We start from the raw sequence: 57,671 nt of genomic DNA, 5'->3' as shown, positions 1-57,671 counted from the left end.
GTGAGTATTAAAAACGCCTATAAAAATTTCTTGCCAGCCTTAAACTTAGCTTTAGAAGCAACAGATGATGTTGTGGTACGTCTTGGTTTAACTAAAACAATGACGCGTCCTAGTTTGGGCTCTTTAAACCCGGGCAATCCTTCGTTTTCTTATGTAAATGGTACAGTTAGTGCGGGCAATCCATTCCTAGACCCATTTACTTCGAACAACGTTGATGTGGGTGTTGAGTGGTACTTCGATGATGAAGCCTTAATTGCAATGAACTACTTCTATAAAGACATAGAAACCTTTATTACTAGCTCGAGTGAAGAACGATTAGTTGACCCGGCTTATCTACCATTTATCGATGCAGATGCGCAATACGATCCATTACTTGCCCTTGACCCAAGAACGATTCCATATATTCATAATGTACCCGTTAATGGCGAAGGTACTGTGGTTGAAGGTTTTGAATTAATTTATCAACAACCACTAAGCTTCTTACCTGCACTATTTGATGGTTTTGGTGTAGTAGGTAACTTCACACATGTATCTGCCGGTGAAATTACTGGTTTGTCTGAAAATTCGTATAACGCCACTGTGTATTACGAAAAAGACGACTACGGAATTCGAGTGTCTTTGAACAATCGTGATGACTATATTACTGATTATTCAGGAAGCAACGGTAACGTTGCACACGGCACGACAGGGCCAACTCACGTTGATATGTCGGCGTTTTATAATCTAGATGAGAATATTACCTTCACGCTAGAGGTGATTAACTTAACCGACGAATATGAACGTTTATACACAACTGGTGACGGTACGTTAAATCTTATGCGTGAGTATAACCACACAGGACGCCAGTTGTTCCTGGGTGCTCGTTACGTTATGTAATCATTGATTATTATTGCTATATAAAAGCCGCCTTTTGGGGCGGTTTTTTGCATCATAATAGTCAATTTATGAAAGAAATTTTTTAACTTATGTATTTCTCACAAACAGCGGCTGCATTGACTTTCAAGGGAGTGTGTTTGTTGTTTTTTACAGAGATTGGTTACCTATTAATTAAATCTAAAATTGGCGTAATTTTGATGCCTCAACGTTGACATTTGATTTTTACTAGGTCAATATGCCACCGGTAGCATAGTTATTTATTTTGTTAACTCATAGAGGTTTATCATGTTTAAAAAGGTTATTTTGTTTTTGGTGTATATCACGCTCACTGCCACGATTTTCGCTCGGGTGATGGCACAGGACACATCATCAGCATTGGATAATACAGCGCCTTATTCTATTAGGATGGCAGAATCAGAAATGCTACGTTTCCCCAAAGCCTATATGATCGATTGGAAAGATAAACCTAAGTGGGACTATGTGCATGGTTTGAACTTACTTGCCTTTTCAAAGTTGTATGCAAAAACTAAAGAACAACGTTATTTCAGCTATATCAAAAACTATTATGACACCTTGATTTCCGAAGACGGCAACATCAAAACCTACGATATTAAAAACTACAATATAGATATGATAAATGCCGGAAAGGTGTTGTTCTTTTTATATGATGAAACCGCAGATACTCGATATTTAACTGCAGCGAACACCCTAAGAACTCAATTAAAAGATCATCCTCGCACCAGCGAAGGAGGATTTTGGCATAAACTGCGCTATCCATCACAAATGTGGTTGGATGGTTTATATATGGGCGCTCCTTTTTATGCAGAGTACATTATGCGTTTTGGTAAACCTGAAGAATTGGCAGATGTATATTTACAATTTGAGTTGATCGAAAAACATCTATACACCACGGACACCGGTTTACCTCGCCATGGATGGGATGAATCACGTGATATGAAATGGGCGGACCCTAAAACGGGTTTGTCAGACCATCATTGGGGCCGTGCTTTAGGTTGGTATGCCATGGCTTTTGCTGACGTATTAGCGATATTGCCTGCACATGACGACAAGTATCAATGGTTGTCAGAGCGTTTTAATAACTTCATTACACAAACCGTTAAATACCAAGATGTATCAGGCGCTTGGTACCAAGTTGTCGACTTGGGTAAACGTGAAGGTAATTATCTAGAAGCATCATCAACCGCTATGTTGACTTATGCTATTGCAAAAGGTGTCAACCTAAAGGTATTGCCTGCTTCTTATCGTATTTATGCAGAAAAAGGTTTTGCAGCAATTCAAGATCATTTTATAGGTGTTGATCCTAAAACCAACGCTATTACACTTAACAAGGTCTGCGCGGTAGCGGGTCTTGGTGGCAATCCCTTCAGGGATGGTACCTTTGATTATTATATCTCTGAGCCAATCAGAGCAAATGACGCTAAAGGTGTTGGTCCGTTTATGTTGGCCGCATTGGAACTTGATAAATAGTGATCTTACCGTTGACTAATATTACAGCGCTCTGTTTGAGTGCTGTTTTATTGTTAGGGTGTCAGCCAAGGTTAAATAAAGATCAAGAAAATTTATCCGTTGCGACTCAAAAAGGTATTAGTCAACTACTCTGGGAGTCAGATTTAGGTGACGGAAATTACCAGAATCCTATTCTACATATTGATTATTCCGACCCAGATGTAGTGAGGGTAGGGGGTGGTTATTATATGACGGCATCTAGTTTTAATGCTGCTCCCGGATTGCCAATTTTACATTCCACTGATTTAGTTAATTGGCAATTAATTAACTACGCCTTACCTCAACAGGTGCCTTTGGAGGTATTTGAAATACCCCAGCATGGTAATGGCGTTTGGGCGCCTAACATTCGTTTTCACGATGATAAATTTTGGATTTTTTATCCTGATCCAGATTTTGGTATTTATGTGGTTACCGCAACTGATCCCGCAAAAGAATGGTCAAAACCTAAACTTATTCTTGCTGGGAAAGGCCTTATTGATCCTACACCTTTATGGGATGGCGATGGGCAAGCTTGGCTGTTACATGCTTGGGCTAAAAGCCGCGCAGGGTTTAATAATGTCTTGAGTTTAAGACAAATGGCCAAAGACGTGAGCTGGGTGAGTGATGACTATGAACATATTATCGACGGTCATTCGTTACCTGGCTATCGGACTGTTGAGGGGCCTAAGTTTTATAAACGTAATGGTTATTATTATATTTTTGCCCCTGCGGGGGGCGTAGAAACTGGCTGGAAAACGGTCTTTAGGGCGAAAAATATAAAGGGGCCATACGAAACAAAAATAGTCATGGCACAAGAATCTTCATTGATAAACGGACCGCATCAAGGATCTTGGATCCACACAGAAAAAAATGAAGATTGGTTTATTCACTTTCAATCCAGAAAGGCTTATGGACGAGTTTTGCATTTACAGCCTGTTAAGTGGATAAATGATTGGCCGGTGATTGGTGATGATGCCGATGGTGATGGGGTAGGGCAGCCAGTTTATACCCATCTAAAGCCTGCTACTGATAACGCTGGCAAAATTAAACGTCAGCCTACTTCTGACGAATTTGACTTAGACAAGTTGGGCATTCAGTGGCAGTGGAATGCGAATTACAAAGAGGATTGGTATTCTTTAACAGCTAGCTCTGGCAAGTTACGTTTGTTCGGCCAACCTAAAATTAATACCACAGGTGATAATTTATGGATGACACCTTCTTTATTACTACAGAAAAATCCAGCCTTAACTTACGAAGTGATAACCCAAGTAGATTTGGCTAACTCGTCTGAAAAAGCTGAAGGCGGTTTACTAGTGTTTGGTGAAAATTATTCGTGGATCGGAATTAAACCTATTGAAGGTAAACCCCATCTTGTTTATGTCAGTTGTACAGGCGCGCGTAAAGGTTGTAATGAGTCGGTTCATGATTATGGGCCAATTGATGGGGCTACACTAGAACTACGATACATAATGAACGCTGATGCAACCGTTGTATTTAGTTATCGAACTGATTCAAGCGGGCGTTATAAAGTAATAGGCGAACATTTCAATGCTGTTCGGGGGCGTTGGGTTGGTGTAAAAGTAGGACTGTTTAGTGTGTCTACTACGTCGAATAGTGGGACCTATTTAGATATAGACTATATTCGTTTTTCACCACTCCCTAGACGCTAAATAATTTGAATCCAGAGTATAAAAGCCTGTTTTTAGTCGCCTTTTTAAAAATTAGATTTGTAGGAAATTAAATGAATATAGACAGAAGAGCATGTTTAAAGTTGTTTGGCCAAAGTGCAGCTGTAGTGGGGATAGCTAGTTTTAGTGGATGTAAAACGCTTAATCTAGCTAACGCCAAATACACCTATCAAGGTCAAGCTTTAGCGATACGAAATAGAATTATCGCACCATCGTTTCCTGATTATGCCATGAGTATTACAGAACTTGGGGCTAAACCTGGCTTTGAAAATGATAGTTCTGAAGCTATTCGGCAAACTATTGCTAAGGTAGTTAGTGCCGGTGGTGGGACTGTTGTTGTGCCCGCTGGTGAGTTTTATACTGGCCCCGTTCACTTAGAATCTAATATTAATTTTCATATTGCTAAAGGCGCGGTACTGCACTTTTATCCCGAGCCAGAGCGTTATAAACCCTATGTATTTACCCGCTGGGAAGGCACAGAATTAATGGGCCTTTCGCCATTAATTTATGCCTATAAAAAGACTAACGTAGCGATTACTGGCAAAGGGATCCTTGAAGGCGGGGGCAGTGAACAACATTGGTGGCCTTGGAAAGGTCCATGGAAAAAATCTACTTGGGGCGATGACCCGATAGAAAATCAAAAGTTCACTCGTGATGTATTACGTGAAATGGCCGAACAAGAGTTACCTGTAGCGCAACGAGTATTTAAAAATAACTATCTACGCCCACCTTTTATTCAGCCTTATGCCTGTATTAATGTATTAATTGAAGGTGTCACTATAAAAAATTCACCTTTTTGGTTGGTGAATCCGGTGTTATGTAAAAATGTGACGGTAAGAAATATACATTGTGACAGTCATGGGCCAAATTCTGACGGATGTGATCCTGAAGCCTGTACCGATGTGTTAATTGAAAATTGTATCTTTGACACTGGGGATGATTGCATTGCTATAAAATCAGGCCGAAATGCTGACGGTCGTCGAGTGGGGCAACCTTGCGAAAATATCCTTATCAATAATTGCCAAATGCGATCGGGTCATGGTGGTGTAGTCATTGGCAGTGAGATATCAGGTGGAGTACGTAATTTATATGCTCAAAATTGTGAAATGAGCAGTCCTGATCTTGACCGGGGAATTCGTATCAAAACCAACTCTATTCGAGGGGGGCACTTAAAAAATCTCAATTATCGTGATATTCGAATAGGCCAAGTGAAAGAAGCTGTGGTGATAAATTTTTATTATGAAGAAGGGGATGTAGGTAAATTTACCCCAGTGTTGGAAGATATCAATATTGAAAATCTTTATGTTGAACATGCCACACGTGCGTTTTCACTAAGAGGTTATCCGCATACACCTATTACCGGTGTAAGTATTAAAAATTTAACCATTTTGAAAGTAGATAAAGCTTCTATCATCGAAAATGTTGCGACCATCAAGCAAGAAAATATCATGATTAACGGTAAGAAAGTGCTTATTACCAATGGTTAGGATCTTGTGCATTGGTGTATGGCTAATCTTTAGTTTGACTGCATGTAAGTCGACAACCGCTATTAATTTGTTGAATGTGAATGCCATTGTTAGTAGTAAGCGCGTTCATTCGGACTTACCTGTCTATGCTAGCGTGCAGCAAGCATTAGATGCAGCACCTCAAAATGAGCAAAGTTGGCGAATTGCTGTTTACCCCGGTGATTATTATGAGCGAGTGATAATTGACCGTGCAAACCTCACTCTTGTTGGTGCGGGTATGGAGAATACTCGGATTATATATGGTCGATATGCAGGACAAAAAGTATCTGCAGATAGTGATGAAACTTGGGGGACGTTTCGTACAGCCACCTTAGAAGTGAATGCTAAAGATGTAACCTTAAGTCATCTAACAATCGAAAATAGTTTTGATTACCCGGCTAATGAACTATTGGATAAGGTTGATTCTGATAAAGTGAACGGTGAACAAGCGGTCGCTTTGAAGGTAAGCCAACTAACAGACAGAAGTGTGTTTAATCAAATTCGTCTTCTGGGTTATCAAGATACCCTTTATGTTCAAGGTGGGCGTAGTTATTTTAAAGGAGGAGAAATTCATGGCCATGTCGATTTTATTTTTGGCAATGGTAACGCGCTTTTTGAAGGGGTAGACATTATTTCTAGAGCTCGTATGCAACCTAAAAAAATAACTGGTTATATTACTGCGCCTAGTACTCTGATTGAAAATGAATACGGCTTAACTTTTATACGTTGCCGTTTACTCAGAGAAGGTGGGGTGCCAGATAACTCGGTACCTTTAGGTCGTCCTTGGCATCCTACTACTACCTTTAGCGACGGTCGATACGCCAATCCTTTTGCAGTGGGTAAATCGGTATTCATTGATACTTTTATGGATGCGCACATTTCCACCGTTGGGTGGGTCAGTATGGGAGGTACAAGTAAAGATGGTAGTCGTAAACAGTTCAATCCTCTAACCGAAGCGCGCTTTTTTGAGTACAACAGTCGTGGTCCTGGCGCACCCATCAACCCACAACGTCCTCAATTAACCAAGCAAAGTGTTAAACGTTATGATCCAAATAAAATGATCGCAGAATGGGGAAATAAGTCTCCTGAAGTTGGCATAAATAAAGAGTGATATAAAACATGAAACATTGATATTACAGGTGGTGCTGTATACATAAGTTTGTCTGACGACACGTCTAGCCCGCTATATGCTGATACTGGTGGTGGCAGTGGTATCTCTATCGCTGATGTTGAGTGAACTATGACCAACGCTCGATTTTCTTTAGGAGATGCATTAGTTGGTACTGATGCTTCCGGCGATGATATTGGAAGGTGAGGAGTACTGGATTTAAGACAAGCATATAATGTGGAGATTGAAATAATCAGCGTCAGTGATGCTGACAATAATTTTCAAGTTTATGTAGATAACAACACTAGTAGTAAATCTGTGCATAGTGGTAGTTCTAAGTTTAATGCAGAACAAATTACCAGTTTAACGACAGGAACCTTGCTAATAGCAGGACAAATTCTAACATCTCAGTCCTTCTTACAATTACGAACTGAAAGTGGTGGTTCCGTGGTGGTTGGAAGTGTAAAAGTAGTTAATCTATAAATATAATTTAGTTAGACTTTATGTAAAAAATTAAAGGCCTAAAAAATGCCGTACTTAAGTACGGCATTTTGGTTTTTGAACTGAAGTTCAAATATGGCATGCTAAGCAACTGCTTTATTGGATCAGCGCAGTAAACTCAAGACTACTAATTTTTCAGGCAATGGATAATTATATTTTTCGAAGTTGGAGTCTAAATTTTGAATATAAGGATTATCAAGTTTTATTAATGTTCTACTTTGTAAGTTTACTAGCTCAATACTGTCTCTAAAATATTCCTCCCACAGCATTATAAAACTACCATCTTCAAAGGCGATCTTTAGTCCTTTTTCAATTCGATTAGCATTGTTTATATTCTGTTTATCTGTGACAAAAAAACGAGGAAGGGGATAATAAAGTGCGATACAAGGTTCAATGACTAAATTGGGGTAAGTTACACGCTCAATTTCGTATTCGGCCTTGATTTCATTGATCCCTCGAAAGAACAAATCAACTCTATCTAAACTAAGCATTTCAAAGATACTTTTGTAATTAGCAATGGCGTACACGTTAAGACCGTTATGTTTCAAAATGTCAGTGTCCAACCAGCCAATGCCCTGGGCAATGATTGCTTTACTAATACCTTCCTTGTTTTTTATCAGGCAGTAGTTTTTTTTGCGTTGACTATTTGTAAAGGCAACACGATAGCCTGATATACCGCGATCTATTGGAAATTTTATTACATGATAATTTTCGAGCAATTCGTCAGTAACCGAAACCCTAAAAAAATAATTTGAATAGACGTTTTTGTCCATTTGAAGTAATAGTCGGCCCTGATTAATTCCTTCTGTGGTTGCTTGTAATTCAAAGTCTCCGTATTCACTTTTTGTTTTATTAAGCGCTAATTCCAATACTTTTTGCATGTAAATAAAACGCTGATCTTCTTTACTCTCTGGACCTTTATATGTGAATAAATTGCTTTTTGCCATACTTACATTGATTGCAGCTATATACAGAATTGAAATAATTAACGGCTTGATCACGATATAAACCTTGGATTAACTCTGTTCATTTGTACTTGGATAAGTAATATTTAACGTATTCTAATGGTTTTTAGATCAGTCAATTACCAAGCTGGCTATACTTAATATTAACCATACTACTTTGCAGGAGTCTAAGGTAAGTGGGGGAATCCAGCAACTCTTTAGACATAATTTCTCGTTATGTATAACTATTTGGCCCCTTAGTGCATGACTAAATAGTCATTAAACTAATCCAAGTTTGTTGTGATTAAACTATATGTAGGCAGTCATTATTTTATCTTCACCTGCAATAACCTGAAAATAATGCCCTTGGAGGCCTTTTAATTTATCGCTATTGAGTATCGTTATGGGGCATAAAATACTGGGCAGTTGTTTTTTCATTTTAACTAAAGAGAATTCACCGAGCAGTTGTCCTTGCTCAAAGCTTTCACCTTGTTTGACAACTCTCTTAAATCCTTCTCCCATCATAAGGTGGGAATCTATCCCTAGCTGGATTTGTAGCTGTAGGCCATTTTTCGCCTTTAACCTTAATTGGTTCGCCAATTCTGGGAAATGTAGCATAGTGCCAGAAAACGGCGCTAACACTTGATACCCTGAAGGTCTAATGGCAATACCTTCTCCAAACATGCGCTGAGTAAATAATGAATGTGGCACTTCATCCAATGGCAACACTTTACCTGTTAACGCACTAGAAATGTCAATCACCTTTTTATGAGATGGCAGTGAATTTGCGCCTACTAGGCGGCTAAATAGTGCCATTTTATGTGAAATTTACTAAGTTAGTTGCAAGGATTTGATTGTACATAGTCTTGGATTTAGTCTCTGACATAATATAATACTAAGTTGTATTTTTTGAGTATGATAGCAAAACAATCGATAGAATTTACATTAAGATGGGTTTATCCACTGTTCCTGTGGATAACTCTGTTGAGTACTGTTTATATGTTACCTAACTAACTGATGTATATGCATAAATTGCTGTTGGTTGTTAAACACTCTATAATTGAAAGCTTGATTAAAATTACATCATTTAAGGAGATTTATGCAGGTTTTGGATATTTTTGCTGGGAAAAATGCCCTTGAACGTATTAAAAAAGAAGGCTTTAGTGCAGATTTATTTGACTATATGTTGGGCGCATCTGGCGGACCTAAATGGTTTGTATTAGCAGGGCTTGATCGTTATATCTTTCCAGAATTTTTTGCAGAGCGTACTAGGCCTCTGAATATTATTGGTTCGTCTGCTGGGGCGTTTCGATTTGCTTGTTTCGCGCAAAACGACCCTTTGTCTGCAATTAATCGCTTGGCGGAGCGGTATTCCCATACTGTTTATTCTGATAAGCCGACTGCCAAAGAAATAACTGAAAAAGGTAGGGCGCTTCTAAATTACGTATTAGGAGAAAATGGCTGTGAAGAAATTATTAATAACCCAATCATTAAAGCCCATTTTATTGTGGCAAAGTGTAAGGGCTTAACCCAATTTGAAGCAAAATCTATACAAATGACCGGTCTAATTGCCAGTGCTAGTGCTAACGCGTTAAAGCGCAAATGGTTAGATAAATTTTATCAACGTTATTTATTTTCGTCTCCTAACTCAGATTTAAAGGTTAGTGATCCCAATAAAATGCCCTCATATTCAATTCCTCTTACGACTCAAAATTTGCCTCAGGCTTTGATGGCGTCAGGCTCCATTCCTATTGTGATTGAGGGCGTAAAGAACATTACTGGTGCACCTCTTGGCATGTATCGAGACGGAGGCATTATTGATTATCATTTTGACTTAACTTTTGGGCCTCAAAAAGGTTTAGTGCTGTATCCGCACTTTTACTCTAAACCTATACCAGGCTGGTTTGATAAGTCTCTTAAAAAACGCCTTCCACATGCTAGTAGTTACGATGACGTGGTAATGTTGGTACCTTCAGATGAATTTGTTGCTAGTCTACCTTATGGTAAAATACCAGATAGAAAAGACTTTGAAACCATGCCAGCGGCGCAACGTATTGAATATTGGCAAACTGTGATTTCACAAAGTGATAGGCTAGGGCAGGCGTTTAAGGATTTGTATGATAATCAGAAGATTGTTGAACATATTAAGCCCATTAAATTTGCTTGATATAGTAAGATTGAATTTAGTAACGAGGGCTACAAAAAGCGTCAATACCCGATAAAATCCAATTTAAATTAATCGGGTATTGAGTTAAAAAACTAATCCTTTATTAATGCATCCACACAAACTCTGCTTCTTCCTGCTTCTTTAGCTGCGTATAGAGCTGCATCAGCTGAGGATACAAGCTCACTTAGCTTTTGATGGTGGGTTGAACTGGCTAATCCGGCACTAAAACTACAATTAAATGGCTGTTCAGCAATGGTATAAGTGATCTGTAAAAATGCGGTCAAAATGTCGTTCATTTTACTTTCGATGATATTTGGGTCTGTATCACTAAATACCACCATAAACTCTTCACCGCCATAACGGCCCACATAATCTGTGTCTCGTACCGATTGCATTAATAATTGTCCTAAAGAAATCAATACTTTATCGCCAGCTACATGTCCATATTTATCATTTACTCCTTTGAAATGATCTAAATCAATCATTACCACAACAGTCGGTTTTTGTTGTCGCGAAGCAAGTCTCAGCGCATGAGCTGCTGCATCCATGATTTGTCCATGGTTCAGAACACCCGTTAGGCTATCCCTAGATGCAAGGTAGCGAATTTCTTGGCCTCTTTGAATTCGACTGTCAACTTGTTTCACTATAAGGTTAGGTGGGGTGTTTTTAGGGATGACATCATCTGCACCACACTCTAAAACTTCAAGTTTAGTATTAATATCTTCATCTGCTGTGAGAAAAATAATCGGAACATAGTCATATTTTGATTGTTGGCGAAGTAACCTAGCTACTTCGAGACCACTGATGTTTGGCATGTGCATATCTAATAAAAAAACATCAGGATGGAAAGAATCTAATTCAGTCATAATTGATTCGGCGTGATTTATTGCCAACACTTCAACGTGTTCGTCCTCAAGCAATGCTTTATAAAAAATGCTAACTGATGCTTGGTCATCTAAAAGTAAAATTCTATAGGGTCTTACTAAATCTAGTTTGAAGTTTTTACGGATTTTGGACACTAAAGTGGTGATGTTTACCGGCTTTAGCAAATATTCATTTGCCTTAGACCTAACAGCTGCCAGTCTATTTTCAAATGAACTTGAGGAAGATAAAATAAATACGTCTATACCTGAATATCTCAGTTCAGCTGCATATGCAAACATTTCTTCAGATTGGTCAATTGAGTTATCAGTATCAATCAACACTAAATTGAAAGTTTGTTGTTTGAATTCTTCTTGTAGTTGTTTGATTGACTTGCACTGGCAAATGGTAAACCCAAATCCCGCTAAAAGTTTAGCGTGAATCGTTAATGTAGCGTCATTATCATCAATTAACGCAATCTTTATATCTCTATAAGATTGTGTGGTAATTTCTTCTTTATTTTTTTGAGGCTCGCGTAATTCACCTAAAGAATTTGGAATATCCCTTAGTACCAGCAAAGGATTCGGATTGTTTCTTGATGCTTCAATCATGGAATTCATATGGCGATCGATAAAAGGAATAACATTTTTAAAGTTGTTGGTTTGAACTTCGCAAGGTGCAACTTCTTCTTCAATCATACCAAGTCTGTCGCTCAGCGTTATAAAATTTAGGGTGCCACTAGAGCCTTTAAGACTGTGCACTTCAAATCTAAATTGTTTGATTGAATCGCGAGAATGCGACGTTCTTGCTTCTGACCATAACTTAATCAGCACTGCAAGCTTGTCATTAAACTCAGCAATAAAAGTGATACGAAACTCTGCTAGTTTCTGTTCCAACTTAGAACTCATTAGGACCCTTTTAGTTTTTAGTGATTACATTATATTGTTATTTTAAATACCTATTATAACTTATTGATTTTTAATTTATAAGTACAGAAAATTATCAATCTATGCAGGTTTGAATAATGAGCATTACAGCGGATGTTATCCATTTAACAATGCAGATTCAATTCTGAAATAGGCTTCAAGTATGCAGCAATAATGTCCAGTTGAGATTATTTTTACAAAATTTGCAGGGCTGTTTGATGCAGATCAAGATCCCTCGGCGTCATTACGTTCTAATTAGACAATTAAGTTTCTAATCAAAGGGTAAGTTTAATATGCAAAACTATCAAAAAATTTTGGTCCCATTAGATATTTTTTCTGATTACAAAAAAGTCTTAAAACGTGCCTTAAGTCTTGCGCAAAAGCCAGCGCAACTTAGTCTTGTTTATGTCACGTTTCCTCATGTATATTTTGAGTCTTACGGGGTAGGGGTAGGCACAGATTTTGTTAATGACAGTCAAAAAAACGCTAAAGCAACGTTATTAGAATTAGCCGAAAAATATGATATTCCAGACAATCAAGTTTATGCGCCTATTGGTCCCGCGGTTGATGAAATTCATAGTTTGTCTGAAAGTATAAAAGCAGATCTAATTGTTATAGGTACCCATGGTCAAAGTGGTTTGAAGTTGTTGCTAGGCTCCACCGCCAATGGTGTATTACATGGTGTTAAGTGTGATGTTCTGGCAATTAAAATTTAAGGTGAATTTTGCAATTATCCTAACAACAGGTAGTCATGATGATCCATTCCAATTCACGTTACGTGAGTCAAATCACACGAGATACTTTAGCGCTTATCCTTGCTGGAGGTAAAGGTAGTCGATTGTGTGAATTAACTCAGTACCAGGCTAAACCTGCTATTCATTTTGGCGGAAAATTTAGGGTGATAGATTTTCCTTTGTCGAATTGTATTAACTCAGGAATAAGGCAAATTGGTGTCATGACCCAATATAAAGCCTATTCACTAATTCGCCATCTATCACGAGGATGGGGACATTTAAACCGAGATTTAGGTGAGTACGTAGAGTTATTACCTGCGTCCCAGCAATATTCTCCTAGTTGGTATGAAGGTACAGCCGATGCGCTATATCAAAATATTGAGTTTATTCGGGAACATTCACCTAAATATGTTGTTGTGCTAGCTGGTGATCATATTTACAAAATGGATTATGGGGACATGTTAGTCCAACATGTGGAAAGTGGTGCTGACATGACGATATCTTGCATCGAAATGCCGGTTCGAGAAGCGGCAGGATCCTTCGGTGTTATGTGCGTTGATAAACATAACAGGATCACCAATTTCCACGAAAAACCAGATAATCCTTGTCCGCTCAAAGATAAACCTGAATACACCTTGGCCTCCATGGGCAACTACGTTTTCAATACTGAGTTTCTAATCCAGCAACTGTTAGCTGATGCTAAAAATCCGGACTCGCAACATGATTTTGGCAGAGATATTATTCCTGCGGTGATTGATAATAATCAAGTGTTAGCATTTAGATTCCTTTCTGTTGATGGAAATGCTGCTCCGTATTGGCGTGATGTGGGAACCTTAGATGCATTTTGGCAGGCTAACATGGATCTTGTTGCTGTCACGCCAGAATTAAATATCTATGACCAAGATTGGCCAATCTGGACACATCAGAAACAATCCCCTCCTGCTAAATTTATATTTAATGACGATGACGGCCGTCGCGGCTATGCCGTAGACTCAACTGTGTCAGGTGGATGTATTATTTCTGGTGCTAAAATTAGTCAATCTCTGTTGTTCTCTGATGTGCATGTGCACTCCTATAGTTCAATTGAACAATCAGTGGTCCTACCCCAAGTGAATATTGCTAAGAACGTTAATATTAAGCGCGCCATTATTGACGCAGGCTGCCAGATACCTGCAGGAATGAACATCGGTATTAATAAGGCAGATGATATTGCGCGCGGATTTCGCATTAGCCAAAATGGCATAGTATTAGTGACCAAAGACATGCTTAGCTCGGTTGATTATAAATAACTAAGAAAGCCCTTTTGGGGCTTGATCTAAGTATTTTCCGAAATAAATTACGCAAAATAACGAATACCCGAGCTCGCAGCTAATATTTATTCTTGATCTATATCAATGGCAGTTTGCTTTTGACCTATCTATGAGAATTGTAAAATGTCTATAAATACAACACCGCCGCCGTCACTTTGCCAACACTGTGCAATGTCTGGCATGTGCTTTAGTCAAGATAATATAAGTAAAGTAGAGCCAAAAGTAAGATCACATAAAGTTTATCAAAAATCGAATGTGTTATTTGCATCAGGACAGACCTTTGATGCTATTTTTATTTTGCGTAGTGGCTCAGCGAAATCTTCGGTTTTGGCAAATACTGGCCAAGAGCAAATTAGCCGCTTTCACTATCCCGGTGATTTAATTGGCTTGGATGGTTTTGACAATGGATCTCATGCTCAATCGATTAAGTTTTTGGAAACCAGTAGTGTCTGCCGTATTGGTTTAGGAGAATTGGATAGGGCTATGGCAAATTCAGCAAGCATTAGGCACAACATGTTGCAGGGAATGAGTCATGCTTTAAATGATGAAGATAAGTTTTTACTTAGATTAAACCACATGAACTCATCTCAGAGACTAGGTTCATTTATATTGGACTTGTCCTCTCAATTTGAACAAAGAGGATTGTCTGGCAATGTATTTGATTTGAGTATGACCCGTGTGGATATTGCCAATTATTTAGGCATGGCGATTGAAACTGTGAGTCGCTTGCTCACGCAGTTACAAAATGAACAAATTATTGAGGTGGAAAAACGCCGTGTCAGCATTGTGGACTTTGAAAAACTAAACCATAGCCTATTACATGAACGTGAACTCCATATTTTGCCCGCAGCAAAAATTCGTCAAACCAACAACATACAAACGAGGGTTGCCTAGATATTTTGGGTAAGGAGCTAAATAGGCGGATTTTGTTCTTTCTCGAATTCATTAAGGGCTTCCATAGCTTCACAACCATAGACCATGGACGGACTTCCACCCATCAAAATGGCGACACCAATAGCTTCCAATATTTCCTCTCTGCTGGCACCTGCATTTAAAGCATCATGTACGTGAAAACCAATACACCCATCGCAATGTACCGAAATTGCTATGCCTAATGCTATTAATTCTTTTGATTTTGTATCTAGAGCACCTGCAGCAACAGCGCAAGAATGTAATTCACCAAAGCCAGCCATAACCTCTGGTATTTCTGAAATCAGTTTCGCACTAAGCACTTTTAGGTGGTCATATTGTTTAACGTGTCTAGTAGTTGGCATAGTTGTCTCCAAAAAAATTGAAGTTAAGTATGCTTGCTAGCTATAGGTTTATATTGATGGTGATCAAAATCTCTGGTTTTAGATAACACCATTTTGAATGCTACCATTTTGTTCGAATTGACTGATATTCGACAGCGTTGTTTGTGCAATATTAAGCATGGCTTCTTGCGTGAAGAAACCTTGATGGCTGGTTATAATGACATTAGGGAAGGTAGTTAACCTCGCTAAAACGTCGTCTTGTATTCCTTTTTTGGAAAAGTCTTCAAAAAATAAGGCTTCTTCTTCTTCGTAGACATCTAGTCCTAATAAACCTACCTTGCCATTTTTAAGTGAATTTATTATGGCTTTGGTATCTACTAGTTTACCTCTGCTGGTATTTATAATAGTGACGCCGTCGCGCATTTTTGCCAAGGCTTCTTGGTTTATCAAATGATAGGTCTCGGGCGTGAGCGGGCAATGTAGCGAAATGACATCTGCATGACTTAGCAAGTTGTCGAGTGATACATAAGTTACCCCTGACTTAATACACTGCTCATTGTGAACCACATCGTAAGCAATAACCTTGCAACCAAAGCCTAGCATGATGTTGGCAAACGCTTGGCCAATTTTACCGGTGCCGATTATCCCAACTGTTTTACCATGTATGTCAAAACCCATTAAGTTTCGAAGCGAAAAATCGCCTTCACGAATGCGATTATGGGCGCGATGTATACCTCGATTTAAACACAACAACAATCCCACCGCATGTTCTGCAACAGCAAATGGAGAGTATGCAGGAACACGCACTACAGGCAGTGAAAGTTGTTTTGCACAAGCAACATCGACATGATTAAACCCAGCTGAGCGTAGTGCAATGAGTTCAATACCTTTGCTTTTTAGTTTATGCAACACCTCAGCATTTAAATTATCGTTAATAAATGCGCACACCACTTTTTCATCAGTAATAAGCGAAGTAGATTCTAGATTTAAGTGCGACGAAAAATAACGGATCTGCTGTGCAGCATTTTGATTGGCACGATCAAAGTACTCTTGATCATATTGTTTGGTGTTAAAAAACGCTATTTTCACGCGGAAACCTCATATTCTGTTGGCTGAATGGTATTATAAAATTTACCTTAACTTGCACATTGACCTCGATCAAATAAGTAATAGTGGTGCTGAATGGTATGGCTTATCCAGAGTTCAGGTTATTTAGTTTAGGTCATGATTGGTTGTATTTGCTGCATGGAAAATGTTTTGGTCTGCGCGATCAACAGTTTGAATGGAGCAACTATTGTGGCATTGGTAAGTTATGTAACTTGGTATTTAACTTAGCGCCATATATAGACTTATTCTCGAGTGAACATAACCTTTGCATTTGCGGATAATGAAAGGGGGCTTTGAAGCAATTAAATTTAACCGTTTGAAAGTTACATTTAACTGCTTCAATTATCCTTTATGTGGTTACTACACAGTTAAAATGTTTTTATGAGTTCATTAGCAAGATCAATTTTAATACCTTCTTCTATCGAATCTACCAATTGTTCAATAACTTCAATCTTCATTGAACGATCTAAGAAGTATTTTTTTGCTTGTAGTAAATCTTTCTTACAGGCTAAAGGAGCAAAATCCATCGCATCACGTAAGTTGGACTTTTTCAAAATTAACTTACCTTTCTCAAAGACGCACTGTTCATAATGCTTTTTGATTTTAACTAACTCTGTACTATTAAGTGATCCAGCGGAGTTAGTACTCTGATTTGCAGCGCTATTAAATACTACAAGCCCTGCAATAATTCCTACTATCAATTTCATGGAGTATTCCTAACGTTATCTCTACCATAATCAGATTCAATATTATTGTTACTAAAACCTGAGCATTTTTTGATACTTCGCAACACTAATTAATATTAAATCTAAAGCGTGCCAATATATTATCAATGCGTTTTTGCGCTTCGATGGAGTCTGCAGACGATGAGATCGACTTAACTTTTTCGTTGAATATCGAATAAGTATAAGACTCAACTGCAGCCTCAAATTGCATGCGACGCTCGCTTTCTTTGCCATCATTAAACAAAGATGTTTCTAATTTTTCTAAAGGTTTCAGTACTGCCGCACCCATATGAGCAACAATTTGTTCTGTTAATGTCTGTAAAATTTCTGTATCTGTGGATATTTCCATAGGATCAAATTCAATACCCGCGTCACTCACCCCTGCATTTGCAATGTCACTTTCTTCAAGTTTACGTTCGATTGTGTCAACCAGTGTGTTTTCTCCAGTCTGTGCATCGACAACTCTGAAGGTTAATTGCAAGAAGCCCACCTTTTTAGTATCAGTAACCTTGTATTCTCTTACGCCGTATTCTGGCACCATGATTTTTGCTTTTGGAGCGGCTTTAAGTTCTGCGGGACTTGGTTGTGGGTTGACGGCCTTCCAGTTTAGGTAATCGATGTTATCTTCAATTTTTTCACCTACCTGGTAACGTATGGTTTTGGTGCTTGACTCTGTTTTGCCATCCACTTTGTACAATAATACCGAGCCCATTATTGCGTAATCAATGCCGTGTACTCGTCCCATTTCTTTGGCTGAGCTTTCAGATATCACGCCCATTTGACCTAATTTCATTTCTTCAACAATAGTTTTCAGATTTGCTCGTTCCATTATGCTTATGTCATTACTGGCATTATTGAACATATGAGAAATCAGGTTCTGAGTAATAATTACCCCAGAATCACTGCTATCAATAGGGCTAGTAAAGTCGAATATCGCAATTTTCCGTTTAGAGCGAGTGTAAATTGAATCTTCAACTTGTTTTATCTCATTAAACAGCTCTGGGTAATTTGAATTTATTGATGCTATTGCTTTAAGCAAATGCCATGAAACTGCGAAATTACCCTGTTGCTTATAGGTGCCAGCACTGAAAAATGCTTGTTGTGACAAACTGTCACGAAGCTGATCTAATCTATTGTCTTTTGTGACGTTATGAGATTGCAACCTTTTGTAAATATTTACAGCCTCTATAAAACGACCTTCACTAATAGAGTCGATTAATTTTGATGAAAGTTGTTCAGATTCTTTAGTTTTAGCTTCGACAAGCATGTCAGCGCAGTTTTGATTGTTATTTTGATATTCAGTAAGTCGCTGACACTGTGAGATAACGGTCTCCCATTCTTGTCTTTCATAGGCGCTTTGGGCTTTGTTTAAAAAATACGCGGCATTATCATTTTTAAGAACACGTTGAAGTAAATTATTTGCCGCTGAATTGTCGGGAGAAATTTGCAGTAAGTTTTGTAAATTGGACTTTGCAGACTTAAAGTCTTCTTGAGAAATTGCCCGATTAGCCTGATTCATATAGTTTTTATATGCTTCTGCTTCTACTGTATTTAAACGGGTTTTAACGTCTTCATAATTATTAGACAGTTGCGATATTTGTGATAGAAGCCCATGAGCTTCAACCCAGTTATTCTGCTCCATTTGGTATTTTGCATCTTTGTACATAGAGACAACACGTAAATTTAAAGCGTTGTTGCGAACACTAACTTGTTGTTTTAACTTATTAACTTGATCTGATTCGATTTTGTTTTTTTCTAGGCTATCTACAATTTGCTGGGCCTGAACGATATTTTTTTGGCTTGAATCACCTTGTAGTAACTCATTTATTTTTGTCGTTGAGCTTTGCAGATATTGCGCTCTTATTTCTGCTAATTTAGCGGAGAATGTTTTATTCTTGGGATTTTTGGCTATTGCCTGATTAAGGTATGAAATAGCTTCATCGTATTGTTGTGATCCTGCGAGTTGGTTAGCAGTGTTAAATTCTTGTGTTCCATTTGATGTCGTCGAGCCACAACCTGACAGGCCAATCACCACAGCCGATGCGAGTAATGCTTTTCTCATGATAAATCCTCTTTTTATAATGTGGTTTATTTTGCCGATAAAACTATGCTGTCACCGTGAATTTTTTCAATTGAAAACGGCACTGTGTTTTGCTTTGACATAATGGTTAATTGTTCGAATAGCTGTTCTGGCCAGCCCTGATATTCAATCACTAATTTTGTTTGTTGCTGATCTTGTAACTCGACTGATGAATCTTCAATGCCGACTAGCCAATTTGACATATAGGCCATAATATTATCACTTTGTAATTTGTTTCCTGAAATTCCTACAATGACAGGTTGTTGATGGCTACCCGACCATGCATCATTTGTGTCAATGCTAATGCGTTTGGCAATACGTTGAGCCAAATCTGAGGCTAATTTTTTCATGGCATTGATACTATATGCACCGGCTTTTTGGGCTGACTCCACAGACGTTGAAACAACTATGGCGGTTTGATTTCTAACTAATTCGACATTGGCTAATAGTTGGTTGTTTTTATTTTTATACCTTGATATTCATCGCTGACGACGCTGCTTTCAAGGTTGGATGTAAGTATGAAACTTGCATAAATAGGTGTCTCGACGTCGCTACTAAGTAAAGTAAAGCCAGATTGTAATAGAGCTTTTTTTAGCGCTGTATCAAAGGCATTTTGTAGATTAGAGCGATCACGGCCACTGACTTGGGAAGAACTGAATATAATGCGAGGTTTTTTTAACCAATTGTATCTATTTAGTTGATTGTCCACATGGGCGCGGACCGCTTTTTGATCGATAGTCGCGGCAATATTGACTTTAAATGTATTATCATCGTATTTACTTTCTTCAATAATAACGTAGGAATCTAATTTTCCTTTGGCAGTGGAATATATTTTTTCAGAGGCAATTTTAAAATTGTTGGTTTCAGTTCTGGCACTGATATAAGTTCCGAATAATTGTTCGATCGCCACTCGTTTGGCATCTTCAATGGCAACATTACGTGCATCTGCGATATTATTATTTTCAATGAATCCATAGCCTGTGACTTCTACAGATTTTGCCCAAGCAAATGAAAAACAGATACTTACTAGCAGAACACTCAATAAACGTAAAATCATTTTGAATCAATCCCTTTAAAGTGCACTATAAAACTGAAATGTAGTATTGCTAAAATAACCTAATGTTGCAATGCAGATAAATTAATAAAAATAACTCTTTATTTCTATTATGGGTTAACCACGACTGGGATAATTCAATACTCCAATAAATAGGATCTTTATCCTTAGGTTGGAAGGGGAATTCAAACATCCAGCTTTACTATTATGTCGCTTTAGTAAATTGGTGTAACTGATGTTGAAAATTAATCGTGGCTGACCGTTACTTTAATGATAGATAAAATAATATTGGTTATGCCCCTTAGTAAGGACTTTTTATGAACGATGAACCGCCATTTTATGGTGACCAAATCCAAGGCGATCGAAACTATCAGGAGGATTCTTTTAGTATTAAAGTGTTTGGTAATGAAACATTACTTTTACTGTGTGATGGTATGGGAGGGCATGTGGCAGGGAAACAAGCAAGTTCTCTCGCTGTTGAGGAATTTGTACAGGGCTTTAGTCAACATATAGACTCGCCTAGTTATAAACGTCTAGAGACTGGGTTAACAATGGCAAATTCGGCCATACAACAGAAAGTATCGCAGTCAGCTGAACTTAAAGGTATGGGTACTACACTTGTGGCAGTGCATTTGTCTGGTGATACAATTTATTGGGTGAGTGTAGGGGATTCACCTCTTTGGCTGGTACGTGAAAATAAAATACAACGTTTGAATGCCGATCATTCATTGGCAGGGGTGTTCAAAAAGTTAGTGGAACAGGGGCAAATGACAGCACAAGATGCTGCCAATGATCCGAAGCGACATGCTCTACTTTCTTCAGTGAGTGGCGATGAAATCAAACATGTCGATTTGCGAGAGTCAGCTTTTGAATTGCTCAAAGGGGATTGTTTATTGTTGGCAAGTGATGGTCTTGAAACCTTATCTGATGAAGATATTATTCGTCTGGTTGCTGGCAATGACAAGCCTAAAAAAACTGTTGCACTATTACTCGACGCGGTCACAACATATCAGAAACCCCAACAAGATAACGCAACAGTAATGGTTTATCGTCATGGAATGCCTTCGGGAAAAACATCCAAGTTTTCTTTTTTTACATCGTCAGTGTCAATGCTGTTATCTATGTTTTTAGTGGCTGTGTTATTAATTCTAGGGGCTTGGCAATGGTAAAGCCTAGGTAATGATGCTGATATATACATCGATGACGCGGCCCAATGTAGGAGATAAATTTCTTTACATTACTTAAGGGGATCTGCTTAATATACAATCATAGTTGAGGAGGAATTGAGTCGGTATTATTACAGCCTCAACGAAACGCCGCTTGTTTTTATGTGTTTTAAATATGTCATTATGGCTTAACAACATACCTGTGTAATGTTGATCTAGGTTATTGAATTATATGACACGGGCATAATGTTAGATAACTACTAGGGTTATAGTTTTAATGGAAATTGTTTAATGGAACTGCACGCACTTCAGTCTGGGTACATGTTACATGAATACCAGATTGAAAAAAAACTCGGTGAGGGTGGTTTTGGCATAACCTACTTGGCTATTGATACACACCTCGATATGCGGGTTGCGATAAAAGAGTATCTGCCCAGTGATTTTGCTATGCGTCAAAGCGATACTACTATTGCTCCGAAAAGCCCTGCGCTAAAGGAAGGGTTCGATTGGGGCTTAAACGCGTTTATCGATGAAGCTAAAACTATTGCGCAATTTGATGCACCTAACATAGTTAAGATCCATCGTTTTTTTAAGGGTAACGGTACTGCTTATATAGTAATGGAGTACTGCGATGGCGGCAGCTTAACTCAGCGGATAATGACTAAGCCTTTTAGTGAGCAGGCCACTCGGGCTTTGCTTGAAGAGTTGCTTAAGGGTTTGCAGATGGTACATGGAAACCATATTTTTCACCGTGATATCAAACCTGACAACATTATGTTTCGTAAAAATGAGACGCCTGTTCTTATTGATTTTGGAGCCGCCAGACAATCCATTGGTGGGCAAACTCGTACTGTTACCTCTATGGTCACTCCAGGTTTCGCGCCTCCCGAACAATACAGTCAAAACACCAAATTTGGGCCATGGACAGATATTTATGCTCTGGCAGCCGTCGCTTATAACTGTTTAAAGGGACATAAACCCAGTGATGCGGTACAACGTATGGTTGAGGATGATTATCAACCTCTTAGCCAAGGAACACAGGCTTCAGGGTTTCTTCGCGCAATAGACTGGGGGTTAAAATTATCAGCCAGTCAGCGCCCTCAGGATTTAGCGTCATGGCTTTCTAGCTGGGATAGCAATGTTGTTGCTGACTCTGAGTCATCCGATAACACTGTTTTGTTTTCCTCAGGTGATAATACCGTACTGCAAATACCAGATGTTAGTCACTCTTCAGCACCTCAGGTTAAAGAAGCGACATCAGCGACTTCCGGGGCAGGGCGTTTCAAATTAATCATTATAGTTATTATTACATTGGTCCTGCTTGGTGGTGGGTATTATGGCTTTAACCATTTTCAACAAGAACAAGTCGAGGTAACACCACAATCAATACCAATAGCCAAAGCTTTAGAGCAGCCTATTGCCACCTCACCACAACAGGTACCTGAAACGACAGGACAGTTATGGGTCGCTACCTCCCCAGATAATGCGCAAGTGATTATATTGGATATTGAGTCAAGTTATTCGTCGGGTATGTCACTCAAATTGGGGCGCTATGGTATTAAGGTACATGCAAGCGGTTATCAAGATAAAATAGAATTTGTTGATATTGGTAGTGGTGATAATAATGTGACAATTAAATTAGTTCCTCAAATAGTCCCTCAAACCGTGCAAATACAGAAGCCCCTCGAAACTGGGCAGCTTTGGATAACAACTACGCCCGAAAATGCGCAAATCGTTTTATTGGACATTGACCCAAGCTATTCGGCGGGTATGAAACTCATACCAGGACGGTATCGTATTAAGCTGATGGCAGCCGGATATCAGGATAAAATCGAGACTATTGATGTCGCCAGTGGTAATAATAATGTAACTATTGCGTTAACTCAAAAAGCGCTGAATGTGCCCTTGCCAAAAATGGTCGCAATCACTGGCGGTAGTTTCCAGATGGGATCAGACAGTGGTGAAAGTAATGAAAAACCCGTTCACACTGTCAATATTAAAGCCTTCAGTATTAGCCAGAGTGAAATCACATTTACTCAGTGGGATGCTTGTTTAGATGCAGGGGGCTGTAGTTATAAACCACATGATGAAGGCTGGGGTAGAGATAATCGTCCCGTCATAAATGTTAGCTATAAGGACATTACCGATGAATTTATTCCCTGGTTAAATAGAACCTCGGGTAATGTCTATCGTTTGCCTAGTGAGGCAGAATGGGAATATGCGGCAAGTGCAGGTAGAACATCCAGATACAGTTGGGGTTATACTATTAACTGTTCACAAGCCCGTTATGGGTATCTCTCAGGTGAGTGTAAAAAACGCCAAAATACCGACCGGGTAAAATCATTTTTAGCCAATCCATTTGGTTTGCATGATATGCACGGTAATGTTTGGGAATGGACTCAGGATTGCTGGAATGACAGCTACATCGATGCTCCAAATAATGGTGAAACTTGGAGTAAGGGCGATTGTTCTCAGCGAGTATTGCGTGGTGGTTCCTGGCTTTCCAGACCCGATGCTCTGCGTTCGGCTTACCGTTTCAGAAATTCAACAAAGGTTCGTAATAACGATCTGGGCTTTAGGCTTGTGCAAGAGCGCTAAGTAAATCTAATTATTAGTTTTTGCGTTATTGCATGTTTTTTCACTTTATTCCTTTATATATTTTGCAAACCTCCAAAAGCGGCGCTTAAGGAGGTTTGGGTATAAATATCTTAATAATTTTTAATGAAATGGAGCTTCAAAGCCTTTGGGTTTAACTGCTAACAAGTCACAGCCAACCGTTTCGATGAGCCTTTGTGCAGTGCTACCCAACAAGCCGGTGCGATAGGTGGTACCTAATACTAGAATGCCTGCTTTAAGCTGATCTAAGGTTTTCGGCAATACATCGTCTATATCACCAGAAATAATATGTTGGTTTGCGCTGTTTGGTACATATTCAGAGCATTCTTCAGCAAATTTAACATTATGTTGATTACGTAATTTTTCAAGCACCATGGGTTCATTTTGTTGTTGGTCATAAGAAAAAACATCTGCCCACATGCCACTTTTATCGACTGCCTCAAGTAATATATCCCAATAACTAGGATCAAAGCAGTGTAATGCATGCAGTGGCATTTCTAGGCCTGAAGATATGGCAAAACCTGTTTTAAGAATACTTTTGTCTAACTCACTTTTTTCGCTTAAATTATGTTCAGGATCGATGGCCGCTACAACCGAGGTGTTTTTAGTCCATTTATGGTTTTTAACTAATAATATTGGTACTGGGCAGGCTTTGAGTAAATACCAATCTGTTGGAGTAAATAGTCGCCTGGCTATTACTGTATGTTGATGAGTGGCCTTTATCACTAAATCGGGTTTAAAGTTGTCTACCACTTTTAATATGGCCAGATAAATAGGTGAATACCAAACCACTTCCGTCTCGAAGGTCACGTTACTTTGAGAGTGTTGGCTTATCAATTTATCTAACTTTTTTTGATTGATTTTAATGATCTCTGCCTGAGCTTTTTTTAGTTGTTTAACGCTCAGTAAATTACTAGCCACCACAGAAGGATAATACAGACAGCTTAATAATTTGATGGTAATTGGTTTATTTTTAGCAAATTGTAATGCCTTGCTTAGTGCTAGTTGTTCTTGTTTATCAGGATCGATATCTACCAGTATTTTTTTAATGGTTTGCATGGTGTATTTCCTAACTGCTAATTATAAAGTTGGTTTTAGGGTTAATATGTCACAGTTCATGTTCGCTAAAATATGTTCTGCAGTATTACCAATAAAAGCGCCTGACATACCGGTTCTGCCAACCGTTCCCAAAATTAATAGCTGTGCATCAATTTTTTTTGCTATTTTAGGTATGGCCATTTCCGCAGGGCCTTCAATTACATGATAAGGATTAATAAATAAATCATGTTCTTTGAGCAAAGATTCCATTTTGTTTTTATGGGCATTGCTGAAATCAACCTTAATGCTCTCAAAGTCGATATTAGCCCAACCCACATCCATGCTTGGTGACATGCTGGGAGTCTCAAAAGTATTCACACTGTGTAATTGCGTTTTAGTGACATGGGCAAGCATTTTCGAATATTCGAGTATGCTGTGATTGAGTGCTATGTGTTTTTTATCGGTGGCAGTGGGATCAATAGCCGCTAATATTGGTTTGTTCTGCCAATGTGGATCTCTAACCAGTAAAATAGGTGCTTTGCAATATCGCAGTAAATGTCTGTCAATTGGCATCGCAAAAGGGTTGATATTAGATCTATCGGCTGTGATCCGCTTGATAACCAAGTCGGGCTCAAGTTCATCAACAATTTCTTCTATGGCTTCATGTAATTCTCTATGCCAAGCCACATTAACACTGCAACTGATGCCTTTTTTATCCAAAATATCGGCTAGGGTATCCATATATAAATACCTGTCTGCCATATATTGGTTTTTCATCTCTTTGCGATGTTCACTGGATAACACATCGGTTAATTCCATTACTGGTTCGTAAATGGAGTTAAAAAGGTGGATATGTACATCATTAAACTCAGCAAACTTTAACGCTCGTTCTAATGCCGGGTGTTCAGTATGTCTGCCGCTTATCACCACTAATATTCGTTTAGGTATATTCATTTTTTACCTTTCCAGTTATTCGACTCCTTGAATGCTAACGAGCTATGCTCTAAGCCGCTTGATACAGATCAAATACCCAGATTACAACATTCTATATTGGCCATAATGTGTATAAGTAATAGGTTCAACCTTGTATTTTGGTTGCAAAAAGGCGACTAAATCAATTAATTCTTGTACTGTCATTACATCATTAAATACCCGCATTTTTGAACTACCATCTTCGTTAGTAATTTTTTCGTCAATATAGCGACTTCGAGGCGCTAACTTATGGGAAGGGTTGATAACAGAAGTGACTAACTGAGCATAAGTTTTAACCATAGATGATGTGCCACCTAATGGAATAGGTGTATCAAACTCTTTGATTAATGAATCATCTGCATAACCCTTTAATGAATGGCAAGCCTGACATTGGTATTTCATAAACACCTTTTCGCCGGTTGCCTCATTCCCTGCTGGCAAACTGAAACCTTTAGTAGAATCTGGGCCATAGCTGCAAGCAGCCATAACTGAAATCAAAATAATTGCGGTAAACCAAATTAACGTTTTCATGTTGATGCCTTAATTTTGTTATTAGACTTAGGACTTAGAATTAACATAAATGAAAAGTCAGTTTAAGTGGATAAGGAGGAGGCTTGTTTGTTGATAGGGATCAAACTTTAGTAAGTCAGCAACTATTACGGCACTTCTACTAAGGCCTTTATAATATTTATCCCGAGTTCAGGTTACTTATACTTTAGTCTAGTTTCGCTTAAAGAAATTTCAATTCAATAAGTTAGCCTATAGAGTGTCGACTATCTAATTGACTCAAGACCTAGATTTTATGCAGATTGGAATATGAGAGTGAAAATGCGAGTTCGAATATGCCTTTTTCTAATAATGAGTATTTATGCTAATAATGTGTCTGCTAGCACAGTAGAGCAACTAGAGAAGCGTGTTAAAGAGCTAGAAATTTTAGTCCAACAGTTGTTACAGCAACGTAAAGTAGAGCCAGAAGTAACAGAGTCAAATAGTCCCTCAGAAAATGAATCTACCTATTCCACTGATCCCTTGTCCACGCAAGTACAAAATTTGTCCCTGCAGGTTGAAGAACAACAATACTTAATTGATGAAACCTCACAAGTCCTAGATAGCAGCATGAAATTGGCTGGTTATGCTGACGTTGAATATAAAGGATCGAGTGAAGACGGTGTAAATGAAGAGTTTAGAATGCATCATCTGTCGCTGTTTTTTACTCGGCAGTTTGATAATGATCTTAAGTTTTTTTCGGAAATAGAATATGAAGATGGTCCTAAATTTAGTGGTGTGAATGATGGTTCAGGTGATATGGATGAGTCTTCAGGTACTATTTTCGTAGAAGCCATGAACTTTGATTGGAACTACAACCAATATATTAATTTGCGCGTTGGGCGCTTCTTTACCCCCGCAGGAATTTGGTCTGAAGATCACTACCCACCTTTCGTGGCTACGCAAGAAAGACCTATGCATATCCGTAAAATATTTCCCCAGCTTGTTGATGGTGTGTCTGGTTTTGGTTCAACTTATTTAAGTAACGATATTAGCTTTGATTACAATATGTTTTTGGGTAATGGTGAGTCGTCAGTTTCCGGTAAAAATGATTTGAATAGCAATAAGGCGACAGGCTTCCGTGGCAACTTTTATTTTCCGGTTTTGGATGACTTAACTACTGGCTTTACCATATACAATGACAATGAAGATACGGCTAATGGTAACGCTGATAAGACTGCTATAGGGTTTCATATTAAAGCTCGTTATGAGAATGTTACTGGGCAAATTGAATATGCAAAAGCTGACTTAGAGTTTGCTGACTCAGCATCGGATTATGAGCGAGAAGGTTTTTATGGGCAGATCCTTTATGACCTTGATCAATGGGCACTAGGTTATCGCTATGATGTGTATGATCAAACCAGTCTAGACCTTGATAAAATCAAACGGCATTCACTGTTTATAAATTACCATGTAAACGAAAGTATTACGTTAAAAGGTGAATACCATATTAATCAATATGACGATCCACTGATCGATGATTTTGGTTTTTATATCTTTTCTATTTCAACGTACTTAGGGAGGTAAGTGACGATGAATTATTTACGTAACCTCTTACTTTTTGTCCTAATACCTATCAGTACTGATGTATTTTGTGAACGAATTTATGTAGTTGTGAATGAAAACAATGTTCAGGAAATTGATGCTGAAGTTGTTAAACAAATCTATTCAGACAAAGTTAGTTTTTGGAAAAATGGTGAAGGGATATTAGTATTTGAATTACCCGTTAAGTCAAACGCTAGAGAAAAATTCGCGCAAAACATTCTGAATAAATCTGCTATATCGACCCAAAGGGATTGGTCTAACCGATTTGTTAATAATACCATCAAAAATGAAGTTAAAATGAAACCGCAGCGTCTAGTGGCTAAGTTTGTTAGCTTAAAAGAATCGGCTATAGGTTATGTATCTGAGTCTGAAATAAACAATCTTAATGGTCTTAAAATTGTGATGATCATAGATTGAACTGGATATTCCGTTTAATTTTACTGGTTAATCACAATGTTTAGGGTCATAAGTCAATCCATAGCATTAAAAGTGATTGTGCTTGTAGGCACTGCTATGACGGTTATGTTCGTTATACAATCCTATGTGAATATTTCCAGTTTTCAGAAATTGGTTCACCCGCTTATTATGCGGGATTTGGATAACTCACTACTTCGCAGTAAAATGGTTTTTGATAATATTTATCAGCAAACAATCGAAGACGCGCGCATTATTCGTTCCCACAACGCTCTGACTAATTACCTCGATTATGAACAAATAGAAGACCTGCAAGGTTTAAACGATGAATTGGTTCAGTTAGAACAATTTTTAAGTTCCCTGACCGCCTCTAAACCTCGTTATCACGAAGTTGAAATTATCACCTCAAAAAGTTCTGTAATCCGCCTGCTGGACGGTACAGTGGTTGAGTCTATGATAGCGCCTTCCCTTGATTTTATAGAAAACGCTATTAATAAAGAACATCTCGTATATTTTGAAGTCCTTCCCATAAAAGCTCAGAGCGAGCTTAATAATGTTGTTCTGCTTAACTTAGATTACCAATTTTTGGCAGGTAACGAGTTCATTGATGGGAATGCATCTAAGGTTTGTATACGTATTTCAAATCAAATTAATCACCCCTTAGCAGAATTAATGGCCAGTCTTAAGTCATCCAATATAAATTTATCTGTGTTCTACCAAGGAAAACTTTTAGCTGGGGACATTGCGCAACACGAACCAGACAGTGATTTGTGGCTAAGCAAGCAATTTAACGATGAAAAAACAGGGCTTACTTTAACTGCCAGAATTAAAAAAACTGATGCGTTTTTATTGGTTGATGAAATGCAGTACAACATTATTTTGCTAGCCATATCATTATTGTTAGTGGTGGGGGTGTCACAGCTAGTGACGATTAAACTCTTAATCGCCAAACCACTGAAAAAGATCATTCACTTTATTAATGAACGTGCGCTGCAAAATGAAAATGGACTGATGCACTATAAAACTGACAGTAGAGATGAAATTGGTGTGTTTGCCCAAGGTCTTAATCATATGTTGGATCAAATCCAAAATAGGGAGTTATTGCTAAGAAACAGTGAAGAACGACTTGGTATGGCTTTGTGGGGCAGTGGTGAAGGCTTATGGGAATATAGACTGCTCAATGGATCTATCTTTCTGGATAATATGAGTTGCCGTATTTTAGGTTTAAGTAATAGTGAAATTACCACTGATTTTACAGTTTTCAGCCGTTCTATTCATGGCGATGATAGAGCAAGGGTTGAGAAATATTTTTCAGATTTTGCAAACCATCCTAACGAATTATTTGAGGTCGAATTTAGGGTAGCTAAACAAAAAAGTTATACTTGGCTGCAACTTAGGGGCAAATTAGTTGACAGTAATGATAGTGATATTAACAATCAAACGGTATTGGGTACCTTTAGGAATATTACTGAAAATATAGAATCAGAAGAACAAATTCGACTTTATGCCAAAGCCTTTGATAGTAGTAGTAGTGCGATCCTTATTTTAGATAAAAGACTAATTGTATTAGCCGCGAACGGCTCCTTTAGCCAGATTACAGGTTTTACGCTTAGCGATATAGTGGGACGAGTACCTGATTTTATTATTAATTCCGATAAATCAACATTTAACATCAGTGATTTCACTCACAATATAGATGCGTACGGAAAGTGGCAAAAAGAATTAATTGGTATTAAATCTGATAATTCACATTACGTGCAAGATATTAGTATTAATGTGATTTTGGACTCGGAAAAATTCCCTAGCCATTATGTATGTGCTTTTTCTGACATTACTCAGAAGAAAAAATCAGAAGAAGACTTATGGGAACTGGCTAACCATGACATTCTGACAGGTTTACCAAACCGAGGTTATTTCAGAAAAACCTTAGAAAAAACATTGAATAAAGCGACTCGAACAAATGAAAGTATCGTTTTGTTATTTATTGACCTAGACAGGTTTAAGCAGGTCAATGACACCTTAGGACATGAAACAGGGGATGAACTCCTCATAAAAGTGGCGCGTATTCTTTCTAAAGTAGCCAGAAGAAATGATTATGCAGCTAGGTTAGGGGGGGATGAATTTGCGATTATCTTAGAAGGGATTACTGAGAAAAAGCATATCGACAGAATTGCTGAAAACTTAGTGTTAAAGTTTAATAGTGGGATATTGGTTGACGATAAAGATACTGGAGTCGGTATAAGCATAGGAATTAGTGTCTTTCCAACCGACACAACAAACTCCGATGATTTAATACATTTTGCCGATACTGCTATGTATTATTCGAAAATACACGGTACTAACCAGTATCATTTCTTTAATGCCAGTATGAGTGATCATGTTAATCGCAGAAATTTATTGGAAAATGAGCTTAGAGCGGCTTTACAAAATGGCACTCTTAGTCTCTATTTTCAGCCTCAAATAAATATCGGCTCCGGTGAAATTGTTTGTTTTGAAGCGTTATCTAGATGGTTTCATCCTGAATTGGGAACCATCACCCCAGATGAGTTTATTCCCATTGCTGAAGACGCAGGATTGATTGTGCAACTTGGGCAACAAGTATTGATTAACGCATGTAAACAATTGAAGGTTTGGCACAACCAAGGCTTTGATGAATTAAGAGTAGCGGTCAACGTTTCGGCAAAACAATTTTTATTGTCAGATGTGGCGTTCGACGTAACAAATGTATTGCAAGAATATAATCTCGATGCAAAGCACATTGAACTTGAGTTAACTGAAAGTTTAATAGTTGATGATCCTGACAAAATTATCGGCGTGCTAAATCAACTAAAAAAGCTGGGAGTAAAATTATCAATTGATGATTTTGGTACTGGCTATTCCTCTTTGAGTTACCTCAGTCGCTTTCCACTTGATGTTCTTAAAATTGACAAAAGTTTTATCAATCAGCTTACGACTGACAAAAAAGGAATAGCGATTACCCAAGCCATTATTGCCATTGCCCACAGTTTAAAACTTGAGGTGATTGCCGAGGGTGTTGAAAATGAAGAACAGTTAGAGATTTTGCAAAGGCTTAATTGCAAATATGTACAAGGTTATTATTTTAGTAAGCCAATATCGGCAAATGACACTATAGCGTTCCTTAAAAACCATAATATATTTGATTAAATTACTGACGAGCAAGCTTAATTATAATTTGAGTTAGCAATATGGCTTTCGATATATACGGCCTTGTTAATAGAGATCTCCCCCTTTTACCTAGTCCAATATTACTGTTTGGTGGTGCCCATAGTTTACTTTTTATTTCATATAAATAATGCCAGAAGTAGGCAATAAATTTAAACGAAATTAATCACGAAAAATATTTTATAAGGGGGCTTGAATTCGATTATTGTGCTAATTGGTTTGAGTGTCAGCTTTACTTTCAGCGTATTTAACTCTGATTTTATTAGCACCTAACATACTGTCGTTTAAGTTCTTTACAGCGACTTTTGCATCACCTGGTTTAGGCATTTCAACAAAACCAAAACCCTTTGATAAACCGTTAGATTTTTCTTTAACTATATCGCAAGATTGCACTTTTCCATGTACCTCAAAGGCCGTTTGTAGTTCTTGCTCTGTGGTTTCTCTGTCAAGGTTTCTGATTAATATTTTCATTTAGTTTGTCACTTCTTGGTAATACCTGAAATTAGAGCCTAATGATAACAGTTTAAGGATTACCAAACGATCTGATTTTGGAAACTGATTACTTTTTGGTTTGTGAATAAGTTGTGAATACGTATGTAAGATACTATTAGATAACAGCCGCTAGAGGTATGATTTAGCAAGCTTTATCGAAGGAACCTATTATATGTTTGCAGCAATGTTTGAAACAAAATTAGCTAAGCGTAAAAACACTATTTTGTTTATTGTACTCTTGACCGCAATTACTGGGTGTTCACCTGCACCTAAAGAAGAATTATCGACACAAAAGCAAACAGATAGTATGCCCATTAAAAATCTATTACCTAAAAAGCCACTTGGTAAACCAGTTGTCTACCAAGTGTTTACTCGACTTTTTGGGAATACCAACACCACTAATAAACCTTGGGGCACTATTGAAGATAATGGTGTAGGTAAGTTTAGTGACTTTACTGATACTGCTCTACAAGGCATTAAAGAACTTGGCACCACACATATTTGGTATACAGGTGTGCCACACCACGATCTGATCACCGATTATTCAGCTTATGGTATTACTCCTGATGATCCTGATGTGGTTAAAGGCCGTGCAGGTTCGCCTTATGCGGTTAAAGATTATTATTCAGTCAATCCTGATCTGGCAGATGATCCAGCCAAACGTTTACAAGAGTTTGAGGCGTTAATTGCAAGAACCCATAAAAATGGTATGCAGGTCATCATTGATATAGTGCCTAATCATGTGGCGCGTAATTATCAATCCTTAGCTAAGCCTGAAGGTATGAGGGACTTTGGTGAACAAGACGATACAAGTGTTGAGTACGCCCAAAATAATAATTTTTATTACGTGGTAGGAGAGGATTTCCAAGTACCTTTACCTCTTGATGGATATCAACCTTTAGGGGGCGATGCCAATCCTATGTCTGATGGGAAATTTGCTGAATCACCCGCTAAATGGACAGGAAACGGCTCTCGTAAAGCACAGCCGCACTTCCATGATTGGTATGAAACAGTCAAGGTTAATTATGGTGTTAAACCTGATGGTAGTTACGACTTCCCGCGGCTACCTGAGCAATACATGCAACTGGGTATTAAACAACATGTGGCATTTTGGTCAGATAAAAAGGTGCCTGATTCTTGGCTTAAGTTTCGTGATATTACAGGCTATTGGTTAGACAAAGGAGTAGATGGGTTTCGTTATGATATGGCCGAAATGGTGCCAGTGGAATTTTGGAGTTACTTAAATTCATCTATAAAAATTAAAAAGCCTGATGCCTTTTTATTAGCTGAAGTGTACAACCCTGAATTATATCGCCAGTATATTCAGTTTGGGAAAATGGACTATTTGTACGATAAAGTTGAATTTTACGATAGCCTAAAAGCCATTATGCAAGGAAAAGAAAAAGCTAAAGTGTTACATCATATCCAATCAGGGCTTCAAGATATTGAACAACATATGTTGCACTTTCTAGAAAATCACGATGAACAACGTATTGCCAGTGATGACTTTGCTGGCAGAGTCGGTGGTGCACAAATGGGTAAACCTGCTTTGGTGGTGTCTGCATTGATAAGCCGTTCACCCACTTTGCTGTATTTTGGCCAAGAAGTGGGTGAAGACGGCAGTGAAGACTTAGGTTTTGGTGATCCGTCTCGCACCAGCATTTTTGATTATGGTGGTGTTCCCGCTCACCAACGTTGGATGAATAACGGCAAGTTCGATGGCGGCCAATTGAGTGAGTCTGAACAATTGTTACGCAGTTATTATGTTGATGTGATGAAGATCTCTGCTTTTCACCCAGCCATGTTAGGAAGTTATATGCCAATAAGTTTCAAACCCGACCAAGTTGCAGATGCCCAAACAGGCGAAGTATTAAACAGTCAAACTGGTATTAATAGTGCTGATAAGTTAGTGGCCTTTGTTCGTTATACAGATAATCAACGAGTGTTAGTGATCAGTCATTTTGAGCAGCAGCGCAGCATCAATTTAGCTGTGGTTTTGAATGCAGAACAACTCGACACATTAAAACTGAATACTGATGCCTATGTAGGTGTGGATTTATTAACAGGCACAAAACAAACCCTGATTGTTGAGGATAAATTAGGCGTGATGGAGTTGAGTTTAGCGCCGATGCAATCTGTGGTGATCCAGCTATGAGCCATCAGTCAGCTATTCGAGGGATTTTGTTTACATTCACATTGTTATTGTCCGCCTGTAGTGAGCCAACAAAAACCTCTACTGCAACTGACAATGTACAAGTATTACCCTATCAATTTGTGATGTCCGAACTAGAACGCCAGCGCAGTATTCGCTTGTATTTACCACCTAGTTATCACAACTCTGAAAAATCTTACCCGGTCATTTATATGCACGATGGACAAAACTTATTTGATGACATGACTGCGTTTGCAGGAGAGTGGGGAGTTGACGAGTCACTCAACCAACTCGCTGAAAAGCAGGGCCTTGAGGTGATAGTTGTAGGCATTGATAACGATGCTGATTTTCGCATGAATGAATTGTCTCCATGGGAAAATAAACGTTTTGGCGAAGCCCAAGGTAAACAATATATGGATTTTGTTGTAGAGGTTGTTAAACCTTATATCGACACCAATTTCCGCACCCAATCTGACCGGTTACACACGGCAATTATGGGAAGCTCTATGGGCGGATTGATTTCCCACTATGCCATTCATGCTTATCCAGAGGTATTCAGTAAAGCTGGTATCTTTTCGCCTTCTTACTGGTATTCGCAAGATGTGTTTTCTTTTAGCAAACTTAAAAAAGCCCAGTTAGATGCTCGCTTGTATGTGATGTATGGCGATAAAGAAGGCGATGGCATGATAGCCGATACTGCTAAAATGCAACGACAACTCAGACAACAAGGTCATCCTCGGAAAAATACGTTGTTTAAACGTGTACCTAATGGTGAACACAATGAGAAGTTATGGCGAGCTGAGTTTTCTGAAGCCGTTCAATGGTTATTTCAACAAGAGCCTGCTTTCTAATTACATCCCGTATTTATCCACATTTACCTAGAAGATAATCAATATGTTTTTTATTAAAGACACGATTTTTAGCACTTTTTCACATAAAGCACCCACACTTTTTAAATCAATGACTCTGTTTGTTTTTGTACTTTTTAGTTCATTATCACAGGCCGCAGAATACCAAAGTCATAGGCTTGAAGGTAATAGTCTGGTTGTTTTAACTGATGCAGGAAAAGTATCTGTTACCGCTTATTCAGCCAACTCCTTAGAGGTATTTTATCAACCTAATAATACCAAACAATTACCTTCTTTTGCCCTTGAGGATAGTCAAGAGACTGTTGAATTGGACTTAAAAAACACCCTCAACGCATTACAGCTAAGCACAGGGAAATTAACCGCCATAATCGATAAATCACCTTTGAAAATACACTATTACCAAGGTGGAAAACTACTTGTCGAAGAGGAAGTCGGTTTATTTTTAGAAGATACACAACGGGGTTTCCGATTTAAGCTGCAACAAAATGAAAAGTTAATGGGTGGCGGACAACGGGTGTTAGGAATGGACAGACGCGGGCACCGTTTTCCCCTATATAACAAGGCAGATTATGGTTACACCACACAATCTAATCAAATGTACTTTGGCTTGTCTGCGGTGATGTCTAATCGCCACTACGCGCTGATTTTTGATAATTCAGCTAGTGGTTATATGGACTTAGGCCATACCGAGTCGGATATTATGCAATTTGAAGCCGTGGGTGGGCGTACTGCCTATGTGGTAGTTGCAGGTACAGACTATCCAAATATAATCCAAAACTTTGTAGAAATAACCGGTAAACAACCTCTGCCGCCACGTTGGGCTTTGGGTAACTTTGCCTCTCGTTTTGGCTATAAAACTGAGCAACAAACACGGGATACCGTGCAAGGATTTATCGATCAAGACTTCCCTCTAGATGCGGTGGTGTTGGATTTGTATTGGTTTGGTAATGACATTAAAGGTTTTATGGGTAACTTAGACTGGGACAAGCAAACTTTCCCTACGCCTCAGAAGATGATGGCTGACTTTAAAGCCAAAGGGGTTAAGACTATTTTGATCACTGAACCCTTTATTTTATCCACTTCAGATAAGTGGCAAGAAGCGGTCGATAATCAGGTGTTAGCCAAAAATCATGCTGGTGCCCCCAGACGATTTGATTTCTATTTCGGCAATACTGGGCTAATTGATGTATTTGATAACAACGCCATTGACTGGTTTAACGGCATTTACACGGATTTATTCAAACAAGGTGTCGCTGGTTGGTGGGGAGACTTAGGAGAGCCAGAAGTGCATCCTGCTGACAGTATTCATAACTTCAATGGCTTACAAGTGACAGGCGATGAAATTCATAATGCATATGGGCATATGTGGGCAAAACAGCTTTATGAGAATCAGTTGGCAATTGCCCCTTCGCAGCGTCCATTTATTATGATGCGTTCTGGTTTTGTTGGCTCACAGCGATTTGGCATGATCCCATGGACCGGTGATGTTAGTCGTTCTTGGGATGGCCTTAAACCACAAGTTGAGCTGTCATTACAAATGGGCTTGTTGGGATTAGGTTATACCCATTCTGATTTAGGCGGTTTTGCCGGTGGTGAAGAGTTTGATCAAGAACTGTATATTCGCTGGTTACAATACGGGGTTTTTCAACCGGTATTTAGGCCTCATGCCCAAGATAATATAGCCCCAGAGCCTATCTTTCATGATAAGCAGACCAAAGATATTTTACGGGAATACGTAAAGTTGCGTTATGCCATGCTGCCATACAATTATTCTTTAGCTTACGAAAATAGCCTAACGGGCATGCCTCTAATGCGCCCGGTGTTTTTTGAAGACTCATCAAATCAAAACTTAATAGATATAAAAGATAGCTATTTTTGGGGGGACGCTTTTTTAGTCAAACCTATCACCGAACCTAATCTAAGTGCAATATCTATGGATTTACCTCAAGGTGTCTGGTTCGACTATTGGACAGATAAAAAGTATCAAGGCAATCAGACTATCCAATTAGCTACACAGCTCGATAGATTGCCTGTGATGGTGCGTGGAGGTTCGTTTATCCCTATGGTAGAGCCTGTGCAATCGACAGACGACTACACCACTCAAGCCTTGAGCTTACATTATTACGCCGACCCGTCTATTAAGTCCTCATCTGGCATTATGTATGATGATGATGGAATTGATCCTAACGCCATAAAAAATAAAACCTTTGAAACACTGATTTTTAATGGGCTACATAAAAATGGGCAACTCAGTATTAGTCTAAAACGCCAAGGTCAATATCAATCAATGCCAGCTACTCGATCGTTAACCTTGTTGGTTCACAACTGGAAAACGTCAGCCAAAGTGATCTTAATTAATCAAAAGCCCGTTGATATTGTTGAAGATAAACAAAAGTTTGCAGATGCCAGTGAAGCAGGGTTTTGGGACAAAAAGAGCAAGGTTATACAGCTTAAATTTAATTGGTCTGAAGATGTGGAGCTAGAAATAAAATAGGCGCAGTTCACTGTTTAAAGTGAGTGCGCCTATTGTTTAAATGCTTAGTGTTAAGGAGTGGCCTTAGTCTTGAGCACTTTGTTGGATCATATGTATATCCCGTTGTGGGAATGGGATAGTTAAGCCCGCTTCTTCAACTGCAGCTTTAAGTGCAGGACGTATATCAAAATATAACGCCCAATAGTCATCAGTTTTAGCGAAAGCCCTGACTAAAAAGTCAACTGAGCTGGTGCCTAAATCAACTACAGCGACTACGTTACCTTCGTCTTGTAATACTCTTGGATCCGCTTTTAGTACAGCTTCCATTGCCGCTTTACCTTTTGCAATATCATCTGAGTAAGAAATACCAATAGATATCTCTACCGCTCTTACATCACTTGCGGTGTAGTTGATGATGTTACCGTTAGCCAAAGGACCATTAGGTACAATGATGATGCGTTTGTCGAAGGTAATAAAGGTAGTAACAAAAATACCTATATCCGTTACTTCACCCTCTAAACCTTGTGCTCCAACGTAATCTCCTACTTTGAATGGGCGAAATATTAACACCATGACACCGCCAGCAAAGTTAGACAAACTGCCTTGCAGTGCTAGTCCGACAGCTAAACCTGCTGCACCTAAAATAGCTATAAATGAGGTGGTTTGAATACCGATCATCGATGCTACGCTGATCACCAATAACACTTTTAGTATTACTTCAAAAATGTTGGTTAAAAATTTTGCTAAGGTTTCGTCTGGTAAACCTTTAACTGCACTACGCCTAACGCCATTACTTAATTTACCAATAACCCACAAACCAACTACCAGTACAACTATAGCGAGTATAAATTGGGTACCGTATTCCGTGCCTAAGGTAATAGCTTTGTCATAGAAGGTTTGTAATTGTGTTTCAACTGAATCCATGGTCTTTCCTTTTAAATGATAAAAAATTCTAAGTTACTTGGTTCTACTATTAAATTTGAACAAATTTTTTATGGGCTTTTTAATATTGACAGGATTATTCTAGTGAACTTGCGTCAAATCATGGGGTGATTAGACGAAAACGGGCTTACTGTGATGAGTAAGCCCAAACAAGTTCTACAAAGTTAACTGACTTAATCCCTGCATCAATTGTTGTTTGATTTTTTGACCTTCATCTGTATCTAGATAAGCTTTAGCACTACTGATTACTTTGGTGATCATCTCAGAACTTAAACCCAAAGCTTCGAACTGTTTTTTCAACTCGTTCATTGCTTTTAATGAATCATTGTAGCTAGCAGCTTTGTCCATTAACCCGCCTAAATCATTTCCAGACGCCATTTCACTGATATCTGGCACCGCACCCATTAATGAATCAAGACCTGGCAGTGAATCACTTAAACCACTGAATTGTTCGGCAGAGATGTTTCCTTTGGCATAATTAAAGATTGACGCTAAGCTACCTGTAGCTTGAGATTCATCGATCCCTACTGATTCGCTAACAGAGCTGATCATATCTGCTACGTTAGGCATTGCAGCAGTTGCTGTTTCTGCTTCCATACCAAACATGCTTTTAATCGAATCAAGCCAACCTTCGGCGTGACTTTGTGGTGAGAAGGCAAGGGCGGATACAACAATAAGTAAATAAGAGATTTTCATAATAATTTCAATTTGGTTTGTGAATAACAGCGCTAATAATAAACGTTATTATTTAATAACGTTAATTTATTTATTCCTTTATTCTCACTTTTTTAAACGGGCTTAGTTGATTAGAAGGGCCTATGGCTCGGCAATAGTTATCCAGAATTCAGGTTAACAAGCTGGAGTTTGATTGTAAGTTGCACTCTGAAAATTCTAGTTGTAAGACAATTCTGTGGCTGGACACCTTCAGCAAATTATATAACCTGTCATGGGCGACAGGGTGTATTGAGCAAATTCATTCATATTGACTAAATTAATTCACTGCGCTCACTGTGGTTTAGTTGAAGATCTCAATTTTATCGCCAATTTTAACTCGTCCATCTGCAATCACCCTACAACATACACCACCTCGCCAATCAGGTGTAAGAGCTTCGGTAAGCCCTTGATGTTGGGCATCCATTCTGGGGCAGGGGTCTGTCTCTCGGGTAATTAATAAAATTAGCTGACCTATTTTGATTTGTTTACCAAGCATAGTTGCATCAAAACTAACACCTTCGAGCAACAAATTAGCGCGCCTAACTGTCCAAGGAAGGCTTGTTCCTAATTCATCACAGGCAAGTTGCCATTGTTCCAGGCTGAGTACTGTTACCTGACGTTTGCCAGGTTTACCTCTAAAATCATCTTCTACGCCTGCAACTTTGGAAACCATAGTCTCAACTTTGGTTTCCATTGGCGCTCTAGATTTAGTTCGAAAAGCGATATCCAATAATTGCATGCAGGCTTCCTTTTAAGCTGTAACAGTATCGAGTTGAACAATTTTGTTTTGAATATATTTGAGTCGTAGCCCCAAGGTTACTGCCGCTGTGCTTAGTCCACAGATAAAACCAATCCAAAAACCAGCTGCTGCCATTTGCGGGACTATCCAGTCGGTTAACCCCAATATACATCCAATTGTCATGCCGACTACCCAATAGGATACAAAACTTAAATAGAACATTGCTGTGGTGTCTTTGTAACCACGCAGTGAAGTTCCTGATATTACTTGTACAGCGTCTGAAAATTGAAACATAGCGGCAAATAATAAAAGACTAGATGCTAACTCAATCACAGGTGGATCAATACTGTATAACTTAGCAATAAATTCACTACCAACTATCGTTAAAGTGGCGGTAAAAGCAGCAATGCTAATACCCAAAAAGAAAGCACATTTTGTGGCGATTTTTGCTTGCTCGGGATTTTGCTCGCCAAGTAAATGTCCAATTCGAATACTGGTTGCCATACCAATACTCAAGGGGATCATAAACATCAGTGCAGAAAAGTTTAGTGCCACCTGGTGGGATGCCACCACTATTGATCCAAATGGCGCTAATAAAATGGCCACAGCAGCAAACAATGTGACTTCAAATAGAATGGTCATGGCGATAGGCAAACCTAACTTCAAACATTCCAACATATCTTGATAATGGGGACGGTACAGTTTTGCATACAAGTCATACTTCGCTAGTTTTTTGGATTTGAGTGTATATAACCAAGTAGCAATAAACATAGCTACAAACACTAATGCAGTTGCCACTCCACAACCTGCGCCGCCCATTTCTGGCAAGCCAAATTTACCGTAAATAAGCACATAGTTAACAGGAATATTCACCAATAAACCAACACCCATAATCAGCATGCTAGGTTTAGTAATAGATAAGCCTTCGCAGTAGTTTCTGAGCACTTGATACAAGGCAAAAGCAGGCATCGAATACAGAATATAGTGAATGTAATCTGTGGTAATACGACGTAAATCCTCTTCCATCTGGATATATTGCATTAAAGGTTCAAATACAAAGCCAAACAATACCGCTAGGAGGGAAAATGCCAAGGCAAGCCACACCATTTGATGAGTATAGTTTGCGACTTTATCAATCTGTTTTGAACCATTGAAGCGCGAAATAATAGCTGGTAGGGCAAGGGTTATGCCCTGCACAAACACAATAATGGGTAAGGTAAAACCAAAACCTATGGCCACAGCCGCCATATCGGTAGCTGAATAGCGACCAGCCATAATAGTATCCGACACACCCATCAAAGTTTGGGTGATTTGCGCAACCAGCAAAGGCCACGCCAAATGAACAATTGTTTTTAATTCTTTCTTAAATGCCACAAATCCAACTTCTTATTGTTATTGAAAACTAAAAAAAGATATTCCACCACAGAGGACACAGAGCGCTTCGCTACACAGAGAAAAACAAAATTTCCTTTTTTCTCTGTGCTCTCTGTGTCTGTGGTGAAATATATTTTGCTCGAAGCTTAAAACAGCTGTATATGGACGCTTTCACCCACTTGGACATCCTCCGCATCCTGCTCTAAGACCATATAACAATTAGCATTGGCGATGGAGCTCATGATACCCGATCCTTGTTTGCCATTAGGTTTAACCCAGAGCTCACCTTGATCGTCGCGGTAGAATATACCGCGTTGATAATCTGCTCGTCCTGGTCGTTTACGGATAACACAAGCAGCCTTAGCGACAAAATGTGGTTTGGGTAAATATGTTTGGCCACTTAACTTTTGCAATAATGGTGTAACAAGTTGCTCAAATGTCACATAAGAGGATACTGGGTTACCAGGTAATCCGCAAAACCACGCGCTGCCAATTTGTCCGAATGCAAAGGGTTTTCCGGGTTTAATGGCTACTTTCCAAAAATTAATAGCGCCCAGATTATCCAATATTTCTTTAACGTAATCGGCATCACCTACTGATACGCCACCGCAAGACAATACTAAATCACAAAGGCTGCCAGCTTGTGCAAAAACGGCGTTGAGATCTATTTTGTTATCTTTGACAATGCCAAAATCAAACAAAGTAACGGGGAAAGTATTCAGCATTGCGCTAAGTGCAAAACGATTACTTTCGTAAATAGCACCATCGATAAGAGGTTTGCCTGGGGGGGTTAATTCATCCCCCGTGGCTATAATACCTACTTTAATCAGACGTATGACCGAAATCTCAGCAATACCTACCGAAGCAATTAATGCAATATAGGCAGGGGTAAGTTTAGTGCCTTTAGTTACTACCACTTGGCCTTGCTGAATGTCTTCTCCGGCTTTTCGAACGCTGTTACCCAATTCGGGTATTTGTTTAAAAATAACCGAGTTGTCTTTAACTTCTGTATTTTCTTGCATCACCACTGAATCAGTTCCTTGCGGAATAACAGCACCTGTCATGATCCTGATACATTCTCCAGCCAAAACCTTTTCTTTAAAGGGTTTTCCAGCCAAAGCCGTGCCCACTAATTGTAGTTGGTTAGTATCAGTAAGATCCTCACAGCGCATAGCATAACCGTCCATAGCTGAATTATCATTTGGCGGCACATTAATGCTAGATATCACATCAACTGCTAATACTCTTCCAAGCGCATCTTCCAGTTCTATTTGCTCACTTTCCATAACTGGAATAATGAGATCTAGCATGTTGGAAATAGCTGATTTTATGGGTAAAAGTCCGGGGCTATCGCAGGTTTCGAGCATAAGTTTTATGTTTATCTGTATTAAAAAATGAATTAATGACTATCGTTAAAAAAACGATAAGAGATCTAAAAGTAAAAATACTGGAGTGTTTACCCCAGTGTTTAGCTTAAAGCATATCGATTACAGTTTTTCGATTTTATAACCTTTAGCTTTGAGTTTTGCTAATACGCTATCAGGGCCAGAAAGATGCAATGCGCCAACCAAAATAAACTCTGTGGGTTGGTCATTTAGCATATCAACAATTTTAGGTAACCAATTGTTGTTACGTGTCACCAACAAGTTTTGATAGATCTCAGGATAATCAGCTTTAAAAGGTGTGATGCCTACCTCGGCCATACCTTGCATATCACCTGAAAACCAAGCGGAATGTAATTTGCCAAACAGTTCTGGCATTTTTTCTATTTCTTTTAGGGTGTATTCAATAATGTCATTAGGATCGTCACCGCCCATATTAGCTAGAAAGGCTAGTTGTTCGTTGGGGGTTTCTAGCCAAGCTTGTTCTTTTTCTTGGGTTGTAGCCATATTGGAAAAAAACATATCGACACCTTCACTGGTGTATCCCATAGATTGGAGTTCAATAAAGCTCAATGAAATGGCCAAGAAACTTGGTTTGTAGGAAGCTAAAGCTTGCATGGGTATTTGTCGTGATGATAAATGAATGGCTAGGGCTTTATAGGTCTCTGGTTGCAATACCTTATTGATAGTTGTGCCGTCGCTATACATCATTTTGTACATTATTTTTTGGGCAAATTCTGGCGAATTAGCTGTCTGCAAATCAGTTTCAAAGACAACTTTATCTGATGCTTTGTAAGCCAAATCATATTCTTTTGCTAAAGGATAATCATTAGGAGTGAGAATATGAATGGTGCCTCCAATATATAGACTGTGTTGTTCGTTAGACACTTTCCATACTGAAGCCGCTTGAAGTCCAAGGGTAAATATTAGGCTGGTGCTCAGAGTGAGTGCTTTTATCAAAGTCATTTAGTTACTACCTTTTGCATATGGCTAAAACTATTCAGCAGAATAGCCTTGTAGTGTAGCCGACCGCAACAACATTTAGTTGATTTTTGACGCCCCAACTTGGTGCTGATGCATTGAATAAGAGCAAAATTTCTAGATGACCTAACACAACTCTACTCTAACCGTTTGAATTATAAGACTTTAATAGTTGGCATAATTTCTGTATTAACTAACGCACTAGGCAATGTAAATCATTGCCAAATTTATTTCTCATCTTGTATACAAAAATGTATGCAAGATGACATGGCAAAGAAGCCCATACGTTCCTGAACTGGAATGGTGGGCTTTTTTTTTGCGCTCAAAAAATACAGAAAAATGCAGAGGTGACTCATGTCGAACTTAAACAATGTACACAACGGGAATAACATGCGAATAGTAGTAGTTGGCAATGGCATGGTGGGTCATCATTTTGTTGATCAACTGATACAAGAAAACAATGCAGACAATAACACACAGTTAGATGTTGTGGTGTTGTCAGCAGAGCCAAGGCTTGCCTATGACCGCGTACATTTATCTGAGTATTTTTCTGGCAAAACCGCTGACGAATTAGCCTTAACCACACCAGAATATTATCAAGAGAACAATATTAAGTTTGCCTTGAATGCCAAGGTTATCAATATTAATAAGTTGGCTAAAACAGTCACAACTGAAGCAGGAGAGGTGTTTGAGTATGACAAGCTGGTGTTGTCTACTGGGTCTTATCCTTTTGTACCGCCCATTCCGGGTAACGATCAGCCTCATTGTTTGGTATATCGTACTATTGAAGATCTCGAAAATATCAGTGCTTCATCTGCCGTCAGTAAAGTGGGTGTGGTAGTAGGTGGTGGTTTATTAGGTTTAGAAGCGGCCAACGCTTTAAAAGAAGCAGGTTTACAAACTCACGTAGTTGAATTTGCCCCACAGTTAATGGCCGTGCAGGTAGATAACGGTGGTGGCCGGGTATTACGCAGTAAAATTGAAGATCTTGGCGTACAAGTACATACTCAAAAAGCCACCCAAAGCATTGAAACAGGTGAAACTTGTCGCTACAAAATGTGTTTTGCAGATGGTGAAGTATTAGAAACCGACATGATCTTGTTCTCAGCAGGTATTCGTCCACAAGATACATTGGCCCGTGAATTTGATATCGCCATAGGTGAGCGCGGCGGAATAGTGGTGAACGACCAATGCCTAACCAGTGAAGCTGATATCTACGCTATTGGTGAATGTGCATTATGGAATAACTTTATTTTTGGTTTAGTGGCTCCTGGTTACACTATGGCCAGAGCTGCAGCTAGCCATATTATTGGTGGTGATGTGACTTTCCAAGGTGCGGATATGAGCACTAAACTAAAACTAATGGGCGTTGAAGTAGGGTCAATTGGAGATGCGCATGCTAGAACAGCAGGGGCATTGTGTTACACCTACGAAAACCAGCCACTAGAAGTCTACAAAAAGATTGTGGTCGATGCACATCAGAAAAAATTATTAGGTGCTGTGCTTATTGGCGACACTAGTGATTACGATACTTTACTGCAATACGCATTAAACGATATTGAATTACCGGAACATCCAGAAAGTTTAATTCTACCAGCAGGTGCTGACGCAGCTCCGGCTCTGGGTGCTGACGCATTACCAGACACCGCTACTATCTGTTCATGTCACAACGTATCAAAAGGCGACATCATTGAAGCCTTCGATACCGGCAGTTGTAACTTAGCGGATATTAAATCTTGCACTAAAGCCAGCACAGGTTGCGGCGGTTGTACGGCATTACTTAAAACAGTTGTCGATAGCGAACTAACCAAACGTGGCGTAGAAGTGAAGAAAGATATCTGCGAACACTTCGCGTATTCACGACAAGAAATGTTTCATTTAGTCAAAGTGGCTGGCATCAAAACCTTTGATGAATTGTTAGAAAAACACGGTAAAGGTTTAGGCTGCGAAATATGTAAACCAGTGACCGCGTCTATCCTTGCTTCAGTTTGGAACGATTTTGTACTCAAACCTGATCACGTCAGCCTGCAAGACACTAACGACACTTACCTAGGTAATATGCAAAAAGACGGTACTTATTCAGTGGTACCGCGAATAGCTGGGGGCGAAATCACCCCAGAAAAACTCATAGTATTAGGCCAAGTCGCCAAAGATTATAAGTTGTATACCAAGATCACTGGCGGCCAACGTATTGATTTATTTGGAGCCCGAGTTGAGCAACTTCCCGCTATTTGGAAAACCCTAATCGATGCTGGTTTTGAAACAGGTCATGCCTATGCTAAATCACTTAGAACGGTTAAGTCATGTGTAGGCAGTACTTGGTGTCGTTATGGTGTGCAAGATTCAGTAGGCCAAGCCATAGAGTTAGAAAATCGTTACAAAGGTTTACGAGCACCCCACAAAATTAAATTTGGTGTATCAGGTTGTACCCGTGAATGTGCCGAAGCCCAAAGTAAAGATATAGGTATTATCGCCACCGAAAACGGTTGGAACTTATATGTGTGTGGTAATGGTGGCATGAAACCTCGCCATGGCGACTTGTTTGCTACCGATTTAGACACTGAAACCTTAGTTAAATACATTGACCGCGTGCTGATGTTTTACGTTAGAACAGGGGATCGATTGCAACGTACGTCGGTATGGTTGGAAAATCTAGAAGGCGGCCTTGAGTATTTACAACAAGTGGTGATTGAAGACTCACTAGGTATCTGCGAAGAACTTGAAGCGCAAATGCAAAACGTGGTCGACACCTATCAATGTGAGTGGAAAACCGCCATCGAAAGCGAACATTCTCTTAAACGTTTCCGTCAGTTTGTAAATAGTGACAAATCTGATTTGAACATTGTATTTGTTGAAGAGCGTGAACAAATTCGCCCCGCAACAGAGTCTGAAAAAGAAGTCTTTAGCCAAACACAAAACAGTGAATTAAAAGAAACCGAACTTGCCACAGAATTGGTCTAAGGAGACATATTATGAGTACTTCAAATAATTGGGTAACAGTATGCAGCGACACAGATTTAGTCTCTAACTCTGGGGTCTGCGCTTTATTAAATGACCAACAAATTGCTTTGTTTCAAATAAAAGTCGGCAACGACATACAAATATTCGCAGTCAGTAATTGGGATCCTATTGGCAAAGCCAATGTGTTGTATCGAGGCTTATTGGGCTCTGTGGAAAACGCTAAGGTGATCATTTCACCACTTTACAAACAGCGTTATTGCTTAGATTCAGGTCAGTGCCTAGATGACGATACCATTAAGTTGCTTGTTTACCCGGTGCGTATCGAACAAAACCAAGTACAGTTGCAGTTGGTTGACTAATTGATGTCTTCTAGTCGTCCCATGCTTAAAAGTAATCCATGCAAAGCACCATCTTTGCTTAGCACGACTTGTCCTTACTGCGGAGTGGGCTGTGGCGTGGATGTGCAAATTAATGCTGATAAAAAACTGACAGACTTAAAAGGCAGCAGCGATCATCCGGCAAACTTTGGGAGTTTGTGTGTTAAAGGCAGTAAATTACTAGAAACCAACTCAGCCTCGGGACGTTTACTTAGCCCGATGGTTGACGGTGAAAAAGCCAGCTGGGATGACGCAATTACGCAAGTTGCGACTAAGTTTAAGCAGCTTATTGCAGAGCATGGCCCCGATTCTGTGGCGTTTTATGTATCGGGGCAATTGTTGACCGAAGACTATTACGTTGCCAATAAATTAATGAAAGGTTATATCGGCAGTGCCAATATCGATACCAACTCGAGATTGTGTATGTCGTCAGCCGTGGCCGCTTACAAACGCGCTTTTGGTGCCGATGCTGTGCCTTGTTGTTATGAAGATTTAGAACAAACCGAATTATTGATATTGGTTGGCTCTAACGCAGCTTGGACCCACCCAGTATTATTTCAACGTATCGAACGAGCTAAAAAGCTTAACCCTGATATGCAAGTGGTCACAATTGATCCACGCAAAACCGCTACATCTGAGTTGGCAGATATGCACCTAGCGATTAAGCCCGGCAGCGATGTTGCCTTGTTTAATGGTTTATTAGCATATCTAGCCGCCCAAGATGTATTGGACATCAATTATATCTCAGCCTATACCCAAGGCGTGGCGCAGGTATTAAATAATTGTGCTCCTTGGACCATAACTAAGGTCGCCCAACAATGTGACATCAGTGAATTAGAGTTACTGAGTTTTTACAGACTATTTAGCCAAACCGACAAAGTGGTGACTGCCTACAGTATGGGGGTGAATCAATCCACCTCTGGCACAGACAAAGCTAACAGCATCATTAATTGCCATTTAGCCACTGGTAAAATTGGCCGTGAAGGTTGTGGACCGTTTTCGCTAACGGGTCAGCCAAATGCTATGGGTGGCCGTGAAGTGGGTGGCCTAGCTAATATGTTGGCTTGTCATATGGATATTCACAACGCCGAGCACCGCAAAACAGTGCAAACCTATTGGCAGTCACCAACAATTGCCACTGAACATGGACTCAAAGCAGTAGATTTATTCGAAAATATTCACAATGGTAAGGTCAAAGCTGTTTGGATCATGGCTACAAACCCTATGGTGAGTATGCCTAACAGACAAAAAATTGCCGAAGCTCTAAAAAAATGTGAGCTAGTAGTGGTCTCTGATTGTGTCGCTAAAAACGATACCCTAGATTATGCCCACATTGCATTACCGGCAACAGGCTGGTCAGAAAAAGATGGCACAGTTACCAATTCTGAGCGGCGTATTTCTCGACAACGTGGTTTGTTACCTGCTACAGGCGAAGCGAAACACGATTGGAACATTATTTGTGACGTCGCTAAAGCCATGGGTTTTACTAGTGGTTTTAACTTTGCATCGCCCAGTGAAATATTTGCTGAATACACTGGTCTAACTCAGGCGGATAACAATGGAAGTCGTGGTTTAGACCTGTCTGCACTGTGTGATTTAACCGAAACCCAATACAACCGTTTAAAACCAGTGCAATGGCCGGTAAATAAATCTGCACCTTATGGAACGAAACGATTATTTAGCGATGGAAAATTCTATACCCAAAGTGGTAAAGCACAGTTTGTGGTCACCGAATTCACTGCGCCACAGCAACTGACAAATAACGATTACCCTTTTGTGTTGAACAGTGGCCGAGTGCGAGACCAATGGCATACCATGACGCGCACCGGCAAAACGTCTGAGTTAACCTCACATGTTAACCGCCCGTATTTGGCTGTTCACCCTAAAGATGCCGCAAACTTAACCCTGAAAAATGACGATTTAGTGAGTCTTAGCGCAGCGCATTTTAACAACGCAGCGCATTTTAATGCTGAAAAATCTCAAGTATTATTGCCAGTAGCCATTGACAATAATCAGCGCCAAGGCGAAGTGTTTGCGCCCATTCATTGGAGTGCTAGCAATGCCTCTAGTGCCAATATTACCGCCCTTTATACCGACGCAAACGACAAAATATCAGGCCAACCTGAACTCAAACATGCTGCGGTTAAACTTCAGAAAGTTACTTACCAACATTATGGTCAACTCTTTATTCAGCAAGCGCTTAATGTTGAGTTGTTAAGAAAATATTTCGAATATTTTGTCACTAGTCCTGTCGAGAAAGGTCACTTAGTATTTTTTGCCACAGATCAAGATCCAGTAAATATTAAGCGTAACCTGCAATTACAATTGCCACTGTATGACGAATGGATTAATGCCACAGGAACAGACTTAAACAGCACCTGTGCTATGCGCCAAGGTGTGATGTCATTGATCATGTTTATTTCGCCTAGCAACATTGAAGTCGATCCTAGCTGGATCAATAGTTTGCTCAACAGCGAAAATGTCACCTCTGAGCAGCTTCATGGTTTACTTAACATGCAACCTGATGAGCAATTCAAACAAGGAAAATTGGTGTGTAGCTGTTTTAAAGTCGGCGAAAACACCATCATTGACGCAATCAAAACGGGTTGCGACTCAGTAGACAGTTTAGGTAAACAGTTAAAATGCGGTACTAATTGTGGCTCATGTAAGTCTGAACTGAGCCAAATGCTTAAACAATATAAACCCAATAATATTGTCATCGAACAAGACCAACTAATTGCCTTGGAGGCCGTATCATGAGCACAGAAAAAGCATTACTTTCTTGGAGCTTAACGGGATTACTTCATTTTTTGTCTAACCATAATGTTAACCCCAGCAATGTATTGCCTAATTGGTTAAACCGTTATGTCACCCATAAGTCGCGTGTTCAGTATCCTAAACGTGCCGACAAAGGCCATGTTTATTTGATTGGTGCTGGGCCGGGAGATGCAGAGTTATTGACTTTAAAAGCCCACCGCTTAATTCAACAAGCCGATGTGGTGATGTTCGATTGGTTAGTTAATCCAGACATTATTAATATGATCCCAAGCCACGTAGAACGAGTGTTTGTGGGTAAAAAGTGCGGGCAACACAGTATGCAGCAGGCTGATATTTGTCAGTTGATGGTAGAAGTGGCGCTAACAGGTAAAAACATTGTGCGTTTAAAAGGTGGTGACCCAGCCATTTTTGCTAGGGCCGCAGAAGAATGTGACATATTAGCGAAGCACCACATCGACTTTGCCATAGTGCCGGGCATTACAGCTGCATCGGGCGCTTCGGCTTATGCTGGTATTCCTCTTACCCATAGAGAATGTGCGCAATCTGTGCGTTTTATAACTGCGCATTTAAAATCAGCCACAGAAGAACCTAACTGGCAAGCGCTGGTGGCGGGTGCAAGTGGCTCACCTTCTTCTTCTAGTGGTGAAACACTGGTGTTTTACATGGGGCTTAAACGTATCGGCACTATTATGCAACGCCTCGAAACCCATGGGTTAAAGGCGAGCACACCAGTTGCAGTGATTGATCAAGCTTCAACTGCACAACAACAAGTGTGTATTGGTACTCTAGAAAATATCGCCCAGCGCGTAGCCGAACAAAATTTTCAAGGGCCAGCAGTGACTATAGTGGGTGAGGTGGTGAATAAACGCCATAAAGTAAACTTATCGCTGTTATCACAATCAACTGCCGATTTAAGCGTCACAGCCTAATTAACCAGAATTTAGGTTAAATAACCTAAGCATTGGATGTATACAATGCTTTAATAAATCTGTACGTAAAGGCGTTTTTACCGTATAGAACTCAAAGGCTTCGCACACAGAGAAAAAAGACCTAATACAGATGGCCGCTTTGGCTTTCCTCTGTGGCCTTCTTTTCCTCTGTGGTTAATGTTTTTTGCTATTTTGCCGCGTTATTCAAGGTAGAATATCCAACATACCAAATAAGAATTTTAAGTTATGTCAGACACTCCTATAGAATTTAAAGACTTTATTCGCATAATTGGCCGTGGCCAAAGGGCAGGGCGTACCTTAACCATGCTCGAAGCCGAGCAGGCCATGAGCATGATCATCAATGGTCAAGCCACAGCCGAACAAAAAGGTGCGTTTTTGATGTTGCTACGGGTTAGAGAAGAAACCCCTGAAGAATTAACCGGTTTTAGTCAAGCATTCCGTGCCCATACGCCTACTAGTATTACTGAATTATCCGTTGATTTAGACATGGGCTGTTACGCCGGTAAACGGAGGCACCTACCTTGGTTTTTATTAGCTGTTATGTTGCTGGCCAAAAATGGCAAAAGAGTATTTTTGCATGGCACCCACGAACCAGACTCAAAACGTTTATATCTAAAAGAAGTCTTACCACAAATTGGTTTTGAAGTGGCACAAACCCCAGACCAAGCAAAGGTGGCCTTAGATACCTTAGGTTTTGCCTACATGGATCTAAAACACATTAATCCGCAACTCGACGGCATTATTCAATTGCGGGAGCAATTTGGTTTACGTTCCTGTGCCAACACCTTAGCCAGAATGTTAAACCCGTCAAACGCAGCACATAGCCTGCAAGGTATTTTTCACCGCAAGATAGACGTAAAACACCGCGAAACAGCAGCTTTATTAAATGATGCCAATGTATTATGTTTTAGAGGCGAAGGCGGGGAAGTGGAATTTAACCCCTTACGAGATGTCACCCTGCATCTTAGTCGTAGCGCACAGCAATCCAGCGAAGAAGTAAAAGCCACCTGCGAAACCTTTATAACCAAACCTCAAGAACTTGATGCTAAACAGTTAATAAGTATTTGGAACGGTGAGCTTGACGATACCTACGCTAACTATGGGGTAGTGGGGACCTTAAGTTTAATGTTGGTGTTAGTGGATAAACTTGATTGGAATGTGGCTTATCAACAAGCCCAGCAGATGTGGCAAGGGCGTGATAAAACATGGCCTGTGGCTTTACCTAAATATAATTTAGCAGCTGAAACTTTTGATACTACGGGTAAACATTATGCACACTAAAGTCTAGACAGTGGACTCACCACCGAGTTACCGCCTCGTTGCAAAATGTGGGTATAGATTTGAGTGGTACGTAAATCGGCATGGCCGAGTTGATCTTGGACTGTGCGAATGTCTGCGCCGGATTGGAGTAGGTGGGTGGCGAAACTGTGACGTAAGGTGTGTGGGGTGACGTGTTTTTGAATTTTTGCTTTGAGAGCTGCACTACGAACACATTTTTGCACTGTAGTTTCATCACTGTGATGCCTTCTCAGCAGTTTACTTTCTGGATCAATTGACAGTTTTATACTTGGAAATAGGTATTGCCAAGATAAAGTTTTAATTGCGGTTTGATACTTAACCCTTAGCCGATTAGGTAAATAAACACCTGCGTAATCAGGATGAGCGAGATCAGAGTTTAAATATTGTTCAACCAAAACAATTTGACTACGCAGTGCTGGGTGAAGTTCAGGTGCCAAGGTGACCACTCTATGTTTGCCGCCTTTACCATTCCAAACTTTTATACATGAAAAATCAAAATCTACATCTTTGACTCTTAGGCGTACAGCTTCCATTAATCTCAATCCACTTCCATAAAGTAGAGATACCAGCAATTTTTGATTTGCACTGATGAAGGAAAAAAGACTTTTTACTTCATCATGTGTCAACACAACAGGTAACTTAGCTTGACGACTGCTCTTTACAAAATTCAATTTAATATTCAGCGGTTTATTGATAATGTCTTTATATAAAAAGACTAATGCATTCAATGCGCTAGTCTGGGTGCTTGGCGCTGAATCCAATTTGATGACTAGATGATTTAAGAATTGCTCGACTTCATTATCGCCCATTTGTGCAGGATGCCGTTTTTGATGAAAGCATATGTAGCGGTAAATCCAATGAACATAACTTTCGATAGTCTTTTTGGCGTAATGCCGTTGATACATGCATTCTGAGATGTGGGTTAAAAAAGGTGATTTTTCATTTTTTTAATATTAATATAACTGTAATTATATACAGTTATAGTTTCTAACCCGTATATATGCAAGATCACGGATAATTGCCGTATTTTTACAGTGGCGCAACTTTGATATTGGAAGAACCTTATGTGTTGTAATAACTTAGGCTCTATGCTTAGAATAAGGTAAAACTTATATACGGATAAAGTCCGTGTTTAAACACGGACTTTATCTATTTATTAATATTGTTAGGCTACTGTGGCGCATCGTGTATATACGTTAAATATTTTAAAGGAAAGTTATGACTCTTGTCGTTTCTTGGACTAGAAAAACCAATACTGGCCGTGAACTCTGGGTTATGTCAGATAGCAGGCTTAGTGGAGGTAAATGTTGGGATTATGGTCCCAAGGTATTCGGAATAGGCCGCAGTGATGCTGTTATGGCATTTGCAGGGGATACAGCGTGGACTTATCCATTAATTGCACAGGTTACATCTTATGTAGAGTCATTTGTTAACTTACGTGAGCGGGCAATAGATTTTATTGATGCGCAAGAAAAAATAATTCAGATGCTTAACAAATCACTTCATTTTGTCTCTGACGCCGCCTGCGCATCAGAAGAAGTACCTGAGTGTACATTCATTTTTGCAGGGTACTCCGCTAAAAAGCAATGCTTCATTCTTAATAAAATAATTTTTCATCCTAAGCTTAAAAAGTTTGAAATAAGGCGTGGTAAAAAAGTCAATGACGAATTACTAGCTGTAATTGGTGATCAAGGACCTGTCAGTGAAATTTCTAGCCGTATATCTCAAATAGAAAAAAATCACACTGATACTGACTTTAAACTTGGTATGGTTCCTTCCGAAGTATTTTTCGATATTTTATCATCTGGTCAATTTCGAGAGATCGGCGGAGCCCCGCAACTAACAAAGATATACCAGAATATGAACCAAAAACACTTCGGTGTTTATTGGCCTCCTGAATTACCTAACGAAGAACAAAAAATCTATCTTCGTGGTCGTGAGTTAGGCAAATACGAGGTGCTAGACCACCCATGGGTATTTGCCCCATCAGAAGGTAGATTTTACTGGCATGATTTTTCTCCTGATGAGATGAGAGCTAAATCAAATGCAGAAAAGGAACTAGTCTCTTTGCAATCTAGAAAGTAGCCTAACAAGGCATTTAGACGGAACAAAAACAGTGGGTTACGTTTCGCTTCGCTACACATTTTAACCCACTATTTTTGTCCGCTTAATGCGGCGTTAGGTAACTAAGGGAGTTTTGTTGTTTTGAATATAATCCGATTCATCTTTGTGTTCCTCATTAGCGGTTGCGTGTCGTCAGAAAATCAAGTGATTGGCTATCTTGGTTTCGTTGATAATGATAAATGGGCAATTCAATTTAACGATTGTTCAGTAATTTCATTTGAGCAAGCACAGCAATATGTCTGGTTTGATCGAGAGCTGAATTCGATAAGTTGTTACACGTTAAATGATAACGACACATCAACAATAAGAAACAAACCAATCCGAGTTTACTCTCAACCCAGCAAGGCTTCGGAGTATAAAGAAATATTAAAATTCAGTGAGCTAACTGTTTCAAAATCTGGCTGGGGCACTTTTCCGAGTGTCTATAAAAAGGTGAATTCAAATTGGTTCAAAGTTGCTGATGGTTGGGTTCACTTGAGTTCCTCTGACAAAGCTTTCGCTAACTTCTATTCAGGTCTTCAAGATGTTAAAGGAAAAAAAGAGCACGATGCATATTATTTAAATCATTAGCAATGGTGTTCGAGGGTACTTGCCTAACAAGGCTATCAAACGGACACGTACAGTTTGCTCGCGCTTCGCGCAGTTTAGCAAATTGTACTTAGCCGCTTATAGCGGCGTTAGGTTTTACAGGAAGTTTCGAGAATATGTCTAAGTTTGGAAGAAGTATAAGAATATTTTTAGCTGACGGTAGTCCTACTGGATTGCGCCATGTAGAAATAGCTAACTGGTCAGGTCAAGCTTTAGCTTGTCCCCGAAGTCGATTTTCGGAGCTAGGAAAATGGGAAGAGTCAAAACGACCTGGCGTATATTTTTTATTTGAAAATTCTGCAGGTGATAACAATGTTGCATACATTGGTGAATCTGAAGACGTATTTAAAAGACTTGCAGATCATGACCGTAAAAAAGAATTTTGGAATGAGGTGATAATCTTTACAAGTAAAGATGAAAACCTAACAAAAGGTCATATTAAATACCTAGAGGCAAGGCTCGTAGAAATCAGTAAGTCAGCTGATAGATATGAATTAGAAAATAGTAATACACCCACCAAATCTAATCTTCCTCGCGCTGACGCTGCGGCAATGGAAGAGTTTGTCGATAATATTCGTATTGTTTTAGGTAGTTTAAGCCATAGAATTTTAGAGTCTGTTTCTTCAGGGGCTGTTCAAACTATTGTTGAGCCAAAAGAAGACTCTCTAATAAATTACCCATTTAGCTTTAAGGTAAATAAAGTCACCGCACAAGGCAGAGTTACAGATGATGGCTTCTTACTTTTACAAGGTTCGCAAATCGCACATAAATCTTCACCGAGTATGCCGGGTAAAAATTTACTCATTAAACAGCAAATGATCTCTGATGGTCTTCTAGAAGATAAAGGTAGTTTTTACCTATTGCTCAAAGATAAGCTAATGAGTTCATCTTCATATGCAGCCGCATTAGTTGCAGGCAATAGTCGCAGTGGTCCACAGAGTTGGAAAACTCCTGAGGGTGACTATTTAAAAGTAATCGAAGAGCGGTTGGTAAGTAAAACCTAACAAGAACTTCAAACGGAAAAAATACAGTTGGCTGTTTCACTTCGTTCACATTATAGCCAACTATATTTTTCCGCTTAAGTAGGCGTTATGTGTATATGTTAACTGATGGAGAGGTTTTTGCTATTTGCAATTTATGTAAATAATCTTGAGCAAGCTCTAAGTTGTCATTTGATATACCACGTTGCTGATTAAATTCCATTTGCCCTTTTATCGACTCGAACATATCAAATTTTTCATTCATGATTGCGTCTGATTTAGTTGCATTCCGTAGTGTACCATTATCATTTACTAGTATAAGGGCTTGTGCACCAAAAGTCGCACTAGGTTCATCGGGAAATAATGCACCAGATAATATGGCAGCTTCATTTCGAGACATATTACTTGGGTCTATATATTGGGCTAATTCATGTATAGAGGATACTTCTTGCGCAACCATAGCACTTTGGGTTTTATTGTCCGGCAAAGAATTGCCGGTTTTATATGCTTCTTTTGCCGGAGCCATATAAGTAGTACTGGTAATTTGCATTTTAGCCTCTAAAATAATAAGTTTTCAATTATCAAGCGAAATTTGTGCCAACAGTGTTGTGAGTGTTCTGCTAGACACACATAACAAGAAAATAAACTAGGAAAAATAGAGTTTGCCGATTTTTTGCAAAGAACCGCAAAAAAGCGTCCAACTCAATTTTCCTGTTATTTAGGCGTTATATGGCAAGGAATGTACGTTGAATAAATTCACATGGGGAGCAATTTTTGTTTCTCTCATTGTTCTGGTGGGTTCTGTGACAATCGCATTTCTCCCAACAGCACATGAACAGTGGCGTTCGGTGAAAATGGAACATTTGGCAAGTGAACCCACTGAAACACTCATTACTCTCGAAAAAACTGCTCTTGCGGGCATAATTAAGATAGTTTCAACTTATAACAATCAATATGTTGGGAACGCAGAAAGTCGAATTAGTGATTTAAAGTGGGTCATATCGGTTCAAGGCATATGCATCTTATTTTTAATTGCAGTTCTGTTTTTTTCCAAAAAGAAACGGCAAATTAAACATGTGTAAATTGCCATATAACAAGCCAAGTCAGCGGGAATTTTACTCGCTGCACAACGCTCATAAAATCCCCTGCTTGGGGCGTTATGTACCTACAAGGATCCCGTAAGTGACTAAGTCTGTAGCAATTACAATTAATGAAGAATTTTCGAGAGTTAAGTTTCTCAAAAACAGAACACCTGAAACTAACGATGAGGAAACAAAAGATGCTTTTGCTTTGTTATCCGAATATAGAGATGGCGGAATATATGTTGCTCACTACTCAGGCTTTAGTGAATGGGAAAGACACTTAAATGGTGACGAGTTCGTTCAAATTTTAGGTGGGGAGACTATGTTGATTCTTCTGGAAGGTAATCAGGAGAAACGTAACAATTTGTCATCTGGTCAAATGTTGGTTATTCCAAAGGGTGTTTGGCACCGCTTCGAATCAGCTAATGGTGTTAAGGTAATGACTATAACGCCGCAACCAACAGAACATAGTACCGAGCGGCCAATCGGTACATAACACATATGAGCCTCCGGTCGGTCAATAGGTATTAGTCATCTTTTGATCACTTTTTCAAGATCAATCCAAATCTCTGAGCTAAGCCGTATACTT

At 39.2% G+C, this 57,671-nt stretch carries 50 protein-coding genes (1 of these 50 running past the window's edge); 29 read left to right on the top strand and 21 right to left on the bottom strand.

Going from position 1 to position 57,671, the window contains the following annotated elements:
- From GARC_RS24420 to GARC_RS24395, 6 genes are all read left to right on the top strand, one after another.
- Positions 1 to 876, top strand: the 3' end of a protein-coding gene (locus GARC_RS24420; protein WP_007625617.1) for a TonB-dependent receptor. The gene continues 1,827 nt to the left of window position 1, outside the view; only the last 876 of its 2,703 coding nucleotides appear in the window; its start codon lies off the left edge, out of view; the stop codon is at positions 874 to 876.
- Between the two features lie 285 nt (positions 877 to 1,161).
- Positions 1,162 to 2,364: a glycoside hydrolase family 88/105 protein gene (locus tag GARC_RS24415; protein ID WP_007625613.1), complete on the top strand. Its 1,203-nt coding sequence runs from the start codon at positions 1,162 to 1,164 to the stop codon at positions 2,362 to 2,364.
- A gap of 35 nt (positions 2,365 to 2,399) precedes the next feature.
- Positions 2,400 to 4,052: a glycoside hydrolase family 43 protein gene (locus GARC_RS24410; protein ID WP_007625612.1), complete on the top strand. Its 1,653-nt coding sequence runs from the start codon at positions 2,400 to 2,402 to the stop codon at positions 4,050 to 4,052.
- Positions 4,053 to 4,123: 71 nt separating this feature from the next.
- A complete protein-coding gene (locus GARC_RS24405; protein ID WP_007625611.1) occupies positions 4,124 to 5,557 on the top strand; it encodes a glycoside hydrolase family 28 protein in 1,434 nt (477 codons plus the stop codon).
- A complete protein-coding gene (locus GARC_RS24400) occupies positions 5,550 to 6,686 on the top strand; it encodes a pectinesterase family protein (protein ID WP_081587620.1) in 1,137 nt (378 codons plus the stop codon). Before GARC_RS24405 ends, GARC_RS24400 begins: the two co-directional genes overlap by 8 nt.
- A 234-nt stretch (positions 6,687 to 6,920) precedes the next feature.
- The gene (locus GARC_RS24395) at positions 6,921 to 7,166 is read left to right on the top strand and encodes a hypothetical protein (protein ID WP_007625608.1); all 246 of its coding nucleotides are present in this window, start codon (positions 6,921 to 6,923) and stop codon (positions 7,164 to 7,166) included.
- A gap of 122 nt (positions 7,167 to 7,288) precedes the next feature.
- Here the strand turns inward: GARC_RS24395 and GARC_RS24390 are convergent, their stop codons facing one another.
- Together GARC_RS24390 and GARC_RS24385 are read right to left on the bottom strand one after the other, a co-directional pair.
- Positions 7,289 to 8,185: a hypothetical protein gene (locus tag GARC_RS24390; protein ID WP_007625607.1), complete on the bottom strand. Its 897-nt coding sequence runs from the start codon at positions 8,183 to 8,185 to the stop codon at positions 7,289 to 7,291.
- A gap of 252 nt (positions 8,186 to 8,437) precedes the next feature.
- Complete coding sequence (locus tag GARC_RS24385) at positions 8,438 to 8,944, bottom strand: PTS sugar transporter subunit IIA (protein WP_007625605.1); 507 nt, start codon at positions 8,942 to 8,944, stop codon at positions 8,438 to 8,440.
- Positions 8,945 to 9,227: 283 nt separating this feature from the next.
- Between GARC_RS24385 and GARC_RS24380 the strand changes: the two genes are divergently transcribed.
- A complete protein-coding gene (locus GARC_RS24380) occupies positions 9,228 to 10,295 on the top strand; it encodes a hypothetical protein (RefSeq protein WP_007625602.1) in 1,068 nt (355 codons plus the stop codon).
- A 92-nt stretch (positions 10,296 to 10,387) separates the two neighbouring features.
- On the opposite strand, the gene GARC_RS26130 is transcribed toward GARC_RS24380, so the two are convergent.
- On the bottom strand, positions 10,388 to 12,064 hold the full coding sequence (locus tag GARC_RS26130; RefSeq protein WP_007625600.1) for a diguanylate cyclase: 1,677 nt from the start codon (positions 12,062 to 12,064) through the stop codon (positions 10,388 to 10,390).
- Between the two features lie 311 nt (positions 12,065 to 12,375).
- Between GARC_RS26130 and GARC_RS24370 the strand changes: the two genes are divergently transcribed.
- The 3 genes from GARC_RS24370 to GARC_RS24360 all read left to right on the top strand — a co-directional run bounded on the left by GARC_RS24370 (position 12,376) and on the right by GARC_RS24360 (position 15,020).
- Positions 12,376 to 12,798, top strand: a complete 423-nt coding sequence (locus tag GARC_RS24370; protein ID WP_007625598.1) for a universal stress protein — start codon at positions 12,376 to 12,378, stop codon at positions 12,796 to 12,798.
- Between the two features lie 38 nt (positions 12,799 to 12,836).
- Positions 12,837 to 14,105 carry a glucose-1-phosphate adenylyltransferase gene (glgC, locus tag GARC_RS24365; protein WP_039990468.1) on the top strand — a complete coding sequence of 423 codons (1,269 nt, stop codon included), beginning with the start codon at positions 12,837 to 12,839 and terminating at the stop codon, positions 14,103 to 14,105.
- Between the two features lie 144 nt (positions 14,106 to 14,249).
- Positions 14,250 to 15,020: a helix-turn-helix domain-containing protein gene (locus tag GARC_RS24360; RefSeq protein ID WP_007625595.1), complete on the top strand. Its 771-nt coding sequence runs from the start codon at positions 14,250 to 14,252 to the stop codon at positions 15,018 to 15,020.
- Positions 15,021 to 15,037: 17 nt separating this feature from the next.
- On the opposite strand, the gene GARC_RS24355 is transcribed toward GARC_RS24360, so the two are convergent.
- On the bottom strand, positions 15,038 to 15,400 hold the full coding sequence (locus GARC_RS24355) for a carboxymuconolactone decarboxylase family protein (RefSeq protein WP_007625594.1): 363 nt from the start codon (positions 15,398 to 15,400) through the stop codon (positions 15,038 to 15,040).
- A 78-nt stretch (positions 15,401 to 15,478) separates the two neighbouring features.
- Positions 15,479 to 16,468 (bottom strand): 2-hydroxyacid dehydrogenase, encoded by a 990-nt coding sequence (locus GARC_RS24350; RefSeq protein ID WP_007625593.1) that lies wholly within the window; start codon positions 16,466 to 16,468, stop codon positions 15,479 to 15,481.
- A gap of 98 nt (positions 16,469 to 16,566) precedes the next feature.
- Between GARC_RS24350 and GARC_RS27800 the strand changes: the two genes are divergently transcribed.
- The gene (locus GARC_RS27800) at positions 16,567 to 16,767 is read left to right on the top strand and encodes a DUF6868 family protein (protein WP_007625592.1); all 201 of its coding nucleotides are present in this window, start codon (positions 16,567 to 16,569) and stop codon (positions 16,765 to 16,767) included.
- Positions 16,768 to 16,854: 87 nt separating this feature from the next.
- On the opposite strand, the gene GARC_RS24345 is transcribed toward GARC_RS27800, so the two are convergent.
- From GARC_RS24345 to GARC_RS24330, 4 genes are all read right to left on the bottom strand, one after another.
- A complete protein-coding gene (locus GARC_RS24345) occupies positions 16,855 to 17,193 on the bottom strand; it encodes a hypothetical protein (protein WP_007625591.1) in 339 nt (112 codons plus the stop codon).
- A gap of 85 nt (positions 17,194 to 17,278) precedes the next feature.
- On the bottom strand, positions 17,279 to 19,273 hold the full coding sequence (locus tag GARC_RS24340; protein WP_007625590.1) for a CsgG/HfaB family protein: 1,995 nt from the start codon (positions 19,271 to 19,273) through the stop codon (positions 17,279 to 17,281).
- A gap of 26 nt (positions 19,274 to 19,299) precedes the next feature.
- Entirely contained in the window at positions 19,300 to 19,641 is a 342-nt protein-coding gene (locus GARC_RS24335) for a hypothetical protein (protein ID WP_153811020.1), read from the bottom strand.
- 92 nt (positions 19,642 to 19,733) lie between these two features.
- Positions 19,734 to 20,348 (bottom strand): hypothetical protein, encoded by a 615-nt coding sequence (locus tag GARC_RS24330; protein WP_007625586.1) that lies wholly within the window; start codon positions 20,346 to 20,348, stop codon positions 19,734 to 19,736.
- 314 nt (positions 20,349 to 20,662) lie between these two features.
- Here GARC_RS24330 and GARC_RS24325 point away from each other — a divergent pair, with 314 nt between their 5' ends.
- Entirely contained in the window at positions 20,663 to 21,514 is an 852-nt protein-coding gene (locus GARC_RS24325) for a PP2C family protein-serine/threonine phosphatase (RefSeq protein ID WP_007625583.1), read from the top strand.
- A 288-nt stretch (positions 21,515 to 21,802) separates the two neighbouring features.
- The gene (locus tag GARC_RS26125; protein WP_007625581.1) at positions 21,803 to 24,109 is read left to right on the top strand and encodes a bifunctional serine/threonine-protein kinase/formylglycine-generating enzyme family protein; all 2,307 of its coding nucleotides are present in this window, start codon (positions 21,803 to 21,805) and stop codon (positions 24,107 to 24,109) included.
- 120 nt (positions 24,110 to 24,229) lie between these two features.
- On the opposite strand, the gene GARC_RS24310 is transcribed toward GARC_RS26125, so the two are convergent.
- From GARC_RS24310 to GARC_RS24300, 3 genes are all read right to left on the bottom strand, one after another.
- Entirely contained in the window at positions 24,230 to 25,186 is a 957-nt protein-coding gene (locus tag GARC_RS24310) for a universal stress protein (protein WP_007625579.1), read from the bottom strand.
- A 21-nt stretch (positions 25,187 to 25,207) separates the two neighbouring features.
- Positions 25,208 to 26,119: a universal stress protein UspE gene (uspE, locus tag GARC_RS24305; protein ID WP_007625578.1), complete on the bottom strand. Its 912-nt coding sequence runs from the start codon at positions 26,117 to 26,119 to the stop codon at positions 25,208 to 25,210.
- 81 nt (positions 26,120 to 26,200) lie between these two features.
- Positions 26,201 to 26,668, bottom strand: coding sequence for a c-type cytochrome (locus GARC_RS24300; protein ID WP_007625577.1), 468 nt, complete (start codon positions 26,666 to 26,668; stop codon positions 26,201 to 26,203).
- A gap of 291 nt (positions 26,669 to 26,959) precedes the next feature.
- On the opposite strand from GARC_RS24300, the gene GARC_RS24295 reads away from it, so the two are divergent.
- Genes GARC_RS24295 through GARC_RS24285 form a run of 3 tightly spaced genes read left to right on the top strand, consistent with a single transcriptional unit; the run spans position 26,960 to position 31,807 of the window.
- Entirely contained in the window at positions 26,960 to 28,210 is a 1,251-nt protein-coding gene (locus GARC_RS24295) for a porin family protein (RefSeq protein ID WP_153811019.1), read from the top strand.
- Between the two features lie 6 nt (positions 28,211 to 28,216).
- Complete coding sequence (locus tag GARC_RS24290) at positions 28,217 to 28,645, top strand: type 2 periplasmic-binding domain-containing protein (RefSeq protein ID WP_007625575.1); 429 nt, start codon at positions 28,217 to 28,219, stop codon at positions 28,643 to 28,645.
- Between the two features lie 36 nt (positions 28,646 to 28,681).
- Complete coding sequence (locus GARC_RS24285) at positions 28,682 to 31,807, top strand: bifunctional diguanylate cyclase/phosphodiesterase (protein WP_007625574.1); 3,126 nt, start codon at positions 28,682 to 28,684, stop codon at positions 31,805 to 31,807.
- 228 nt (positions 31,808 to 32,035) lie between these two features.
- Here the strand turns inward: GARC_RS24285 and GARC_RS24280 are convergent, their stop codons facing one another.
- The gene (locus tag GARC_RS24280; RefSeq protein ID WP_007625573.1) at positions 32,036 to 32,296 is read right to left on the bottom strand and encodes an RNA recognition motif domain-containing protein; all 261 of its coding nucleotides are present in this window, start codon (positions 32,294 to 32,296) and stop codon (positions 32,036 to 32,038) included.
- A 193-nt stretch (positions 32,297 to 32,489) separates the two neighbouring features.
- Here GARC_RS24280 and GARC_RS24275 point away from each other — a divergent pair, with 193 nt between their 5' ends.
- From GARC_RS24275 to GARC_RS24265, 3 genes are read left to right on the top strand one after another with little or no spacing between them, the layout of a single operon-like run.
- Positions 32,490 to 34,472, top strand: a complete 1,983-nt coding sequence (locus GARC_RS24275) for an alpha-amylase family protein (RefSeq protein ID WP_007625572.1) — start codon at positions 32,490 to 32,492, stop codon at positions 34,470 to 34,472.
- The gene (locus GARC_RS24270; protein WP_007625571.1) at positions 34,469 to 35,320 is read left to right on the top strand and encodes an alpha/beta hydrolase; all 852 of its coding nucleotides are present in this window, start codon (positions 34,469 to 34,471) and stop codon (positions 35,318 to 35,320) included. The genes GARC_RS24275 and GARC_RS24270 overlap by 4 nt, the downstream gene beginning before the upstream one ends.
- Positions 35,321 to 35,363: 43 nt before the next feature.
- The gene (locus tag GARC_RS24265) at positions 35,364 to 37,832 is read left to right on the top strand and encodes a glycoside hydrolase family 31 protein (protein ID WP_007625570.1); all 2,469 of its coding nucleotides are present in this window, start codon (positions 35,364 to 35,366) and stop codon (positions 37,830 to 37,832) included.
- 63 nt (positions 37,833 to 37,895) lie between these two features.
- Here the strand turns inward: GARC_RS24265 and GARC_RS24260 are convergent, their stop codons facing one another.
- The 6 genes from GARC_RS24260 to GARC_RS24235 all read right to left on the bottom strand — a co-directional run bounded on the left by GARC_RS24260 (position 37,896) and on the right by GARC_RS24235 (position 43,928).
- Positions 37,896 to 38,735, bottom strand: a complete 840-nt coding sequence (locus GARC_RS24260) for a mechanosensitive ion channel family protein (RefSeq protein ID WP_007625569.1) — start codon at positions 38,733 to 38,735, stop codon at positions 37,896 to 37,898.
- A gap of 174 nt (positions 38,736 to 38,909) precedes the next feature.
- A complete protein-coding gene (locus tag GARC_RS24255; RefSeq protein WP_007625567.1) occupies positions 38,910 to 39,449 on the bottom strand; it encodes a DUF2780 domain-containing protein in 540 nt (179 codons plus the stop codon).
- A 319-nt stretch (positions 39,450 to 39,768) separates the two neighbouring features.
- Positions 39,769 to 40,206, bottom strand: coding sequence for an MOSC domain-containing protein (locus tag GARC_RS24250; RefSeq protein WP_007625565.1), 438 nt, complete (start codon positions 40,204 to 40,206; stop codon positions 39,769 to 39,771).
- Between the two features lie 12 nt (positions 40,207 to 40,218).
- Positions 40,219 to 41,580, bottom strand: coding sequence for an MATE family efflux transporter (locus GARC_RS24245; RefSeq protein ID WP_007625563.1), 1,362 nt, complete (start codon positions 41,578 to 41,580; stop codon positions 40,219 to 40,221).
- A gap of 146 nt (positions 41,581 to 41,726) precedes the next feature.
- Positions 41,727 to 42,947, bottom strand: coding sequence for a molybdopterin molybdotransferase MoeA (gene moeA, locus GARC_RS24240; RefSeq protein ID WP_039990466.1), 1,221 nt, complete (start codon positions 42,945 to 42,947; stop codon positions 41,727 to 41,729).
- Positions 42,948 to 43,067: 120 nt separating this feature from the next.
- Positions 43,068 to 43,928, bottom strand: coding sequence for a TraB/GumN family protein (locus tag GARC_RS24235; protein WP_007625559.1), 861 nt, complete (start codon positions 43,926 to 43,928; stop codon positions 43,068 to 43,070).
- Between the two features lie 405 nt (positions 43,929 to 44,333).
- Between GARC_RS24235 and nirB the strand changes: the two genes are divergently transcribed.
- From nirB to GARC_RS24210, 5 genes are all read left to right on the top strand, one after another.
- A complete protein-coding gene (nirB, locus tag GARC_RS24230) occupies positions 44,334 to 46,904 on the top strand; it encodes a nitrite reductase large subunit NirB (protein WP_007625557.1) in 2,571 nt (856 codons plus the stop codon).
- Positions 46,905 to 46,915: 11 nt separating this feature from the next.
- Entirely contained in the window at positions 46,916 to 47,263 is a 348-nt protein-coding gene (gene nirD, locus GARC_RS24225) for a nitrite reductase small subunit NirD (RefSeq protein ID WP_007625554.1), read from the top strand.
- Positions 47,264 to 47,266: 3 nt separating this feature from the next.
- Entirely contained in the window at positions 47,267 to 50,041 is a 2,775-nt protein-coding gene (locus GARC_RS24220) for a nitrate reductase (RefSeq protein ID WP_039990473.1), read from the top strand.
- Complete coding sequence (gene cobA / locus GARC_RS24215; RefSeq protein WP_007625551.1) at positions 50,038 to 50,988, top strand: uroporphyrinogen-III C-methyltransferase; 951 nt, start codon at positions 50,038 to 50,040, stop codon at positions 50,986 to 50,988. Before GARC_RS24220 ends, cobA begins: the two co-directional genes overlap by 4 nt.
- A gap of 246 nt (positions 50,989 to 51,234) precedes the next feature.
- Entirely contained in the window at positions 51,235 to 52,290 is a 1,056-nt protein-coding gene (locus GARC_RS24210; RefSeq protein WP_007625550.1) for a glycosyl transferase family protein, read from the top strand.
- Here the strand turns inward: GARC_RS24210 and GARC_RS24205 are convergent.
- Positions 52,287 to 53,225 (bottom strand): integron integrase, encoded by a 939-nt coding sequence (locus GARC_RS24205; RefSeq protein ID WP_039990462.1) that lies wholly within the window; start codon positions 53,223 to 53,225, stop codon positions 52,287 to 52,289. The two genes, GARC_RS24210 and GARC_RS24205, sit on opposite strands and share 4 nt — an antisense overlap.
- A gap of 301 nt (positions 53,226 to 53,526) precedes the next feature.
- Between GARC_RS24205 and GARC_RS24200 the strand changes: the two genes are divergently transcribed.
- The 3 genes from GARC_RS24200 to GARC_RS24190 all read left to right on the top strand — a co-directional run bounded on the left by GARC_RS24200 (position 53,527) and on the right by GARC_RS24190 (position 56,024).
- Positions 53,527 to 54,393 (top strand): hypothetical protein, encoded by an 867-nt coding sequence (locus GARC_RS24200; RefSeq protein WP_007625548.1) that lies wholly within the window; start codon positions 53,527 to 53,529, stop codon positions 54,391 to 54,393.
- Between the two features lie 165 nt (positions 54,394 to 54,558).
- The gene (locus GARC_RS24195; protein ID WP_007625547.1) at positions 54,559 to 55,002 is read left to right on the top strand and encodes a hypothetical protein; all 444 of its coding nucleotides are present in this window, start codon (positions 54,559 to 54,561) and stop codon (positions 55,000 to 55,002) included.
- A 134-nt stretch (positions 55,003 to 55,136) separates the two neighbouring features.
- Positions 55,137 to 56,024 carry a GIY-YIG nuclease family protein gene (locus GARC_RS24190; protein ID WP_007625546.1) on the top strand — a complete coding sequence of 296 codons (888 nt, stop codon included), beginning with the start codon at positions 55,137 to 55,139 and terminating at the stop codon, positions 56,022 to 56,024.
- 85 nt (positions 56,025 to 56,109) lie between these two features.
- On the opposite strand, the gene GARC_RS24185 is transcribed toward GARC_RS24190, so the two are convergent.
- Positions 56,110 to 56,550 (bottom strand): hypothetical protein, encoded by a 441-nt coding sequence (locus GARC_RS24185; protein ID WP_007625545.1) that lies wholly within the window; start codon positions 56,548 to 56,550, stop codon positions 56,110 to 56,112.
- Positions 56,551 to 56,746: 196 nt separating this feature from the next.
- Here GARC_RS24185 and GARC_RS24180 point away from each other — a divergent pair, with 196 nt between their 5' ends.
- Both GARC_RS24180 and GARC_RS24175 read left to right on the top strand, forming a co-directional pair.
- Complete coding sequence (locus tag GARC_RS24180) at positions 56,747 to 57,082, top strand: hypothetical protein (RefSeq protein WP_039990459.1); 336 nt, start codon at positions 56,747 to 56,749, stop codon at positions 57,080 to 57,082.
- A gap of 100 nt (positions 57,083 to 57,182) precedes the next feature.
- A complete protein-coding gene (locus GARC_RS24175) occupies positions 57,183 to 57,578 on the top strand; it encodes a cupin domain-containing protein (RefSeq protein WP_007625542.1) in 396 nt (131 codons plus the stop codon).
- Positions 57,579 to 57,671 lie beyond the last annotated feature (93 nt).

It is taken from the genome of Paraglaciecola arctica BSs20135, assembly GCF_000314995.1.
GTDB classification, from domain to species: Bacteria; Pseudomonadota; Gammaproteobacteria; order Enterobacterales; family Alteromonadaceae; genus Paraglaciecola; species Paraglaciecola arctica.
The sequence above is the reverse complement of the archived record's forward strand: the minus strand, read 5'-3'. Positions and strand labels throughout refer to the sequence as shown.

Excerpts from the sequence above, each read along its gene's own strand:
- GARC_RS24415 (WP_007625613.1), top strand. The coding sequence starts at position 1,162 with ATGTTTAAAAAGGTTATTTTGTTTTTGGTGTATATCACGCTCACTGCC.
- GARC_RS24405 (WP_007625611.1), top strand. The coding sequence starts at position 4,124 with ATGAATATAGACAGAAGAGCATGTTTAAAGTTGTTTGGCCAAAGTGCA.
- GARC_RS24400 (WP_081587620.1), top strand. The coding sequence starts at position 5,550 with ATGGTTAGGATCTTGTGCATTGGTGTATGGCTAATCTTTAGTTTGACT.
- GARC_RS24385 (WP_007625605.1), bottom strand. The coding sequence starts at position 8,944 with ATGGCACTATTTAGCCGCCTAGTAGGCGCAAATTCACTGCCATCTCAT.
- GARC_RS24380 (WP_007625602.1), top strand. The coding sequence starts at position 9,228 with ATGCAGGTTTTGGATATTTTTGCTGGGAAAAATGCCCTTGAACGTATT.
- GARC_RS26130 (WP_007625600.1), bottom strand. The coding sequence starts at position 12,064 with ATGAGTTCTAAGTTGGAACAGAAACTAGCAGAGTTTCGTATCACTTTT.
- GARC_RS24370 (WP_007625598.1), top strand. The coding sequence starts at position 12,376 with ATGCAAAACTATCAAAAAATTTTGGTCCCATTAGATATTTTTTCTGAT.
- glgC (WP_039990468.1), top strand. The coding sequence starts at position 12,837 with ATGATCCATTCCAATTCACGTTACGTGAGTCAAATCACACGAGATACT.
- GARC_RS24360 (WP_007625595.1), top strand. The coding sequence starts at position 14,250 with ATGTCTATAAATACAACACCGCCGCCGTCACTTTGCCAACACTGTGCA.
- GARC_RS24355 (WP_007625594.1), bottom strand. The coding sequence starts at position 15,400 with ATGCCAACTACTAGACACGTTAAACAATATGACCACCTAAAAGTGCTT.
- GARC_RS27800 (WP_007625592.1), top strand. The coding sequence starts at position 16,567 with ATGGCTTATCCAGAGTTCAGGTTATTTAGTTTAGGTCATGATTGGTTG.
- GARC_RS24345 (WP_007625591.1), bottom strand. The coding sequence starts at position 17,193 with ATGAAATTGATAGTAGGAATTATTGCAGGGCTTGTAGTATTTAATAGC.
- GARC_RS24340 (WP_007625590.1), bottom strand. The coding sequence starts at position 19,273 with ATGAGAAAAGCATTACTCGCATCGGCTGTGGTGATTGGCCTGTCAGGT.
- GARC_RS24335 (WP_153811020.1), bottom strand. The coding sequence starts at position 19,641 with ATGAAAAAATTAGCCTCAGATTTGGCTCAACGTATTGCCAAACGCATT.
- GARC_RS24330 (WP_007625586.1), bottom strand. The coding sequence starts at position 20,348 with ATGATTTTACGTTTATTGAGTGTTCTGCTAGTAAGTATCTGTTTTTCA.
- GARC_RS24325 (WP_007625583.1), top strand. The coding sequence starts at position 20,663 with ATGAACGATGAACCGCCATTTTATGGTGACCAAATCCAAGGCGATCGA.
- GARC_RS26125 (WP_007625581.1), top strand. The coding sequence starts at position 21,803 with ATGGAACTGCACGCACTTCAGTCTGGGTACATGTTACATGAATACCAG.
- GARC_RS24310 (WP_007625579.1), bottom strand. The coding sequence starts at position 25,186 with ATGCAAACCATTAAAAAAATACTGGTAGATATCGATCCTGATAAACAA.
- uspE (WP_007625578.1), bottom strand. The coding sequence starts at position 26,119 with ATGAATATACCTAAACGAATATTAGTGGTGATAAGCGGCAGACATACT.
- GARC_RS24300 (WP_007625577.1), bottom strand. The coding sequence starts at position 26,668 with ATGAAAACGTTAATTTGGTTTACCGCAATTATTTTGATTTCAGTTATG.
- GARC_RS24290 (WP_007625575.1), top strand. The coding sequence starts at position 28,217 with ATGAATTATTTACGTAACCTCTTACTTTTTGTCCTAATACCTATCAGT.
- GARC_RS24285 (WP_007625574.1), top strand. The coding sequence starts at position 28,682 with ATGTTTAGGGTCATAAGTCAATCCATAGCATTAAAAGTGATTGTGCTT.
- GARC_RS24280 (WP_007625573.1), bottom strand. The coding sequence starts at position 32,296 with ATGAAAATATTAATCAGAAACCTTGACAGAGAAACCACAGAGCAAGAA.
- GARC_RS24275 (WP_007625572.1), top strand. The coding sequence starts at position 32,490 with ATGTTTGCAGCAATGTTTGAAACAAAATTAGCTAAGCGTAAAAACACT.
- GARC_RS24270 (WP_007625571.1), top strand. The coding sequence starts at position 34,469 with ATGAGCCATCAGTCAGCTATTCGAGGGATTTTGTTTACATTCACATTG.
- GARC_RS24265 (WP_007625570.1), top strand. The coding sequence starts at position 35,364 with ATGTTTTTTATTAAAGACACGATTTTTAGCACTTTTTCACATAAAGCA.
- GARC_RS24260 (WP_007625569.1), bottom strand. The coding sequence starts at position 38,735 with ATGGATTCAGTTGAAACACAATTACAAACCTTCTATGACAAAGCTATT.
- GARC_RS24255 (WP_007625567.1), bottom strand. The coding sequence starts at position 39,449 with ATGAAAATCTCTTATTTACTTATTGTTGTATCCGCCCTTGCCTTCTCA.
- GARC_RS24250 (WP_007625565.1), bottom strand. The coding sequence starts at position 40,206 with ATGCAATTATTGGATATCGCTTTTCGAACTAAATCTAGAGCGCCAATG.
- moeA (WP_039990466.1), bottom strand. The coding sequence starts at position 42,947 with ATGCTCGAAACCTGCGATAGCCCCGGACTTTTACCCATAAAATCAGCT.
- GARC_RS24235 (WP_007625559.1), bottom strand. The coding sequence starts at position 43,928 with ATGACTTTGATAAAAGCACTCACTCTGAGCACCAGCCTAATATTTACC.
- nirB (WP_007625557.1), top strand. The coding sequence starts at position 44,334 with ATGCGAATAGTAGTAGTTGGCAATGGCATGGTGGGTCATCATTTTGTT.
- nirD (WP_007625554.1), top strand. The coding sequence starts at position 46,916 with ATGAGTACTTCAAATAATTGGGTAACAGTATGCAGCGACACAGATTTA.
- GARC_RS24220 (WP_039990473.1), top strand. The coding sequence starts at position 47,267 with ATGTCTTCTAGTCGTCCCATGCTTAAAAGTAATCCATGCAAAGCACCA.
- cobA (WP_007625551.1), top strand. The coding sequence starts at position 50,038 with ATGAGCACAGAAAAAGCATTACTTTCTTGGAGCTTAACGGGATTACTT.
- GARC_RS24210 (WP_007625550.1), top strand. The coding sequence starts at position 51,235 with ATGTCAGACACTCCTATAGAATTTAAAGACTTTATTCGCATAATTGGC.
- GARC_RS24200 (WP_007625548.1), top strand. The coding sequence starts at position 53,527 with ATGACTCTTGTCGTTTCTTGGACTAGAAAAACCAATACTGGCCGTGAA.
- GARC_RS24190 (WP_007625546.1), top strand. The coding sequence starts at position 55,137 with ATGTCTAAGTTTGGAAGAAGTATAAGAATATTTTTAGCTGACGGTAGT.
- GARC_RS24185 (WP_007625545.1), bottom strand. The coding sequence starts at position 56,550 with ATGCAAATTACCAGTACTACTTATATGGCTCCGGCAAAAGAAGCATAT.